General features: G+C 66.5%; 58 protein-coding genes (2 of these 58 only partly in view). 26 read left to right on the forward strand and 32 right to left on the reverse strand.

The window, feature by feature from the left end:
• From purL to NUW81_RS05240, 6 genes are all read left to right on the forward strand, one after another.
• Positions 1 to 140, forward strand: the 3' end of a protein-coding gene (gene purL, locus NUW81_RS05215; protein ID WP_245111131.1) for a phosphoribosylformylglycinamidine synthase subunit PurL. It extends 2,074 nt beyond the left edge of the window; only the last 140 of its 2,214 coding nucleotides appear in the window; its start codon lies beyond the left edge, outside the window; the stop codon is at positions 138 to 140.
• 51 nt (positions 141 to 191) lie between these two features.
• A complete protein-coding gene (locus NUW81_RS05220) occupies positions 192 to 401 on the forward strand; it encodes a (2Fe-2S)-binding protein (protein ID WP_245111133.1) in 210 nt (69 codons plus the stop codon).
• A gap of 109 nt (positions 402 to 510) precedes the next feature.
• Complete coding sequence (bfr, locus tag NUW81_RS05225) at positions 511 to 999, forward strand: bacterioferritin (protein WP_245111135.1); 489 nt, start codon at positions 511 to 513, stop codon at positions 997 to 999.
• 11 nt (positions 1,000 to 1,010) lie between these two features.
• Positions 1,011 to 1,412 carry a hypothetical protein gene (locus NUW81_RS05230; RefSeq protein ID WP_245111138.1) on the forward strand — a complete coding sequence of 134 codons (402 nt, stop codon included), beginning with the start codon at positions 1,011 to 1,013 and terminating at the stop codon, positions 1,410 to 1,412.
• 40 nt (positions 1,413 to 1,452) lie between these two features.
• Complete coding sequence (locus tag NUW81_RS05235; protein ID WP_245111140.1) at positions 1,453 to 2,127, forward strand: nitroreductase family protein; 675 nt, start codon at positions 1,453 to 1,455, stop codon at positions 2,125 to 2,127.
• A gap of 10 nt (positions 2,128 to 2,137) precedes the next feature.
• Positions 2,138 to 3,310, forward strand: a complete 1,173-nt coding sequence (locus NUW81_RS05240; protein WP_245111143.1) for a DUF418 domain-containing protein — start codon at positions 2,138 to 2,140, stop codon at positions 3,308 to 3,310.
• Here the strand turns inward: NUW81_RS05240 and NUW81_RS05245 are convergent.
• From NUW81_RS05245 to panB, 5 genes are all read right to left on the reverse strand, one after another.
• Positions 3,307 to 3,744, reverse strand: coding sequence for an Hpt domain-containing protein (locus NUW81_RS05245; protein ID WP_245111145.1), 438 nt, complete (start codon positions 3,742 to 3,744; stop codon positions 3,307 to 3,309). The genes NUW81_RS05240 and NUW81_RS05245 overlap by 4 nt on opposite strands.
• 79 nt (positions 3,745 to 3,823) lie before the next feature.
• On the reverse strand, positions 3,824 to 5,230 hold the full coding sequence (der, locus tag NUW81_RS05250) for a ribosome biogenesis GTPase Der (protein ID WP_245111147.1): 1,407 nt from the start codon (positions 5,228 to 5,230) through the stop codon (positions 3,824 to 3,826).
• 35 nt (positions 5,231 to 5,265) lie between these two features.
• Complete coding sequence (locus NUW81_RS05255; protein ID WP_245111150.1) at positions 5,266 to 6,594, reverse strand: outer membrane protein assembly factor BamB family protein; 1,329 nt, start codon at positions 6,592 to 6,594, stop codon at positions 5,266 to 5,268.
• Positions 6,595 to 6,599: 5 nt separating this feature from the next.
• The gene (locus NUW81_RS05260) at positions 6,600 to 7,310 is read right to left on the reverse strand and encodes a tetratricopeptide repeat protein (protein ID WP_245111152.1); all 711 of its coding nucleotides are present in this window, start codon (positions 7,308 to 7,310) and stop codon (positions 6,600 to 6,602) included.
• Between the two features lie 111 nt (positions 7,311 to 7,421).
• Positions 7,422 to 8,294, reverse strand: coding sequence for a 3-methyl-2-oxobutanoate hydroxymethyltransferase (gene panB, locus NUW81_RS05265; RefSeq protein WP_245111155.1), 873 nt, complete (start codon positions 8,292 to 8,294; stop codon positions 7,422 to 7,424).
• 47 nt (positions 8,295 to 8,341) lie between these two features.
• On the opposite strand from panB, the gene NUW81_RS05270 reads away from it, so the two are divergent.
• Positions 8,342 to 8,866: a methyltransferase family protein gene (locus tag NUW81_RS05270; RefSeq protein ID WP_245111157.1), complete on the forward strand. Its 525-nt coding sequence runs from the start codon at positions 8,342 to 8,344 to the stop codon at positions 8,864 to 8,866.
• Here the strand turns inward: NUW81_RS05270 and NUW81_RS05275 are convergent.
• The 10 genes from NUW81_RS05275 to purT all read right to left on the reverse strand — a co-directional run bounded on the left by NUW81_RS05275 (position 8,863) and on the right by purT (position 15,850).
• Positions 8,863 to 9,144: a DUF427 domain-containing protein gene (locus NUW81_RS05275; protein WP_245111160.1), complete on the reverse strand. Its 282-nt coding sequence runs from the start codon at positions 9,142 to 9,144 to the stop codon at positions 8,863 to 8,865. The two genes, NUW81_RS05270 and NUW81_RS05275, sit on opposite strands and share 4 nt — an antisense overlap.
• A 56-nt stretch (positions 9,145 to 9,200) precedes the next feature.
• Positions 9,201 to 9,554: an arsenate reductase gene (locus NUW81_RS05280; protein ID WP_245111162.1), complete on the reverse strand. Its 354-nt coding sequence runs from the start codon at positions 9,552 to 9,554 to the stop codon at positions 9,201 to 9,203.
• A gap of 63 nt (positions 9,555 to 9,617) precedes the next feature.
• The gene (locus NUW81_RS05285; RefSeq protein WP_245111164.1) at positions 9,618 to 10,715 is read right to left on the reverse strand and encodes a serine hydrolase domain-containing protein; all 1,098 of its coding nucleotides are present in this window, start codon (positions 10,713 to 10,715) and stop codon (positions 9,618 to 9,620) included.
• Positions 10,712 to 11,278: a TetR/AcrR family transcriptional regulator gene (locus NUW81_RS05290; RefSeq protein ID WP_245111166.1), complete on the reverse strand. Its 567-nt coding sequence runs from the start codon at positions 11,276 to 11,278 to the stop codon at positions 10,712 to 10,714. The genes NUW81_RS05285 and NUW81_RS05290 overlap by 4 nt, the downstream gene beginning before the upstream one ends.
• Before the next feature lie 65 nt (positions 11,279 to 11,343).
• Positions 11,344 to 11,655, reverse strand: coding sequence for a PepSY domain-containing protein (locus tag NUW81_RS05295; RefSeq protein WP_245111170.1), 312 nt, complete (start codon positions 11,653 to 11,655; stop codon positions 11,344 to 11,346).
• Positions 11,652 to 12,239, reverse strand: coding sequence for a ferric reductase-like transmembrane domain-containing protein (locus NUW81_RS05300; RefSeq protein WP_245111172.1), 588 nt, complete (start codon positions 12,237 to 12,239; stop codon positions 11,652 to 11,654). Before NUW81_RS05300 ends, NUW81_RS05295 begins: the two co-directional genes overlap by 4 nt.
• Complete coding sequence (locus NUW81_RS05305) at positions 12,232 to 12,399, reverse strand: hypothetical protein (protein WP_245111175.1); 168 nt, start codon at positions 12,397 to 12,399, stop codon at positions 12,232 to 12,234. Before NUW81_RS05305 ends, NUW81_RS05300 begins: the two co-directional genes overlap by 8 nt.
• 40 nt (positions 12,400 to 12,439) lie before the next feature.
• Positions 12,440 to 13,813, reverse strand: a complete 1,374-nt coding sequence (locus NUW81_RS05310; RefSeq protein ID WP_245111177.1) for an MATE family efflux transporter — start codon at positions 13,811 to 13,813, stop codon at positions 12,440 to 12,442.
• Between the two features lie 14 nt (positions 13,814 to 13,827).
• Complete coding sequence (locus NUW81_RS05315; protein ID WP_245111179.1) at positions 13,828 to 14,652, reverse strand: EamA family transporter; 825 nt, start codon at positions 14,650 to 14,652, stop codon at positions 13,828 to 13,830.
• 22 nt (positions 14,653 to 14,674) lie between these two features.
• Positions 14,675 to 15,850: a formate-dependent phosphoribosylglycinamide formyltransferase gene (gene purT / locus NUW81_RS05320; RefSeq protein ID WP_245111181.1), complete on the reverse strand. Its 1,176-nt coding sequence runs from the start codon at positions 15,848 to 15,850 to the stop codon at positions 14,675 to 14,677.
• Between the two features lie 86 nt (positions 15,851 to 15,936).
• Here purT and NUW81_RS05325 point away from each other — a divergent pair, with 86 nt between their 5' ends.
• Together NUW81_RS05325 and NUW81_RS05330 are read left to right on the forward strand one after the other, a co-directional pair.
• Positions 15,937 to 16,980 (forward strand): AI-2E family transporter, encoded by a 1,044-nt coding sequence (locus tag NUW81_RS05325; protein ID WP_245111184.1) that lies wholly within the window; start codon positions 15,937 to 15,939, stop codon positions 16,978 to 16,980.
• 8 nt (positions 16,981 to 16,988) lie between these two features.
• Complete coding sequence (locus tag NUW81_RS05330; RefSeq protein ID WP_245111187.1) at positions 16,989 to 17,651, forward strand: hypothetical protein; 663 nt, start codon at positions 16,989 to 16,991, stop codon at positions 17,649 to 17,651.
• Here the strand turns inward: NUW81_RS05330 and NUW81_RS05335 are convergent.
• The 4 genes from NUW81_RS05335 to guaA all read right to left on the reverse strand — a co-directional run bounded on the left by NUW81_RS05335 (position 17,642) and on the right by guaA (position 22,060).
• Positions 17,642 to 19,261: a serine hydrolase domain-containing protein gene (locus NUW81_RS05335; protein ID WP_245111189.1), complete on the reverse strand. Its 1,620-nt coding sequence runs from the start codon at positions 19,259 to 19,261 to the stop codon at positions 17,642 to 17,644. The two genes, NUW81_RS05330 and NUW81_RS05335, sit on opposite strands and share 10 nt — an antisense overlap.
• A gap of 68 nt (positions 19,262 to 19,329) precedes the next feature.
• Entirely contained in the window at positions 19,330 to 19,527 is a 198-nt protein-coding gene (locus NUW81_RS05340; RefSeq protein ID WP_245111192.1) for a hypothetical protein, read from the reverse strand.
• An 89-nt stretch (positions 19,528 to 19,616) separates the two neighbouring features.
• A complete protein-coding gene (locus NUW81_RS05345; protein WP_245111194.1) occupies positions 19,617 to 20,459 on the reverse strand; it encodes a hypothetical protein in 843 nt (280 codons plus the stop codon).
• 26 nt (positions 20,460 to 20,485) lie between these two features.
• Positions 20,486 to 22,060 (reverse strand): glutamine-hydrolyzing GMP synthase, encoded by a 1,575-nt coding sequence (gene guaA, locus NUW81_RS05350; RefSeq protein ID WP_245111197.1) that lies wholly within the window; start codon positions 22,058 to 22,060, stop codon positions 20,486 to 20,488.
• 241 nt (positions 22,061 to 22,301) lie between these two features.
• Between guaA and NUW81_RS05355 the strand changes: the two genes are divergently transcribed.
• Positions 22,302 to 22,688, forward strand: coding sequence for a response regulator transcription factor (locus tag NUW81_RS05355; RefSeq protein WP_245111199.1), 387 nt, complete (start codon positions 22,302 to 22,304; stop codon positions 22,686 to 22,688).
• Between the two features lie 78 nt (positions 22,689 to 22,766).
• On the opposite strand, the gene NUW81_RS05360 is transcribed toward NUW81_RS05355, so the two are convergent.
• Positions 22,767 to 23,372, reverse strand: a complete 606-nt coding sequence (locus NUW81_RS05360; protein ID WP_245111202.1) for a hypothetical protein — start codon at positions 23,370 to 23,372, stop codon at positions 22,767 to 22,769.
• A gap of 322 nt (positions 23,373 to 23,694) precedes the next feature.
• Here NUW81_RS05360 and NUW81_RS05365 point away from each other — a divergent pair, with 322 nt between their 5' ends.
• From NUW81_RS05365 to NUW81_RS05390, 6 genes are read left to right on the forward strand one after another with little or no spacing between them, the layout of a single operon-like run.
• A complete protein-coding gene (locus NUW81_RS05365; RefSeq protein ID WP_245111205.1) occupies positions 23,695 to 24,489 on the forward strand; it encodes a hypothetical protein in 795 nt (264 codons plus the stop codon).
• Positions 24,490 to 24,501: 12 nt separating this feature from the next.
• Positions 24,502 to 25,218, forward strand: coding sequence for a hypothetical protein (locus NUW81_RS05370; RefSeq protein ID WP_245111207.1), 717 nt, complete (start codon positions 24,502 to 24,504; stop codon positions 25,216 to 25,218).
• The gene (locus NUW81_RS05375; RefSeq protein ID WP_245111210.1) at positions 25,215 to 25,538 is read left to right on the forward strand and encodes an SCO4225 family membrane protein; all 324 of its coding nucleotides are present in this window, start codon (positions 25,215 to 25,217) and stop codon (positions 25,536 to 25,538) included. Before NUW81_RS05370 ends, NUW81_RS05375 begins: the two co-directional genes overlap by 4 nt.
• Complete coding sequence (locus NUW81_RS05380) at positions 25,535 to 26,518, forward strand: L,D-transpeptidase family protein (RefSeq protein WP_245111212.1); 984 nt, start codon at positions 25,535 to 25,537, stop codon at positions 26,516 to 26,518. The genes NUW81_RS05375 and NUW81_RS05380 overlap by 4 nt, the downstream gene beginning before the upstream one ends.
• 27 nt (positions 26,519 to 26,545) lie before the next feature.
• Positions 26,546 to 26,968 (forward strand): DUF805 domain-containing protein, encoded by a 423-nt coding sequence (locus tag NUW81_RS05385; protein ID WP_245111214.1) that lies wholly within the window; start codon positions 26,546 to 26,548, stop codon positions 26,966 to 26,968.
• Positions 26,958 to 27,131: a hypothetical protein gene (locus tag NUW81_RS05390; RefSeq protein ID WP_245111216.1), complete on the forward strand. Its 174-nt coding sequence runs from the start codon at positions 26,958 to 26,960 to the stop codon at positions 27,129 to 27,131. The genes NUW81_RS05385 and NUW81_RS05390 overlap by 11 nt, the downstream gene beginning before the upstream one ends.
• On the opposite strand, the gene NUW81_RS05395 is transcribed toward NUW81_RS05390, so the two are convergent.
• Positions 27,128 to 27,841: a helix-turn-helix transcriptional regulator gene (locus NUW81_RS05395; protein ID WP_245111218.1), complete on the reverse strand. Its 714-nt coding sequence runs from the start codon at positions 27,839 to 27,841 to the stop codon at positions 27,128 to 27,130. The genes NUW81_RS05390 and NUW81_RS05395 overlap by 4 nt on opposite strands.
• A 187-nt stretch (positions 27,842 to 28,028) precedes the next feature.
• Between NUW81_RS05395 and NUW81_RS05400 the strand changes: the two genes are divergently transcribed.
• A complete protein-coding gene (locus NUW81_RS05400; RefSeq protein WP_245111220.1) occupies positions 28,029 to 28,481 on the forward strand; it encodes a hypothetical protein in 453 nt (150 codons plus the stop codon).
• 203 nt (positions 28,482 to 28,684) lie between these two features.
• Here the strand turns inward: NUW81_RS05400 and NUW81_RS05405 are convergent, their stop codons facing one another.
• Entirely contained in the window at positions 28,685 to 30,871 is a 2,187-nt protein-coding gene (locus NUW81_RS05405) for a prolyl oligopeptidase family serine peptidase (RefSeq protein ID WP_245111222.1), read from the reverse strand.
• A 109-nt stretch (positions 30,872 to 30,980) separates the two neighbouring features.
• Positions 30,981 to 37,796, reverse strand: coding sequence for a hypothetical protein (locus NUW81_RS12020; RefSeq protein WP_280638871.1), 6,816 nt, complete (start codon positions 37,794 to 37,796; stop codon positions 30,981 to 30,983).
• A 233-nt stretch (positions 37,797 to 38,029) separates the two neighbouring features.
• Between NUW81_RS12020 and NUW81_RS05425 the strand changes: the two genes are divergently transcribed.
• Entirely contained in the window at positions 38,030 to 38,830 is an 801-nt protein-coding gene (locus NUW81_RS05425) for a helix-turn-helix transcriptional regulator (RefSeq protein ID WP_245111225.1), read from the forward strand.
• A 157-nt stretch (positions 38,831 to 38,987) separates the two neighbouring features.
• Here the strand turns inward: NUW81_RS05425 and rplQ are convergent, their stop codons facing one another.
• From rplQ to rpsM, 9 genes are all read right to left on the reverse strand, one after another.
• Positions 38,988 to 39,404 carry a 50S ribosomal protein L17 gene (gene rplQ, locus NUW81_RS05430; protein ID WP_245111227.1) on the reverse strand — a complete coding sequence of 139 codons (417 nt, stop codon included), beginning with the start codon at positions 39,402 to 39,404 and terminating at the stop codon, positions 38,988 to 38,990.
• 162 nt (positions 39,405 to 39,566) lie between these two features.
• Complete coding sequence (locus NUW81_RS05435; protein WP_245111229.1) at positions 39,567 to 40,166, reverse strand: hypothetical protein; 600 nt, start codon at positions 40,164 to 40,166, stop codon at positions 39,567 to 39,569.
• Positions 40,167 to 40,459: 293 nt separating this feature from the next.
• Positions 40,460 to 42,232 carry a DEAD/DEAH box helicase gene (locus NUW81_RS05440; protein ID WP_245111232.1) on the reverse strand — a complete coding sequence of 591 codons (1,773 nt, stop codon included), beginning with the start codon at positions 42,230 to 42,232 and terminating at the stop codon, positions 40,460 to 40,462.
• A 317-nt stretch (positions 42,233 to 42,549) separates the two neighbouring features.
• Positions 42,550 to 42,972, reverse strand: a complete 423-nt coding sequence (locus NUW81_RS05445; protein WP_245111234.1) for a very short patch repair endonuclease — start codon at positions 42,970 to 42,972, stop codon at positions 42,550 to 42,552.
• A gap of 14 nt (positions 42,973 to 42,986) precedes the next feature.
• A complete protein-coding gene (locus NUW81_RS05450) occupies positions 42,987 to 44,378 on the reverse strand; it encodes a DNA cytosine methyltransferase (protein WP_245111236.1) in 1,392 nt (463 codons plus the stop codon).
• 77 nt (positions 44,379 to 44,455) lie between these two features.
• The gene (locus tag NUW81_RS05455; protein ID WP_245111238.1) at positions 44,456 to 45,343 is read right to left on the reverse strand and encodes a hypothetical protein; all 888 of its coding nucleotides are present in this window, start codon (positions 45,341 to 45,343) and stop codon (positions 44,456 to 44,458) included.
• A gap of 277 nt (positions 45,344 to 45,620) precedes the next feature.
• On the reverse strand, positions 45,621 to 46,682 hold the full coding sequence (locus NUW81_RS05460) for a DNA-directed RNA polymerase subunit alpha (protein WP_245111240.1): 1,062 nt from the start codon (positions 46,680 to 46,682) through the stop codon (positions 45,621 to 45,623).
• A 91-nt stretch (positions 46,683 to 46,773) separates the two neighbouring features.
• Positions 46,774 to 47,163 carry a 30S ribosomal protein S11 gene (rpsK, locus tag NUW81_RS05465; protein ID WP_245111242.1) on the reverse strand — a complete coding sequence of 130 codons (390 nt, stop codon included), beginning with the start codon at positions 47,161 to 47,163 and terminating at the stop codon, positions 46,774 to 46,776.
• A gap of 49 nt (positions 47,164 to 47,212) precedes the next feature.
• Positions 47,213 to 47,581: a 30S ribosomal protein S13 gene (rpsM, locus tag NUW81_RS05470; protein ID WP_245111244.1), complete on the reverse strand. Its 369-nt coding sequence runs from the start codon at positions 47,579 to 47,581 to the stop codon at positions 47,213 to 47,215.
• A 218-nt stretch (positions 47,582 to 47,799) separates the two neighbouring features.
• Here rpsM and NUW81_RS05475 point away from each other — a divergent pair, with 218 nt between their 5' ends.
• The 8 genes from NUW81_RS05475 to NUW81_RS05510 all read left to right on the forward strand — a co-directional run.
• On the forward strand, positions 47,800 to 48,834 hold the full coding sequence (locus NUW81_RS05475; RefSeq protein WP_245111247.1) for a succinylglutamate desuccinylase/aspartoacylase family protein: 1,035 nt from the start codon (positions 47,800 to 47,802) through the stop codon (positions 48,832 to 48,834).
• 32 nt (positions 48,835 to 48,866) lie between these two features.
• On the forward strand, positions 48,867 to 49,802 hold the full coding sequence (locus NUW81_RS05480) for a bifunctional riboflavin kinase/FAD synthetase (RefSeq protein ID WP_245111249.1): 936 nt from the start codon (positions 48,867 to 48,869) through the stop codon (positions 49,800 to 49,802).
• Positions 49,803 to 49,904: 102 nt separating this feature from the next.
• Positions 49,905 to 50,192, forward strand: a complete 288-nt coding sequence (locus tag NUW81_RS05485) for a GIY-YIG nuclease family protein (RefSeq protein WP_245111251.1) — start codon at positions 49,905 to 49,907, stop codon at positions 50,190 to 50,192.
• An 82-nt stretch (positions 50,193 to 50,274) separates the two neighbouring features.
• Complete coding sequence (ileS, locus tag NUW81_RS05490) at positions 50,275 to 53,124, forward strand: isoleucine--tRNA ligase (protein WP_245111253.1); 2,850 nt, start codon at positions 50,275 to 50,277, stop codon at positions 53,122 to 53,124.
• Positions 53,121 to 53,609: a signal peptidase II gene (gene lspA, locus NUW81_RS05495; RefSeq protein ID WP_245111255.1), complete on the forward strand. Its 489-nt coding sequence runs from the start codon at positions 53,121 to 53,123 to the stop codon at positions 53,607 to 53,609. The genes ileS and lspA overlap by 4 nt, the downstream gene beginning before the upstream one ends.
• The gene (locus tag NUW81_RS05500) at positions 53,602 to 54,003 is read left to right on the forward strand and encodes a DUF3035 domain-containing protein (protein WP_245111258.1); all 402 of its coding nucleotides are present in this window, start codon (positions 53,602 to 53,604) and stop codon (positions 54,001 to 54,003) included. Before lspA ends, NUW81_RS05500 begins: the two co-directional genes overlap by 8 nt.
• Positions 54,004 to 54,025: 22 nt before the next feature.
• A complete protein-coding gene (locus NUW81_RS05505; RefSeq protein ID WP_245111261.1) occupies positions 54,026 to 54,574 on the forward strand; it encodes a winged helix-turn-helix domain-containing protein in 549 nt (182 codons plus the stop codon).
• A gap of 149 nt (positions 54,575 to 54,723) precedes the next feature.
• Positions 54,724 to 55,414 carry the 5' portion of a hypothetical protein gene (locus NUW81_RS05510; RefSeq protein WP_245111263.1) on the forward strand. It continues 44 nt past the right edge of the window, so only the first 691 of its 735 coding nucleotides appear in the window; the start codon lies at positions 54,724 to 54,726; its stop codon lies beyond the right edge, outside the window.

The raw sequence follows: 55,414 nt of genomic DNA on the forward strand, positions 1-55,414 counted from the left end.
GCAAGCACGGGCTCGAAATGACCCCGCTCGGCACCTCGGGCGGCGACAGCCTCCAGCTGTTCGGCGATGCGATCCTGCTGTCCGAACTGCGCGAGGCGAACGAGCATTTCCTGCCCACGCTGATGGCGAGCGAACTCTAGGCGGCGACCCCGCCCCGGCCTTTACTATTGCAAATCATTCGCATTAGCGGCATGACAATCGGCATGGTCGTTTGTCACTGCAACCTGATTCGCGAAAAGGACATCCGCGCAGCCGCTGCCAAGGGCTGCCCCGATGCCGAGACCGCCTATCGTTCGCTGGGCTGCCAGTTCCAGTGCGGCGGTTGCGAGGACCATGCCGACGCGCTCGTCGCCTGCGAACGCGCCAAGCTCCTCCCCCCGAGCGACGTCGCCGCGGCCTGATCCCGCGCCACTGCTAATCAGTCGCATTAGCTGAAAAACGGCGGAAAACCGCGCTTGCCGCCCGCCGCCGCGACGCCTATGCTCGCCCCACATTCGCGGGAGAAGCGCCATGGCCAAGATTCACGACAAGCAAGTCCTCGACTATCTCAACAAGGCGCTCACCAACGAGCTTACCGCGACCAACCAATATTGGCTCCACTATCGCCTCCTCGACCATTGGGGGATCGAGCGCCTCGCCGCCTTCGAGCGCAAGGAATCGATCGAGGAGATGCAGCATGCCGACAGGCTCACCGAGCGCATCCTCTTCCTCGACGGCCATCCCAATTTCCAGCGCATCGGTTCGGTCCGCACCGGCGAGACGGTCGAAGAGGTCATCCAGGCCGATCTCGACCTGGAGGCCGAGGCCATCCCGCTCCTGCGTGACGCCATCGAACATTGCGAGAAGGTGCGCGACTATGTCTCGCGCGACCTGTTCGCCGAGATCCTCGAGAATGAGGAAGAGCATCTCGACACGCTCGAGACCTATCAGGAAATGATCGGGCGGATGGGCATCCAGAACTTCATCCAGCTCCAGTCCAAGCCCGCCGACGAGGGCTGAGCGCGACGCCCGTGAGCGAGACCCCGCTCGGCCCCAAGCTCGGTTACGGAAAAGGCATGCGCATCTATGCGCCCGCCATGCCGGCCGGGGTGCAGCGACAGATCGAAGCCGACATCGCCGCCGTGCCCGACTGGCTCGACACGCCCGAGGTCGGCATCGACGCCGCGCACCTCTTCGTCACCTCGAAATCCGCGCTCGAAGCCCAGCTCGCCCCCCTCGTGCCGCTGCTCGCGCGCGACGGCATGATCTGGGTGAGCTGGCCCAAGAAGGCCTCGGGGCTCGCCACCGAACTCGACCGCGAGGCAGTACGCGATCACGGCCTCTCCTATCCCGACCTCGTCGACGTGAAGGTCTGCGCGGTCGATGCCACTTGGTCGGCGCTCAAATTCGTCATCCGCAAAGAGGCGCGCTAGCGCTTCCAAGCCGCCGCGCGCGCCGCTACGCTGGCCGGCGATGAAAGACGTCCCCTCCCAGCCCTACACCGTCCTGCCCGACCTCACGCCCGCCGAGCGGGTGGAGCGCGCGCGCGCATTCTACGACAGCGTGAAGGACCGCCGCAGCTGCCGCTTCTTCTCCGACGCGCCCGTGCCGCGCGCCGTCATCGAGGAAGCAATCCGCGCCGCCGGGACCGCCCCCAATGGTGCCAACCACCAGCCATGGCATTTCGCGGTGGTCGAGAACCCGCATGTGAAGGCCCGCATCCGCGAGGCCGCCGAGGCCGAGGAACGCGCCTTCTACGAGGGCAAGGCGGGCGAGGAGTGGCTCGGCGCGCTGGCCCCCATCGGCACCGACTGGGAAAAGCCCTTCCTCGAGACCGCGCCCTATCTCATCGTCGTGTTCGGCCAGCGCAAGGGCGGCCCCGAGGAGGGCGACGAAAAGCAGAATTACTATGTCACCGAGAGTGTCGGCATCGCCTGCGGCCTGCTCATCACCGCGCTCCACCAGGCGGGGCTGGCGACGCTGACGCACACCCCCTCGCCGATGGGCTTCCTGCGCGACATCTGCCAGCGGCCCGCGTCCGAGAAACCGGTGATGATCATCGTCGCGGGCCTACCCACGCCCGATGCCACCACCCCCCTCCATGCCGCCAGGAAGAAACCGCTCGACCGGATCATGAGCTGGCTCTAGCGCCTCCGCCATGGCCACCACCTCCCCGTCCCGCATCACCAGCATGGATGTCGTGCGCGGCCTTGCCGTGATCGGCATCTTCTTCGCCAACGTCATCGCCATGGCGTTGCCCGAAAAGGCGGCCAGCTACCCCACCATCACGGGCTTCGATGCTCCCGGCGACCGCCTCGCCTGGCTGTTCAACTGGCTGTTCATCGACAACCGGATGCGCGCGCTCTTCACCATCCTGTTCGGTGCCTCGCTCTGGCTCATCGCGGCGCGGGCGCGGGACAAAGGCCACAGCCCGCTCAGGCTCCACCTGCCGCGTCTCGCCATCCTCTTCCTCATCGGCCTCGCCCACTTCTATTTCCTCTGGTGGGGCGACATCCTCACCCTCTACGCGATGGTCGGCCTCCTCGCGCTCGTCGCGCTCGACTGGGACAGGCAGTCGCTCCTGCGCGCCGCCATCATCCTCCTCCTCACCAATGCGCTTGCCATGACCGCGCTGATGGGCCTCGCCGTCCCCGGCCCGGGCGAGGCCTCCATCATCCCCACCGCCATCGCGCCCACCGACCTGGCGCGCGAGATCGCCGCCCACAGCGGCCCCCTCGCCCATGCCGCTTTCATCTGGGCAGAGGAGCGCTGGACCCCGCTGGTCAACGCCGCCATCTTCCTCCTCGAGACGCTGGGCCTCATGCTCCTGGGCATGGCGCTGATGGCCTCGGGTTTCCTCGCCGGCAGCGCCGCGCCCGCGACCTACCGCCGCTGGCTCCTCGCCATCCCGCTCTGCCTCCTCGCCTATCTCGCCGCCGCCGCCGCCATCGTCACCTCGGGCTTCGATGCCGACCGCCTCCTCTTCCTGCGCGTCGCCCTCGGCGTCAGCCTCGAGGCGCCGATGGCGCTCGGCTATGCCGCGCTGATGATCCTCGCCACCCAGCGCGGCGGCTGGCTGGTCGACCGCCTCGCCGCCACCGGACGCGCCGCCTTCACCAACTATCTCGGCGCCACCATCCTCATGACCCCCGTCATCTTCGGCCCCTCATGGGGCGAATTGTCGCGCGGGCAGGCATGGCTTTTCGCCCCGCTGGGCGGCCTCCTCATGCTCCTGTGGTCGAAGCCGTGGCTCGAGCGCTACCGCTACGGCCCCTTCGAATGGTTGTGGAGAAGTCTCGCGCGCGGCGAGCTGCAGGAAATGCGCCGCTAGCGCTGGGCGCGGCCGAAGCCCGTATTGTGCACGCCCTTCACGCCGAAGCCACCGGTCGGCTTGCGCAAGCGCGGGTTGGTCGCCTCGTCGAACATCTCGATAGTCGCCTCGAACAGCTGGCGCAGCTTCACGACGTCGGGCACCAGTTCGTTCGGGAAACGCCCTTCCTCGACGCAGGAGCGCGCGCGGTTCTCGATCACTTCGGCGACATCGGCGAGCGGCTCGGCGCCGAACTGGCGCGATTCGCCCTTCATCGTATGCGCGGGGATGATCAGCGCGACCGTGTCATGGCTGCGCATCGCCGCCTCGATCTTCTCGAGCGACTTGAAGCCGTCCTCGCGGAAATAGCCGAGAATCTTGATGAACCCCGGACCCAGCTGGGCCCGCGTTTCCTCGAAATACTTCCAGTCGACGATGTCGGCGGCTGCGCTCAACGCTAAGTACCCTCATGCCGGCACCCCCACGGCACCGACCTCTACCCTCCGGCCTAGCCAAAGAGGGTAAAGGTTCGGTTTATTTCCGGCTGTAGGGGTTCTTGGGCGCGCGGGTGATCAGGCGGATGGGGATCGGCCCGAGATCGAGGTCGCGGCGCAGCGAGTTGATGAGATAGCGCTCGTAGCTCTTGGGCAACTTGTCGACGCGCGTGCCGAAGATGACAAAGGCGGGCGGGCGCGACTTGGCCTGCGTGATGTAGCGAAGCTTGATCCGCATCCCCGACGGTGCGGGCGGGGCATGGTCGGCGATCGCATCGTCGAACCAGCGGTTGAGCATGCCCGTCGGCACGCGGCTCGCCCATTTGTCGCGAATGTCGAAGGCCGCCTGCATCAGCTGGTCGACGCCCTTGCCGGTCTTGGCCGACACGGCGACGAGCGGCACGCCCTTCACCTGCGCCAGCCCCTCGTCGAGCGCCGCACGGATCCCGTTGTACAGCCCGCTCGGATTGTCGGCGACGTCCCACTTGTTCAATCCGATGACCAGCGCGCGGCCTTCCTGCAGCACCTGGTCGGCGATGCGCAAATCCTGGCTCTCCAGCCCGCGTTCGGCATCCAGGAGCAGGCACACCACCTCGGCGCGGTCGATCGCGCGCTTGGTGTCGAAGGCCGACAATTTTTCCAGCTTGTCATCGACCTTGGCGCGCTTGCGCAGCCCCGCCGTGTCGACCAGCTGCACTTCGCGCCCCTGCCATTCCCAGTCGAGATGGATGGCATCGCGCGTGATCCCTGCCTCGGGACCGGTGATCATCCGTTCCTCGCCGAGCATCTGGTTGACGAGCGTCGACTTGCCCGCATTGGGTCGCCCGACGATCGCCAGCTTCAAGGGCCCCAGATCCTCGACGATCAGCTCCTCGCCGTCCTCGGGGACGTGGAATTCGGCCTCGGCCTCTTCCTCTTCCTCGACTTCCATGCCGGGCTTCTCGAGATGCTCGCGCAGGCCGTCGAACAGGTCGACGATACCCTCGCCATGCTCGGCCGACAGCGCGAAGGGCTCGCCCAGCCCCAGCTCATAGGCCTCGAGCCGGCCCGCCTCGCCTGCCGAGCCTTCCGACTTGTTGGCAGCGATCAGGATCGGCGTGTCGAGCCCGCGCAGCCAGTTGGCGATCTCGCGGTCCAAGGGCGTCAGCCCCGCGCGCCCGTCGATCAGGAACAGCGCCACGTCGGCATCGCTCACCGCGGCGCGGGTCTGCGCGCGCATGCGGCCCGGCAGCGTCGCATCGGCCTCGGTCTCGAAGCCCGCCGTGTCAATCACGGTGAAGTCCATGCCGAGCAGGCTCGCCTCGCCCTCGCGGCGGTCACGCGTCACCCCCGGCTGGTCGTCGACCAGCGCGATGCGCTGGCCCACGAGCCGGTTGAACAGCGTCGATTTGCCGACGTTGGGACGTCCGACGATGACGACGACGGGAAGTTTCTTGCGCTTGGCCATCGCGCGCCCTTGGACCGCGATGGCGCCAGCGTCAACTAGCGATAGGCGCTCAAGCTGCCGTCATCGGCGAGCAGGTAGAGCGTGCCGCCGGCCACCACGGGGGCCAGCGAATAGCCCTTGCCCGCCTCGCGCTGCGCCAGATAGCGCCCGCTGTCGGGGTCGATCTCGATCAGCCCGCCGGCCGAGCTCGTCACCCACAGCTTGCCGCCCGCCAGCACGGGGCCGGCGTAATAATAGGCACCCGAGCGCTTCTCTTCATTCTTGAAGCGCGGCAGCTGGTTGATCCAGCGCACTCGACCGCTTTCGCGCGCCACGGCGATAAGCTGGGCGCGGTCGGTCACCACGAACACCCATTCGCCCGCCACCGTCGGGGTCGAGGTGCCAGCGATCGACAGTTCCCACAGGCGCTGGCCCGACAGGATGTCCAAGGCGACCATGCGCCCACCCTGCCCGACGGCGATCACCTGCCCGCTGTCGATCACGGGATCGGCGTCGATGTCGGAGAGCGACGACACGCTGGTCGACACCGAGGTGCGCGACAGCGCGTCCTGCCACAGGAGGCGACCATTCTCGTAGCGATAGCCGTTGAGCTCACCCGAGGAGAAGCCCGCGACCACCGTGCCGCGACCCGCCGCGGGGGCGGCATTGCCGAACACGCCCGCGACTTCCAATGCCGCGCTGGCATTCCATTCCGATGCGCCATCGGCAGGCTTCAGCGCGAACAGCTGGTTGTCCTGTGTGGTGACGTAGAGGTGCGTGCCGTCGTAGGTCGGCGCGCCGCGCAGCGGGCCCGCGGGGCGGACCTGCCAGAAGATGCCGCCATTGGCCGGATCGAGCGCCACGACATCACCGAGGCCGTTGGTCGCGAACAGGCGCCCGTCGCCATAGGCCACGCCGCCGCCATAGAGCGAGCCGCGGTCGCCCTCGGCGCTCGCGAACTGCGTCGCCCACTGCAGCGAACCCGTCTGCGCATCGAAGGCGCGCACGACGCCCTCGACGTCGATCGAATAGACACGGCCCTCGGCCACCACGGGGGTGGCGATCAGCCGCGCCGCGCTGTTCGAGCCCTCGCCGATCGAGGTGCGCCACGCCAGCTGCGGGCTGGCCGAGAGGGCGAGATGGCCCATCGCCTTGGGCGCGTTGCCGCCCGACTGCGCCCAATCGTCATTGGCGCGCGGGGCGGGCAACGCGAAGGGCAGCGCGGCGGTCGTCGCGTCGATCCCGACCTCGACCTCGGCGCCCAGCACCGCGACGCGCTCGCCCAGCACGGGGGTCTTGTTCTCGGCTTCCTTGAACACGCCGCAGCCCGACAGGAGGGCCGCCATCGCCACCGGCAGGAGGAGTTTATGTGCACGCATGGTCATGGGGCTTACTGTCCTTCTTGTTCGATTTGCGCGAGCGCGGCACTGGCATCGACGCCATAGCTGCCCGCGACCTGCACCGCCCGCGTGCGCAAGCTGCGCGGCAGGCTGGCATCATCGGCGATCGCCTTGAAGAGTTGCGCGGCCTCGTCTCCCTGTCCCTGCGCGAGCAGTGCCAGCGCGGTCAGTTCCTTGGCCGCGCCGTGGAAGGGCTGGCCGTCCTGCGCGAGCCCCTGGAGGCGCGCCACGACGACATCGGGTTCGACCTGGTCGAAGTCGAGATAGGTCCAGCGGATGCGCGCGGCGGCGCGATAGGCCTCGGGCGCATCGCCATCCTCGGCCAGCGCCTCGTAGGCCGCGATCGCGCCCGCACGGTCGCCATCCTCGAGCAGCACCGCGGCGCGCAGCATGGCCGCCGAAGCGCCCGCTGCCGCACCCTCGCCCGCCTCGACCGCCTCGAGGCGCGAGGCGATGCCGTCTTCCTCGGCCGGATCGCCGAGATCGGCGACCACCTTGGCCAGTTCCTCGACCTCGGCCTCGCCCATGCGCACCTGTTCGGCCTGCCACCAGATCGCGCCCGCGACCGCGGCGAGGAAGAGGATCACCGCGGCGGCGATCCACTTGCCGTATTTCTTGCCGAACTCGGCGGCCTGCGCGCGGCGATATTCCTCGTCGACCTCGCGTTCGAAGCTGGCTGCGTCTTGCGGGGGAAGGGCCACTGGTAATCCTCGAATGATGGGGGGCGGTCACCGCGCCTCTTGGCCGCAGCATCCCCACCCCGAAATGAACGGAGGCTGGCTTAGCGCCCTATAAGCCCAAAGGCAAAGCCCTTAAGACTTGGGCCGGTAGGTCTGGTCCTCGGTGGGGAAGGCGCCCGAGCGCACTTCCTCCGCATAGGTCTCGACGGCCTTGGAGATCTGGCTTCCAAGGTCGTGATAGACCTTCACGAAGCGCGCCGTGCGCTCGAACAGGCCGAGCATGTCCTCGGTCACCAGCACCTGCCCGTCGCAATCCTTCGAGGCGCCGATGCCGATGACCGGCACGGGGCTCGCCTTGGCGACCGCCGAGGCGATCTCTTCCATCACGCCCTCGACCACCACGGCAAAGGCACCAGCCTCCGCCACCGCGCGCGCATCGGCGAGGATCTTGGCCTCCTCGCTGTCATTCTTGCCGCGTGCGCGATAGCCGCCGAGCATGTTGACCGCCTGCGGGGTCAGCCCGACATGCCCCATCACGGGAATGCCGCGGCTGGTCAGGAAGGCAATCGTCTCCGCCATCGCCTCGCCGCCCTCGAGCTTGACCGCCGCGCAGCCCGTTTCCTTCATGATCCGGCTGGCGCTCTCGAACGCCTGCTGCGGGCTCGCCTCATAGCTGCCGAACGGCATGTCGACGATGATCATCGCGTGCCACGAGCCGCGCACCACCGCAGCGCCATGCGCGCACATCATGTCGAGGCTGACGGGGATGGTGCTGTCGAGCCCGTAGATCACCTGCCCTAGGCTGTCGCCGACGAGGATCATGTCGCAATGCTCGTCGAGCAATTGCGCCATGCGCATCGTATAGGCGGTAAGCATGACGAGCGGCTCGCCCGAGCCGTCGGCGCCCCTCTTGCGCGTCATGATCTTGGGCGCGGTCATGCGCTTGCCCGGCGCCGGTTTGGGCGTCGCGCGGCTGGTATCGGTATCGATGGTGATCTTGGACATGGCCAAAGCTTCTAGCGCGCGCCCGCCCGCGCGGCTAGGCTCGCTGCATGAGCGAAACGAACGAGCCCGACACCAGCGCTCCCAAGGACAAGGCCCCGAAGGATACCGCCGGCGTCATCGCCCCGCCGCCACTGATCTACGGCGTGCCGCTCGCGCTCCTCGTTTTCTTCCACCACCATCTCGACGAAGCCTGCGACATCAGCCTCGATGATTTCAGCTGGCCCGCCCGCGCCTTCTCGGGCGCGCTCGTGGTGGTCTTGGGCGCGATCCTCATCGTCACCGCCATCTGGGAATTCCGCCGCGCGGATACCCCGCCCGAGCCGTGGGAAGAAACGAAGGCGCTGACCTTCGCCGGCCCCTATCGCCTGACCCGCAACCCGATGTATCTCGGCATGGCCTTCGCCTATGCCGGCATCGCCATCATCGCGGGCTGTTTCCTTATCCTCGCGGGGCTGGTGCCGATCCTGTTCGTGATCGACCGCTATGTCATCGCCCGCGAGGAAGCCTACCTCGCCCGCCGCTTCGGCCAGCCCTACAGCGATTACCTCGCCCGCTCGAAGCGCTGGCTCTAGCCGACCTCGACGCCCTTCCAGAAAGCGATATGGTCCTTGATCTCGGACGCCGCTTCCTTGGGCTCCTTATAGGTCCAGGCGGCATCGGCGTTGGTCACGCCGTCGGCCTTGATAGAATAATAGCTCGCCTCGCCCTTCCACGGACAATGGCTCTTGGTGTCGGACGGCACCAGCCGGTCCATCTTCACGTCGGCCTGCGGGAAATAATGGTTTCCCTCGACTTCGACGGTGTTGTCGGATTCGGCGATGACATCGCCGTTCCACGTGGCCTTGACCATGTTCACTTCTCCTGTCTGGAAAAGCGAACGTGGCCCGGCCCGCGTACGTTCCGCCCTTAGTCGTCGATGCCGGTCATCTTCTCGTAGCCGGTCGAATCATAGCCGACGAGCACGGTGTCGCCGTCGGTGACCACCGGGCGCTTGATCATGGTCGGATGCGCGCTCATCAGCAGCATCGCCTTGTCGGCGTCGATATCCTCTTTCAGCGGCGCGGGCAGCTCGCGGAAGGTGGTGCCACGCTTGTTGAGCAGCGGCTCCCAGCCCATGTCGAGCACCCACATTTCGAGCGTTTCCTTGTCGATCCCCGTCTTCTTGAGGTCGACGAAACTATAGGCGATCTGGCGCTTCTCGAACCAGTTCTTGGCCTTCTTGACGGTATCGCAATTGGGAATGCCGTACATCGTGATCATGGGAGTTTCCGATTTTTCGTGAATGCGCGTTTGCCAGCCATATGCAAAAGCCCCGCCCGCGCTTCAAGGGGCCTCTTCGACCTTGTCGTCCCCCGCCGGGAATTGCGCCACCAGCCAGCCCTGCAGCGCGCCCGCCCGATCGCCACCTGCATTGGTCAGCGCGATGACCGCGCGGTCGGCGCCGGGCGCGATCGCGGCATAAGCGGTGAAGGTGCCCGTCCCGCCGATGTGAAAGCTCAGCAGCTGGCCGCCCAGCTCGACCCGCCCCCAGCCGAGCGAGGCCTCTTCGGCCACCGGGCGGTGCATCTGCGCCGCCGCACCGGGCGCGAGCAGCGCATTGCCGCGTCCCTCGAGCGCGCAAAGTTGCGCCTCGACGAAGCGCGCATAATCGGCGGGCGACAGCGATACGTTCCCCGCCGCCTCGAGAAACGGCGGCAGCGCGGGCGCGGCATCGAGATAGGGCACCAGCCCCTCGCCCTCCTCGACATGGCCATGGGGCCCGAGCGGTTCATGATCGCGCGGCGCTCCCATCACCGCATCGAGCCGGAGCGGCGCGAAGACCTCGCGCGCCAGCACGTCGCCGAGCGGCATGCCCGCCGCCCGTTCCAGCAGCGCGCCGGCTACCACATAGCCGGCATTGGAATAAAGCAGTGCCTCGCCCGGTGCGCCCGCCATCGGCTGCGCGAGGAACCAGCGCGCGGTCGCCACCGTCGCGCTCTCGCCCGCATGATCGCCCCCGCCCCCCAGCGCGGGCACCCTGTCGAGCTCGCGCCCGCTCGAAAAGGGCGGCAGCCCGCTGCGATGCGCGAGAAGCTGGCGCAGCGTGATCGCCGCCGCCGCGCCGTTACCGGCCGCATCGGGCCACAAGGTCCCGAGCGGGGCATCCATCGCGATCTCGCCGCGCCCCGCCATCCGCATCGCCGCCGTCGCGAGCATCGCCTTGGCATTCGACCCGATCGCGAAACGCGATGAGGCAGGCCAAGGCGCGTCGGGCCGGTCGAGCCTCGGCACGCCGCTCATGGCGGTCTCCACACGCCCGCAGCTGATGCGCGCCAGCGCCACAGCGGGCAGCCCCGCTTGCGCCCGCAGCGCTTCAGCCTCCGCCTCGAGCGCCGGCGACGCCAGGGCCAGCATCGCCCCTGCGAGCAGGAGCGCGCTCATCGTGCCGTCTCCGGCGCGATCGCCGCATCGACGAGCGCGGCCAGTGCGTCCGCCGCCCCTTCGGCCGGCGCCAGTCCCGCTTCCTCTTGGATGATGAAGGCCGTGACCGGCCCGATGATCGCGGCGATCAGGAAGGCCGGATCATGATCGGCACGGATCGAACCATCGGCACGCCCCGCCGCAATCCAGCCCGCCAGCCGGACCGTGATCGCCCGGTCGCCCCAGGCCTCGCGCACCCGCGGACCGAAGAGCGCAAGCTGGCGCTCGACGATCCGCATCGGCGCGCCCTCGTCGCCGAGCAATCCGACTGCCGCACGCACATAGGCCGCGACCTTCTCGCGCGGCGTCATGTCGGGCAGCACCGCCGCCTCGACCGCCTCGACGAGCCGCGCATAGGCGCGCTCGTAGACGGCAAGGCCGAGCGCTTCCTTGCCCTTGAAATGGGCATAGAGCGCGGGGTTGGTGAGTCCCGCCTCTTCGCCGATGTCGCGGATCGATACCCGCTCGTAAGGCCGCGCGGCGAACAGCCGCGCCGCCGCCCCGACAATCTGATCGCGCCCCATGAGGCCCTCCTTAGCAGTTGCTAACTTAGCAATTGCTAAGGAGTTGCCCCGATGTCAAGCGGTGTCTAGCGACCTTCGGCGCGGAAGAGCTCGCGGCCGCGCTGCGAGACGAGCAGCTTCTCGAACGTCTGCGGATCGAAATAGGCCTCGATGCGGCGGCCCTGCTCATCGGTCGCATAGACCTCGTAACAGCCGCCATCGACCTTCGACTTGCGCACCTGCCAGCCCTCGGCGGTGAGCTTCTGCTCGAGCAATTCGATCGGCTGGCGATCGGCTTCGGCAACCTTGCACTCCATCTTGCCGGTCGCCTGCGCGGGCGCCGCGCCGAGGGTGAGGAGGAGGCCGGCAGTGGCGGCGGTGAGGATCATCTTGGTCATGTGGCTATCGCTTTCCTGGTGAAATGAAGGTGGAGCCGCGCGAGCTGGAGGAGCGCGAGCGGCAGGAAATGGAGGAGCGCCTCGCCAGTGCCGTCATGCACGAGGAGCCAGTGGAGAAGCGTCGCCGTGGCCGCCGGATAGGCCAGCCGCTGCACCCGCTTCCACCCCTTGCCGAGCAGCCGCATCGCCGCATCATTGGAGGCAAGGAAGGGAAAGAGCATCGCCAGCATCGCGATCCAGCCGGCGAGGATCGCGGGGATCAGCGCCTCGCCCAGCACCGCGCCCCAGTCGGTGCCCATGTCGACGACATAGAGCGCGACATGGGCGACGGTATAGAGGAACGCCGCCACCCCGATCGCGCGGCGATGGCGCAGGAGGAAACGGATCGCGGGGCGCCGCCCCATGAGCTTCTGCAGCGGCGTGAGCATCAGCGCGAAGATGAGCAGCCGCGCCGACCATTCGCCCGAGCCGGCGATCCAGTCGGCCAGCCACGGATCCTCCGCCCGCGCCAGCGTCAGCGCCAGCCACGCGCCGGGCAGCGCCAGCACGCCCCAGACGAGCGCTCTTGCACCCCGCTCAGTCATGCTGCTTCCAGCCATAATGCCGCCAGAACCAGCGCCATTCGGCTGCCGCACAGGCGCCGCGCTGCGCCGCCTCGCGATGCTCGTCGGCCCGCACCGCGTCGTGGCGCGGGGTCAGCGACGTCGAATCATGGGAAGGAAGGCGCGGCAGGTCCATGTCCATGCCAGACCATGTTTGCGAATGGTTCGCAATAGCAAAAGGCTCAATCCGCCTGCGGGCGCTTCCAAACTACCCACCACAGCATCGCCGCCGCGACGAGCCCCCCGAACAGGTTGGCGGCCAGCTCGGCGGCATAGATGCCATTGGCACCCCATTTGCCGCCCAGCCACCACGCCACCGGCACCATCACGAGCAGCACCCGCGCCACGCTCTGCACCAGCGCATTGCCCGCGAAATCGAGCGCGTTCAGCGCGCCATTGGCCATGATCAGCACGCCGTAACCGGCATAGCCCCAGGCCGCGATCATCAGATAATCGCCCATCGCCGCGATGACTTCCGGATCGTCGGTGAACAGCCCCGCGAGCGTCTCGCGAAACCCGACCAGCACCGCCCCGATGACGAGCCCGTAGGCGATGCAGAAGCCGCCCGCCCAGACGAGCGCTTGGCGCACGCGGCCCAATTCGCCCGCGCCCCAATTCTGCCCGACGATCGCCCCGATCGAGGCCGACAGGCTGAGAAGCGGCACCACCGCGAAGCTTTGCAACCGCCCGCCCGTCCCGAACCCCGCCACCGCTGCCTCGCCTGCCGTTGCCGCAAGGAAACCGGTCAGCACGCTGAGCCCGATGGGGTTGATCGAATTGGAAAAGGCCGCCGGCCCCGCGACCCGCGCGATCGCCCGGCTCCCGCCCTTCCAGTCGCATTGCGGCAGCGTCCTTGGCGAGAAGGGCAAGGCACTCTTCTGGAGGAACAGGAAACCGACCAGCACGGCCACCGCCCAGCCGCCGACAGTCGCCCAGGCCGCCCCCGCGATCCCCATGCCGGGCACCCCGAAGGCGCCCGTGATGAGCAGCGGGTCGAGCACCCAATTGGCCACCGCCAGCGCCAGCAGCACGCTCGAGGAGCGCTTCGCCAGCCCTTGCCCTCGCAGGCACCCGTTGACGCCCATCGACACGAGCAGCAGCGGGAAGAAGAGCGCGAACGGCCCCATATACGCATCGATCAGCGGCAGGATCGCCTCGTCTGCCTGCATCAGCCGGAACAGCGCATGCCTTCCTGCATAGAGGCCGAGCCCGATCGCCACTCCGAATAAAGCCGCGAGCACGATCCCCATATTGCCGCGCCGCCGCGCAAGGTCCTCGTCGCCCTGCCCGAGCGCGCGGCTGACCACCGAACTGATCCCCGCGATCACGCCCACGCCCAGCGAGGACAGTGCCACGGTCACGGGAAAGATGAAGCTGATCGCCGCCAGCGCATCGGCGCCCAGCTGGCCGACGAAATAGGCATCGATGATGCCCACGCTCATCAGCGCCGCGCCGCCGACCATCATCGGCAGCGTCTGGGTCAGGAGGTGACCGGGGATCGAACCCGTCGCCAGCTTGGCGGCGGCGCTCTTTCGCGGGGGACTGTCTGCAGGCATCTCGGCCTCAAGCGCTAGCGGGTGCCCGCGGGTTCCGCCAGACCGTCCTTCTCGCGCGGCGCGCGCATCGCCAACGCCACCCCGCCGAGGATCACCACCGCCGCCAGCGCCAGCCGCGCGCCCGGCGTCTCGCCCAAGAGCGGCCAGGCGACCAGCCCCGCCGCCACCGGCGTCGCCAGCTGCACCGCCGCCACCCCCGTCAGGCTGAAGTGCGGCGCCGCCATGCGCCATGCGACATAGCCGAGCCCGCTCGTCAGCCCGCCAGACAGCAGCGCGAGCAGCGCGCCCCGCCCCGTCACCTCCTCGCCGAGAAGCAACAGCGGCAAGGCCAGCACCGCCGCCACCGCAAAGGCCCCCGCCGTCGCCGCCGCGGCCTCGCCCGCACCCTTGTGGCAGACGAGCGAATAGAGCCCCCAGCCGACCCCCGCGAGCATCATCAGCGCGGCGCCTTGCGCATCCACCGCCCCCGCGCCCGGCGCCAGCAGCCACGCCACCCCGCCCAGCGCGACGAGGATCCCGGCGACCCCGCCGAGGCTCGCCCTGCCGCCGCGTGCCAGCCCGACCACGACCATCACCGCCTGCACGGTGGCGAACAGGATCAGCGCCCCGCTCGCCGTCCCGAGGTCGACATAGGCAAAGGAGAAAGCGACCGCGTAGAGCGCGAGGAACACCCCCGCCCAACCATCGCGCGCCAGCGACGCCCCGCGAATGAATGGCAAGAGCACCAGCGCGCCCGCGCCGAGCCTGATCGCCGCATAGGCGCCCGGCCCGCTCACCCCCTCGGCGAGCGCGGCGCGCGCGAACAGCGAATTGGCGGCAAAGGCGAGGATCGCTGCCAAGCCCACGCCAAGGAGACGCGCCCTAGTCGTCGTACCGGATCCACAGCTTGGAGGCCGCATCGCCCGCGATCTCGCGCGCGCGGTCGGTGCCCTCGCCCGGCGCACTCGCCAGCGCCACCCCCATGCGCCGCCCCGGCCGCGTCACCGGCTTGCCGAAGATGCGCACGTCGACATGGGCACCGGGCGGCGCGAACATCGCCTGTTCGAGTCCCTCGATCGCGAAGCGGCTCGCCGCCTGTTCGGCCAGCAGCACCGCGCTCGCGCTCGGCCGCGCGTGGATCGGCGGGATCGGCAGCCCGAGGATGGCGCGCGCATGCAGGTCGAACTCGGACAAGTTCTGGCTCACCAGCGTGACCATCCCCGTGTCATGCGGACGCGGGCTGAGTTCGGAGAAGATGACCTCGTCGCCCTTCACGAAGAACTCGACCCCGAACAGGCCATAGCCGCCCAGCGCATCGACCACCTTGGCCGCCATATGCTCGGCCTTGTGGATCGCGACATCGCTCATCGCCATCGGCTGCCAGCTCTCGCGATAATCGCCGCCTTCCTGCCGGTGCCCGATCGGCGGACAGAAGCTCACCCCGCCCGCATGGCGGACGGTCAGCAGCGTGATCTCGTAATCGAAGTCGATAAAGCCCTCGGCGATGACCCGCTGGCGATCCCCGCGCATGCCCTCGCAGGCATATTTCCACGCCGCCTCGAGCTCCACGCCCGAACGCACCGTCGACTGCCCTTTGCCGCTCGAACTCATCACCGGCTTCACCACCAGCGGGAAGCCGACTTCCTCCGCCGCTTCCAGCAGCTCGGCATAGTTTTCCGCATAGCGATAGGCACTCGTCCTCAAGCCCAGCTCGCCCGCCGCAAGATCGCGGATCGCATCGCGGTTCATCGTCAGCCGCGTTGCCTTGGCGGTCGGCACGACATGCCAGTCCTCCGCCTCCAGCTCGACCAGCATCTCGGTGCGGATCGCCTCGATCTCGGGCACGATATGGTCGGGCCGGTGCTTCTCGACCGCCGCGCGGAGCTTGGCGCCGTCGAGCATGTCGAACACCTCGGCCTCATCGGCGACCTGCATCGCCGGCGCGCCTTCATAGCTGTCGCAGGCGATCACGCGGCACCCCAGCCGCTGGCAGGAAATCACGAACTCCTTGCCCAGTTCGCCTGCCCCCAGCAGCAGGATCGTCGCGGTCGGTGTCATTACATGGCCCTCCTCGGCTTTCCTCTTGCCAAGACCGCCCCGCTTCGTCACCCCTTCAAGCAGATGCGTAAGGGGGAAATGACGACATGACGATGGATCTCGGCGAACTGGTGCGCCGCACGCTGGTGGTGCTCCTGCTGGTGGGCCTCGCGCTCGCGCTGCCGATGCTCACCCCGACGCTGCTCCTCATCTTCGGCGCGATCCTCATCGCCGTGCTGATCCGCTCGGCGGCCTGGCCGTTCGAACAGATGGGGCTCGGCAACACCGCCTCGGTGCTGCTCGGGCTGGCCACCATCCTCCTCCTCCTCTTCGGTTTCGGCTGGCTGTTCGGCGCGCAGTTGTCGGGCCAGTTCGCGAGCCTCCAGGCGCAACTCGCCGAAGCCGCCCCGCAGGTCCGCGCCCAGCTCGAGCGCCTGCCCTTCATCGGCGACCTCGCCGAGGCCACCCCCGACGTGCAGGACATGGCCGGCCAGGCGGTGAACTTCGCCTTCGGCTTCCTCGGCCTCGTGACCAACCTCGTGCTGGTCATCGTCGGCGCCGCCTATTTCGCGCTCGATCCCGATGTCTACAAGCGAGGCCTGTCGAAGATCTTCCCGCGCGACCGTTCGGCCAAGGTGATCGAGGCGATGGACGCCTCGGGCCATGCCCTCAAGCGCTACCTCCTCGGCCAGCTCGCCACCATGACCATCGTCGGCGTGATGGTGTGGATCGGCCTCGCCATCGTCGGCATCCCCTCGGCGGCCGCATTGGGCCTCACCATCGGCGTCTTCAACTTCATCCCGCTCATCGGTCCCTTCATCGGCGCCGTGCCGGGCCTCATCATCGCCTTCTCGGCCGCCCCCGACCTCTTCTGGTATGCGGTGCTTGTCTATCTCGTCGCCCAGCAGATCGAGGGCAATGTCCTCACGCCGATGGTGCAGAACTGGGCGGTCTCCATCCCGCCGGCGCTGCTCATCTTCGCGCTGGCCGCGGCGGGCGGGCTGTTCGGCCTCATCGGCGTCATTCTCGCCGCACCGCTCACCGTGGTGATCTACACCCTCGTCACCATGCTGTGGAGCCGCGATGCGCTCGGCCATGACGTGAAGGTCCCCGGCCGCGACACGCCAGAGCCCGAGCCCGCAAAAGGCTAGGCCGCCGCATGGCGCGTTTCGACCATAAGGGCCGCCCCGTCCCCGCGCCGGACAGCAGCTACGCGTCGAACTGGCCGGCCCGCACCAACCGCGCCACGCGCCCCCGCTCCAGGGCGCGGATCGAGGCGCGCGCCCACCGCGGCAATGGCACGGATGATGTCGCGGCCGCCATCGCCGGCTGGATCGCCGCGCGCCTGCCCGCCAATATCGAGGGCAAGAATGCCGCCTCGCTCCTGCCCGGCCTGTTCTTCATCTTCTTCATCATCGCCAGCGTCTTCGACGACGACGAGCCCGCCACGAAGCCCGCCGTCTCCGGGCGCCCCGCCGTCGAGCGCCCCGTAACCACGCCGCCCGTTTCCGCCACCAGCGGCACCACGATCATCTCGGCGCTACAGCTCGACCGCCTGCAATCCACCGCCCCGCAGGCGCTAAATCCCGTCTTCGCCTCGCGCCGCATCATCGTCGAGGGCCGCGTCGCCGGCACGGACGCGGGCGAGGCGGGCAACGACATCCTCTATTTCGAGGCCAGCCCGCCGATCGCCCTCGATGTCGGCGAGGTGGAGCGCATCGGCCGCTTTTCCGACGCCGCGACCATCAAGGTCGTCTGCAGCGGCGGCGACGTCTTCGAAGGCCGGATCCTCCTGTTCGACTGCCACCGCTTCTACGGCTGAGCGGCGGGCTCGAACTTCACCCCCCGATTGCGCCCGTTGTCGACCAGCAGCCGCTCGACCGCGCCATCCGCCCCTCGCTCGAAGCGCAGCCTGTAGCCGGCCCAGCGAAGGTCATCCTTCGCCACCATCACCGCATCGCGCGTGCGCCCGTTCTTGACCATGCGATAGGCCGCCCCCCCGGCATGCTCGATGACGATCTCGGTGTCGGTCTCGCCATTCACGTAGCGCCCCTCGATGCTTTCCAGCGTCGCGGCATCGGTCGGCACCGGCGCCAGCCGGTCGAAGGTCGCCACCGGCTGCGAGGGCAGGAACAGCCGGAACCGCTCCCCCTCGAAAGCGATCTTGAGGTCGGCAAGCGTCGCATAGGCAAAGACATTGCCCGCCTCGTGGCGCAGCTCGACCGGCTCGCGCCCCTCGAGCTCGCGATAGAGCGCCCCGTCCCGCTCGACGATGGCGATGATGCTCCCGCCCTCCTGCTCATAGGCCCCGACCACCGCCGCATTGGCAGGCCGCGCCAGCACTTCGCCCGGTCCGGCCGCATAGGTCGGCGCCGCCTCTTCACGCGCGCCGATCAAGGCCTCGGCAATTGCATTGCCCAGCGCCACCACCCCGATCTGCGCATTGTTGCCCAGCACCACGACCGACAGCGCTTCCTCGGGATAGCGCAGGCCGTAGGCGTTGAAGCCTCCCGTCGACCCGACATGCCACGCTCGCTCCAGCCCCCGCCATGCGTCATGCTCGAGCCCGTAGCCATAGCCGCCGTCGGGCCCCGGCGCCTGCGCCGCCGCCACCAGCGCATCCTCGCCCCCCTGCACCCGCGCCTCATAGGCAAGCTGGTCGTCCAGCGTGGAATAGAGGAAACCGTCGCCCATCAAATTGGCGATCGAGGGATTCTCGAGCCAGCCGTCCCACTTGTTATAGGCCCGCGCGCCATCGACCACGACATCGCCGTAGCGCGCCCGCCAGCCCGTCTCGTCCATCCCGAGCCCCTCGAAGACGCTCGCCGCGTGGCTTTCGAACGGCACCCCCGTCACCGCCGCCACCAGCTCGGCGAGCAGCACGCAATTGCTGTTCGAATAGCCATGCTCGCTGCCCGGCGCGAAATTGAGGCCCCGCTGCCGCTTCAGCAGCGCCATCGCGTCATCATTATCGAGCGCCCGCTCATACCAGGTCACGCCGGTCAGCGCCCAGAGGTCATAAACGTCGCGCACCCCGCTGCGATGATGAAGGAGCTGCCGGACGGTGATCGTCTCGCCCACCTCGGGCAGTGCGCTTGGCAAATAGGTGCGGAAATCCGCATCGAGACCGACCCGCCCCTCGGCCGCCAGTCCGAGCACCATCAGCGCCACATATTGCTTGGCGTTGGAAGCGATGTTGAAGCGCGTTTCGGGCCCGATCGCGGTGCCCGCCGACAGGTCGGCCAGCCCGCGATAGTCCTCGAACACCCGCTCGCCGCCGCGCACGATGCCGACCGCCACGCCGGGCGCGCCGTCCGTCTCCAGCGCCTCGAGCAGCTCCTCGATCGCGGTCCGCTCCCCGCCCGTCAGCGGCTGCGCGGTCGCAGGCGACGCCACACCGGCAAGCATCAGCGAAACAGCGACTATCCGCATGAAAAAGGCCCCCGCGACGTGGTTCGTCACGGGAGCCTAGGTCACGCCTTGGTTATTGCAACCTCGGCCTAGCTGGTCGCGTCCACTTCGTCGCGCTCGGCGGACACCGCGACTTCGGCCTCGACCTTTGCCGCGCGCTCTTCCTCGGTCACCACCATCGCCTCGACGGGCAGGTCGTTGACCAGCGTCACCGGATCGGCCTCGGCCTCGCCGCAGGCGGCCAGCGCCAGCATCGGCAGCGCAAGGGCTAAACTTTTGTTTTTCATGAAAGACTCGCTTGATACAGGTTCACCGCATCAATGCCGCAGCGCAGCATCGGTTCCATCCTGCAACCCGCCTGTCCCCGATCGGAACGTCAGTCGGCGAAGCGCGCGACGAAGTCGCCGACCCCCGCCATGTCGTCGAAGCCGAAGATATAGGCCACCTCGACCGTGTCCGAGAAATCGAGCCCGCCTGCCGCCACCGCGGGGTTCACATAGGCCGCGCGCGGATTGTGCAGGTCGGACAGGCGCTTGGCCTCGGTCCACAGCGGCCCGACCTCCGGATGCGACAATAGCGCCGCCCAGTGCGAACCGTCCTTCGTGTTGAAGGCCGGCGAGCCATTGTCCGCGAAATTCCCGTCCTGCACGCGGTGGTAGCTCGTATTGTAGACCACCGTCTGGATCGCCTCGGCGCCCGTCTGGCTCTCGTTCCAGTAGCTGTGCTGGACGACATGGACGCGGCGCCACAGCTCCTCGGGGATCCGCCTGACCGCCGCCGCCGTCACGTCCGACTGGCCCGCTTCCGCTACCCAGACGCGCCCGCCCGTCGAGGTCGTCTCCAACATTCGCCGCGCCAGCGTCCCGATCGTCTCTTCGCGCGCGCCATGCGCATCGAGCCAGCGATCCCCGAAGGCGAGATCGAACAGCTCCGGCGCGGCCAGATACTCCCCGCCCTGGCTGCCATAGGCGCCCGCCGTGGCGACATAATCGACACAGGCAAAGGCAGGGTCCTTCAGGACCGAGCCGAGCCCCGCCACTGCCTGCAAATCGTCGACATCGGGCTTGCCGTCATAATTGGCCACGAGCAGATCGCGCGCGGGATCGAACAACCCGATCTTCGGCGCGCCCGCACAGGACTGGCTGGCGGCGACCTGCTTATCGGTCGTGGCACAGCCCGCGAGCGTGAGGGCGAGAGCGGGAACGGCGAATTTCAACATGGTCATCTCCTGTCCCCGCACCGCTCTTATTCCCATTCAATGGTGCCGGGCGGCTTCGAGGTATAGTCGTAGACCACCCGGTTGATGCCCTGCACCTCGTTGATGATCCGCGTCGCGACATTCTGGAGGAACTGGCTCTCGAAGGGATAGACGTCCGCCGTCATGCCGTCGACGCTGGTCACCGCGCGGAGACCACAGACGCTGTCATAGGTCCGCGCATCGCCCATGACGCCGACCGTGCGCACCGGCAGCAGCACCGCAAAGGCCTGCCAGATCGCGTCATAGAGCCCCGCATTGCGGATTTCCTCGAGATAGATGGCGTCGGCCTTGCGCAAGATGTCGCACTTCTCCTTGGTCACCTCGCCCGGAATGCGGATCGCAAGGCCCGGCCCCGGGAAAGGGTGACGGCCGACAAAGGCGTCGGGAAGGCCCAGTTCGCGCCCGAGGTCGCGCACTTCGTCCTTGAACAGCTCGCGCAGCGGCTCGACCAGTTCCATGTTCATGCGCTCGGGCAGCCCGCCCACATTGTGGTGGCTCTTGATCGTCACCGACGGCCCGCCGGTGAAGGAGACGCTCTCGATCACGTCGGGATAGAGCGTGCCCTGCGCGAGGAATTCGGCCCCGCCGATCTTCTCGGCCTCTTCCTCGAACACGTCGATGAAGGTCTTGCCGATGAACTTGCGCTTCTTCTCGGGGTCGGTCTCGCCCTCGAGCCCCGACAGGAAGCGCTCCTCGGCGTCCACATGGACGAGCGGGATATTGTAATGATTGCGGAACAGGCCGACGACCTGTTCGGCCTCGCTCATGCGCATCAGCCCATGGTCGACGAACACGCAGGTGAGCTGGTCGCCGATCGCCTCGTGGATCAGCACCGCCGCCACCGCGCTGTCGACCCCGCCCGACAGGCCGCAGATCACCTTCTTGTCGCCCACCTGCTCGCGGATCTCGGCAATCTTGGCGTCGCGATAGGCGGCCATCGTCCAGTCGCCTTTCAGCCCGCACACGTGGCGCACGAAATTGGCGATGAGCTTGCCCCCGTCGGGCGTGTGCACGACCTCGGGGTGGAATTGCGTGCCATAATAATGGCGGCTTTCATCGGCGATCACCGCGAAGGGCGCGCCGTCCGACTTGGCGACGATCTCGAACCCTTCCGCGAACTGCGTGACCTTGTCGCCATGGCTCATCCACACCTGGTGGCGCTCGCCTTCCTTCCAGAGGCCATCGAACAGCTTGCAGTCCTTGGTGACGGTCAGATACGCCCGCCCGAATTCGCCGCCCTCGCCGGTCTCGTGCCCCGGCTTCACCTCGCCGCCCAGCTGGTGCGTCATCACCTGCTGGCCATAGCAGATGCCGAGGATGGGAAGCCCGCTGTCGAACAGCATCTGCGGCGCCCGCGGGCTGCCTTCGGCGGGCACGCTGGCGGGCGAGCCCGACAGGATGATCCCCGACGGCTGCAGCCTTCCGAACGCCTCTTCGGCCATGGTGAAGGGCGCGATCTCGCAATAGACCCCCGCCTCGCGCACGCGGCGCGCGATCAACTGGGTCACCTGGCTCCCGAAATCGACGATCAGGATCGTCCCGCCCAGTTCGCTCGCTTCCATGCCGGCTTCCGTCCCTTGCTGCTGCTGCTCTCGTAGGCGCCGCGATAAAGCGCCGACATGGTGCTGTCTATCCCGCGTTCGCTGCCAGATCGGACCTTCTTGCCCGCGCCAGGCCTGCCCCGCGCTGCTATCCCCCCGAATGGTCCACTGATTGACGCTCCACCCCCCGCCGCCGGCTCCCCGTTACATGGGGCCGGCGGCACCCCACCCGCTCTCATCGGTGGCAGACAGGAGGCAGCGCATGGCCCGCATCATTCTCGCCGACGACGACAAGCTCGTCACCTATCTCGTCCGCTCGCTCCTCGAGGAGCAGGGCCATCTCGTCGGCAGCCTGCCCGACGGGCGCGATGTCGCCGCCGTCCTCGCCGCCAAGGATCCAGACCTTCTCATCCTCGACTGCGCCATGCCCGAGAAAACGGGGACCGAGGTGCTGCGCGAGTTGCGCGCGGCGGGCCTCGTGCCCCGCATCCCCGTCCTCATGCTCACCAGCCGCGCCAGCGCGATGGACCGCAACATCGCCTATGAAGCGGGCGCCAGCGACTATCTTGCCAAGCCCTTCGACCCCGACGAACTGGTCGTCCGCGTCGAGGCGCTCCTCACCCCCCGCCCCCGCCGCGCCATCGCCTGAGCGCCGGCCCAATCCGCGCACGAAAAAGGCCGCCGGCGGTATCCCGCCAGCGGCCTTCTTTCATCACCCTGTCAGCGCCTAGTAGCGATAGCCACCACGCTGGTAGGGATTGTAGCGCTGGTAATCGCGCGCGATCTCGCGGCTCGAGCGGCGATCGACATCGGTATCGCGCACGCGGCCATAACGGTCGATCTCGCATTTCCACTTGAGGTCCGACACGGCCTGCTGGCCATAGCCCGAATTGGCATAACCGCGGCTGGCAAGGCCATAGACCTTGAGGTTGCCGCGACGGTCGCGGCGCACGTTGGTGATGCCGGTCACGCGGGCCCCGTGATTATAGGCCTGGTAGCCATTGCCATAGCCGTAGGGATCATAGCGGTTGTAGCGGTCATAGCGGCGGTTGCGATCGTAGCTGCGGTCGAGACGGCTCTCGACGGCGCGGGCACAGCGATCCACCGCCGCGCGCTCGCCCCCGTAATTCTGGTAGCCGTAATTGCCGCCCGGATACTGCCCGTAGCCATAGGTGCGCCCGCCATTGAGCACGCCGTTCAAGATGGTGCCGAGCACGCGGACCGTATTGTCGCCGCCGTTCGGATAATATTGCGCCTGCGCGGGGGTCGCGGCGAAGGCGGCACTGGCGGCCATCGCGCCGGCCATCCCGATCATCTTCAGCCTGTTGGCCATGGGTGTTCTCCTTACTCGTCGATACAGATGGATCGACGCGCAAAAAGGCTTTCTCCGCCGATCTTGCCCCCTGTTTACCATCTTGCCGATGGGCCCAGCCTGAACGGCGCCGTATTGCGAGGTTCAGCTTCGCAATTCCGCCATTTCCCGTGCCCTGCGAGCGTGCAGCGCCCCCCCCCTCCGCCTTTACCCGTCAAAGCTAATGCGCAATATTGCCACCAGTTAATGGAAACGACTCGCGCACCGCCCTGCCGCAGGGGCGCGACGTCCGGACCACTCGATGAGGGAGTACCGACCGCCACGCCAATCTTGGGGACGACCAATGCCGAAGACCATCAGCAATATCATCGCCGCGACCGCGGGCGCCGCGCTCCTTGCCGCACCGCTCGCCGCCTATCCCGCGCGCGATCTCTCCGACCTCGTCGGCGCCCGCGGCGGACAGGCCGAAGGCGAACTCGAACGCCGCGGCTTCACCTACATTACCGGCCACAAGGACAATTACGCGTCCCACACCTATTGGTGGCACGACCGCGACGACAATTGCGTCCACATCGTCACCCGTGACGGCCGCTATGCGCAGATCACCGATGCCAGCCGCTCCGACTGCAATCGCAAGGACGGCAACAGCGATGCCGCCGCCGCCATCGGGGTCGCCGCAGGCGTTGCCATCCTCGGCGCGCTGATCGCCGGCAGCGGTCACAAGAAGCACCATCACGACGACGGCAACCACTATAATGACGTCAATGACGAGGCGCATTACGAGCGCGGCTTTGCCGACGGTACGCACCACCGCCCCTATCACAATTACGACAGCAGCCGCGCCTATACGAGCGGCTACCAGGCCGGCATCCGCCAGCGCGATCGCCACACCAGCCACCACAAGAACCGCGGCGGCTACGAGCGCACCGCCGTCTACAACGACCTGCAAGGGCGCCGCGCCCGCGACCTCGACAATCTCGAGCGCCGCGGCTTCCGCCAGGTCGACAATTTCACCAGCGGCAACACCCGCTATGCCATCTGGTGGCGCGAGGGCTCGAACCAGTGCGTGCAGGCGACCATCGCCGACGGGCGCATCTATGACATCCGTGACATCGGTCGCCATCCGCGCTGCCGCTAGGAGCAACCGTTCATGAAAAACGTCCTGCTCACCACGCCGCTCGCCCTCGCCCTCCTCGCCTGCGCTGCCAGCGAGGAGGCCGACATGGCCGACACCGACAGCCAGCCCGAAACGAGCGCCGAGGAGTATAGCGCCATCGGCGATGACCTCGCGCCCTTCGGCAACGGCTACCCCAATGCGGGCGACCCCTGCCTCCGCCTCGGCGAGAGTGCGGCTACGTCCGACTATCTCGACGACAGCGCCATTCTCGTCGGCTGCCCGACGCAGGCCACCGCCGACGCGCTCGGCGGCGAGGTCGTCGGCAATGTCGATGGCGTCCGCCTCGTCTCCATCCCGACCGGCGATGCCAATGCCGGATTGGGCGAAGGCGGCCCGGTGCCCACCGTCGAGGAAATGCCCGACCCCGCCGATCCCGAGACCGGCTACAACGCCACCGCGCAGGTCGCCTGCGGCTTCGAAAGCGCCCCGCCCACCGGCAACTGCCCGGCAGGCATCAAGCGCCGCTGGGGCGATGACGGCACCCACCTCCTCGAAGTGGAGAAACCCGACGGTCGCAAGCGCGCCATCTTCTTTCGCGACACCACCCCTTATGGCGCCGACAGCGCGCAAGCCGACGGCTCGGCGGGCTGGGACTTCGATGTCACCCGCAACGATGCGCGCGCTGAGAACACCATCCGCTACGGCCCCGAGACCTATATCGTCCCCGATGCGCTGATCGTCGGCGGATGAGCGCGGCGCCTGCCCCGCCCGACCGCGCCAACCGCGGCCTCAAGCGCCTCCTGCGCGTCATCACCATCGCCTATGTCGTTCTCGGCGCCCTCGCGCTCTTCGCCATCCCCGCCAGCGTCGAGGGCTGGGCCGGCGTCGAGCCCGACCCCCTGTCGGGCATCTTCGCCCTGCTCCTCGCCCTGCCGTGGAGCCTCCTCCTGATGCTGGTCGGCGATGCCGGCCCGTGGCCGAGCTTCCTCGTCTGCGCCGCGGGCATCGCGCTGAACACCTTCATCCTGTGGCGCATCTCGCGCACCTCGCGACAAGGACCGACTGCATGAAAATGATCACCTGCGGCTTTGCCGCCGCCTGCCTGCTCGCCGCGCCCGCCCACGCCCTGCAGGGGGCCAAGGTCACCAGCCCCGTCGAACTGGCCGCCGCCGCCGCGCAGCTCGAACCCGGCGAATGGGTCTGGGCGCCCGACATCGCCCCCGAGGGTCCCGTCGTCGTCTATGTCGACCTGTCGCGCCAGCTCGCCGACATCTACCGCAACGGTATCCGCATCGGCGTCTCCACCATCAGCTCGGGCAAGCCCGGCTACGAGACCCCCACCGGCGTCTTCAAGATCCTCCAGAAGGACAAGTGGCACCACTCCTCGACCTACAATAACGCCCCGATGTTCTTCCAGCAGCGGCTCACCTGGGGCGGCGTCGCGCTCCATGCCGGCGGCCTGCCCGGCTATCCCGAGAGCCACGGCTGCGTGCACCTGCCCTATGCCTTTGCCGAGGAACTGTTCGGCACCACCACCATGGGCGGCACCATCGTGGTGCAGGGCAAGGCGGGCGCTCCCGTCACCATTCCCGCCGCCGGCGTCCTCACCCCGGTCAGCGTCGAGGGCGTCGCAGCCCTCCACCGCCCGCTCGAGGACCGCCAGTTCCAGTGGAACCCGACCCGCTCGCCCGAGGGCCCCGTCTCCATCGTCCTGTCGACCGGCGACAAGCAGATGGTCGTCATCAGGAACGGGGTGGAGATCGGGCGTTCGACGGTCGACTGGGATGGCGCGTCGAGCGGCACCTTCCTCGCCACCCTCACCACCGACGAGGCGGGCAAGTTTCACTATTCGCTCCTGCCGCTGCCCGGCCATGACGCGGGCGAACATGCGGTCGATGCCGCGATCCTCTCGCGGCTGCGCATGCCGGGCCAGTTCCTCGATGCGCTGCGCGGCGCGCTCCATCACGGCAGCCACATCCTCGTCACGCCCGAACCGATCGAACCGCATACGACCGGCGCCGAACTCGTCGTCGCCGCGGCCCACGACTAGGGCGCCATCAGCAAGAAAGGATCGAACATGTTGCGTTTTCTCTGGGGCGACTGGTCCGATGGCCGAGTGAAGCGCAAGCCCTATGTGATGGGCTTCGCGTTCACCATCCTCGCCATTTTCGCGGTCGTCCTGTTGATGGGATTCGCCGCGGGCGGGCTGCAGTCGATCTATGGCGACTGGCCCGACGACTTCTCCGACATCGAGCGCAAGGGCATCGGTCTCGCTGCCTTCCTCGGCTTCCTCGGCTCGATGCTGCTGATCGGGCTCGCGCAACTGAACCTCGTCGTCAAACGCGCCCGCGACACCGGGACAAGCGGCCTCATCGTCGGCTTCCTCTTCATCCTCTTCCTGGCAACGGGCGTCGGCTTCCTCATCGCGCTCGTCCTGGCCTTCATTCCTACCGGCCAATTCGCTTCAACCGCGACAGGAGGCCCCACCCATGAACCTTGATCCCAATGCGATCGGCCATGCCGCCGTTGCCGCGCTGCTCATCTTCCTCACGGTCATCATCGCCCAGAAATCGGGCTGGGTGGAAAAGGGCAAGTGGAGCTGGCAGCTCTTCTTCGCCGTCTTTTTCGTGATGCTCGGCCTCAACCTTTTCTGGATGGCCTAGAGCCGGATCTCCGCCAGCTTCAGCGCCTTCACCGTCGCCCCGACACGGTCGCTCACATCCAATTTGCCGAAGATGCGCTGGATATGCGTCTTCACCGTCTCGGGGCTCACCCCGATGATCGTGGCGATATCATTGTTCGACTTGCCCCGCCCGACCCAGGTCAGCACCTCGCGCTCGCGCGGGGACAGCGCCAGCCGCCCCTCGGCATCCTGCCTCGTCAGCGCACAGATGCGCGTATGCGCCTTCTGGCCGATCGCCGCGAGGATGGCGAGCCGCCCGTCATCGGCATCGGTCAGCGGCTGGTCGAACCCGAAAGCGAGATAGGCATGGCGGTTGTCGGGACCGTAGAGCGGCACCCCCACCCCGCACACCAGCCCATGGCTCGTCAGCGCCTTGGCGAAATCGATCGCATCGGGGGTGAGGTGCTGCGCCTCGAGGCTATGCTCCCACGTCACGATATGCCCCTCGTGCATCACATAGTCGGGGATGGGGTCACACTGCCGGAAATGCTCGTTCTCGTAGAGCGAGATCCATTCGGGCCCGAAGCCTTCGGCGGCCACGATGGTCTTGGCCGAGGTCTGCCGTTCGAAGGCCGGCGTGAAATGATAGCTGTGCCGTGCCGCACCGAATTTCCTGGCCGCCTGTCCGAGCAGGTCGAGCACTTCGCTCACCGTCTGCGTCCGCTGCATCGCGGCAAGGATCCGCTCCATCGCGCACCTCCTCCGGTCCGGCCCGGGGCCCTTGTGTCGGCTACCGGACCCTCTTGTCCCCCACCTTAGCGACTGTCGGGCAAAGCGGCAAAACGGCACAATGATCCACATCAGCACATCACTGTGTCGCGCCGCCGGGTTTCTCCCCCTTTTCCCGGCGGCGCCTTACTGCCCGAAGGAGCCCCCCATGGTGACCAAGGAGGGTGCGGTTGCCGCCTGCCTGTTCCGGCGCGCGGCCATCCGCCTGTTCTGCATCTCCGAGGCGAAGGGCGAGGCCGAGGCCCGCCCCGCCGACCTTGCCCGCATCTACTGGCTCGCCCGCGCCCGCAGCTATTTCCATGCGCGTATCCGGCGCGACGTCGGCACGCCTGCCGGCCTCAAGCCCGCCGAATGGGACGCGCTCCTCCTCCTCTACGCGGCCTCGCTGCGCGACTTCTCCTGTTCGCCCGCCGCCATCGTCGACACGCTCGGCCGCCGCGCCGCCGAGGTCGAGCTCTCGCTGGAATCGCTCCAGGACCGCGGCCTTGCCGGGGTCGAGCATTTGCCCGGCCGCGAACTCAATTGCCTGCGCTGGGAGCTGACGACCCGCGGTCGCGCCCTCGTCGCGGGCCACATCGCCATCCCCGCCAACATTCTCTGACGAGACGCGACGCGAGGAGATCCCCTCCGGCAAACCGGGGGGACGGTCCCGGATACCCCACGTATCGGGACCATGTTGGAGGGGAGCGGTGCCGGGCCGGATGCGAGCGGCCCGGCACCGCATGACCGCTCGGCGGATCACCCACGAAAAAGGGGCGGGCGCCACCGGCACCCGCCCCTCTTCTTCATCGCCGATGGCTGGCCTTACTGGCCGCCCATCATGTCGAGGCTGGCATCGCGCGGGGTCTTGAGGCCCGTGTGCCACGCGAGGAACGCCGCGACGTCGCTCGCTTCCTCGATGATCTTGTCGGTCGGCTTGCCCGCGCCGTGACCGGCACGCGTCTCGATGCGGATGATCAGCGGGTCATCGCCCTCGCCCGCCTTCTCCTGCAGCGCGGCGGCCAGCTTGAAGCTGTGCCCCGGCACCACGCGATCGTCGGTATCCGCCGTGGTGATGATCACCGCCGGATAATCGGTCTCGGCCTCGACATTGTGATAGGGCGAGAAGGTCAGGTTGTAGCGCGCATCGCGCTCTTCTTGCGGATGGTTGTAGTCATCGACCCAGTAGCGCCCCGCGGTGAAGCGGTCGAAGCGCAGCATGTCCATCACGCCGACCGCGGCATGGCCCGCATCGAACAGGTCGGGCCGCTGGTTGATCGACGCACCGACGAGCAGCCCGCCGTTCGAGCGCCCCTCGATTGCCAGCCCGTCCGCGGTGGTCACGCCATTGGCCTTGAGCCATTCGCCCGCCGCCGCGAAATCGTCGAAGACGTTCTGCTTTTTGAAGCGGCGGCCGGCATCGTGCCACGCCTTGCCATATTCGCCGCCGCCGCGGATGTTCGCCACCGCATAGGCGCCGCCCGCATCGAGCCAGGCGAGGCGCACGGGGTTGAAGCCCGGCGTCACGGAGATGTTGAACCCGCCATAGCCGTAGAGCAGCGTCGGCACGGGGCCCTCGACACCCTTCTTCTTCGTGACGAACATCGGCACGCGGGTGCCGTCCTTCGAGGTGTAGAAGACCTGCTCGGTGACATAGTCGGCAGGGTCGAACTCGACCTGCGGCGCCGCCCAGACCGTGCTCTCGCCGGTGCCTACGTCATAGCGATAGACCGTCCCCGGCATGCCGAAGCTGGAGAAGCTGTAGAAGGTCTCGGCGTTGTCGAAATCGCCGCCAAAACCACCCGCCGAGCCGATGCCCGGCAGGTCGACCTTGCGCACCAGCGTGCCGTCCACGTCATAGACGCGCGCTTCCGACTTCACGTCGACCAGATAGTCGGCGACGAGATGCCCGCCGACGAGGCTCACGCCGTCAAGCTTGCCCATCGCATCCTCGGGCAGCACCCATTCGCGCGCCTGCGGATTATCCATCGAGATGCGGAATACCCCGCCGCGCGGCGCATCGCGGTTGGTACGGAAATACATCCGCCCTTCCTCGTCCGAGCCGAAATAATAGGTCTCGTAATCGGTGCCGGGCTCGATCACCGTGACCCCCGCCTCGCGGTTCTCGAGGTCGATCACGCTGGTCTGCCAGCCGTCGGTTCCGGTCGAGGAGGAGAGGAACAGGTAGCGCCCGTCATCCGACAGCTGCGCGGTATTGTTGTAGTCGGGATTGTCAGGCGTGGCGAAAATGAGCTCGTCCTCGCTCTGCGGCGTGCCGACCTCATGGAAATAGACCGCCTGGTCGGTGTTGAGGCCGGTGAACTTGCCGCCCTCCTCGCTCGCGGGGAAGCGGCTGTAATAGAAGCCCGAGCCGTCCTTCGCCCAGTCGAGGCCGGAGAATTTCACCCATTCGATGGTGTCGGCCATCACCTCGCCGGTGGCGACATCGAGCACCTTGATGGTCATCCAGTCCGAGCCGCCGTCCTGCACCATATAGGCCAGCTTCGAGCCGTCTTCGCTGGCAACGTAACTGGCGAGCGCGGTGGCGCCGTCTTCCGACCACTGGTTGGGATCGATCAGCACCCGCTCGGTGCCGCCAAGGCCGTCGCGCACATAGAGCACCGACTGCGGCTGGAGCCCGTCATTCTTCGAATAGAAATAGGTCCCTTCTTTCCGCGTCGGCACGCCGATGCGCTCGTAATCGTAAAGCTCGGTCATGCGCTGGGCGAACCATTTGCGCCCCGGCAGCGTGTCGAGATAGGCGTTGGTCACCTCGTTCTGCGCCTCGACCCAGGCCGCGACCTCTTCATCCTCGCGCACGTCATTCTCGAGCCAGCGATAGGGGTCGGCGACCACCAGCGAGCCGATGGTGTCGACCGCATCGACCGTCTTGGTCTCGGGATAGACGGGCGCGCGGTCGGCGGCGGCGATGGTCATGGGCGTGTCCTCGGGCGCGGTCGTCGCGCAGGCGGTGGTGGCGAGAAGGGCAAGAGTGAGTGCGGCAAAACGCATCGCGTCGGTCTCCGTAACGAAAAAGGGCGCTGACGGGATGGCCCGTCAGCGCCCCCTTGTCTAGGGCTGGGCCTCCCCTGCGAGCACTGCGGGAGGCCGCGGGGAGACCCTAGCCGTTCATGAGCCCGCCGCCGTCGAGGATCATCATGTCCATCTCGGTGCCGGCATCGAGCGCCATGATCGGATCGGCATCGAAGGTCGCCGCCCCCGGCCGGCCGCCGCCATTGCCGCCACCGGGCGCCTCGGGCGGCCCCGCATCGGGCGGCGCATTGGGCGGCAATTGCACCTCGAAGCCGAAATAGTTGCCCCCCACATCGGCGGCATCGACACCCGCGATGGTGAGGCTGTCGCCGGTGCCCCAGCTGATCACCGCGCCGAGCGCGCCATCCTCGATGAGGATGTCGCCCATGTTGACCACCCCGAGGCTGGCATCGAAGGCGATCTCGTCCGTGCCCGCCTCGAAATCGAGGATGATATCGTCGCCGCTGTCGGGGCCGATGAAGAAAGTATCGGCGCCCTCGCCCCCGGTCAGTTCATCATCGCCCGTGCCACCGTCGAGGAAATCCGCGCCGCCATCGCCGAACAGCTGGTCATCGCCGCCCTCGCCGAACAGCTGGTCGGCCTCGCTGCCGCCGTGGAGCATGTCGTTGCCCGCACCGCCGTGCAGCTCGTCCATGTCGCCGTCGCCGAACAGCTGGTCCTCGCCCGCGCCGCCGAAGATCAAGTCGTCGCCGGTCCCGCCATGCAGCTCGTCGTTACCGGCAAGGCTCTCGCCCGGCGCGCCCGGGAATTCATTGTTGCTCGGGATGTCGGCGGCGTCCTCGTAAAGCGTGATCTCGCTGAAGCGCACGTTGAAGCTGCGTTCGACATAGATGGCGCCGTCGCCGTGGATCACGTCCGCGCCCGCGCCGCCATGGATCACGTCGTCGCCGCCATCGCCCGCCAGCACATTGGCGAACATGTCGCCCGTCAGCACGTCATTGCCGATCGAGCCCGACAGGTTCTCGACCTCGCTCGCGGCGACCGATCCGGTGCCGACGAGCTGCGCGCCCAGAACCGCGAGGCTGAAGCTCACGCCGTTGAACTGGCGGAAGGAAAGCGTGTCATTGTCGGCCCCGCCGATGACGGTGAGATGGCCGTTGTCGAGCGTGCCGTCATTGCCGAAGTCGCGCCGTTCGGTGCCGACCTCGATGAGGTCGTCGCCACCGCGCCCGTCGATCACGTCGTCGCCGCCAAAGCCGATGAACCAGTTCGACCCGCCGTCACCCGAAATCTGGTCATTGCCGTTCGAGCCCCACACATCCTCGAAATTGGCGATGAGGTCGGTCTCGCCGCGGCTGCTGGTGGCGGTGCCGGCCTCCAGATCGATGACCATGTCGGCCCAGTCGAAATGATAGGCGAGCGTGTCGAAGCCGCCCGTCCCGTCGGCCTCGCTGCCGCCGTCGAGCACATCGCTGCCCTGGTCGCCGCGCACGAGGTCGTTGCCCGCGCCGCCATAGACCTCGTCGTCGCCCGCCTGGCCGGCGAGATAGTCCTTGCCGCCGCCACCGTTCAGCACGTCATTGTCATTCTGCCCGAAGAACAGGTCGTCGCCGTCAGTGCCGTGGAAGGTGTCGTTGCCGTCGCCGCCATAGGCGCGCACCGCGAGCTGGCCGGCGTTGCCGTAGAAGGTATCGTCGCCGTCCTCGCCGAACAGCCGGTCCTCTCCGGTCCCCGCGTAGAAGGTGTCGTCGCCCTCCCCGCCATAGGCGTAATCCTTGCCGTCGCCTGTATGAATCTCGTCATTGCCGCGCTCGCCATAGATGGTGTCATCGCCATCGCCGCCATAGAGCACGTCGTTATAGCTCGCCCCGTCCACGGCATCCCACAGGGTCAAGACGAAGCCGTTCTCGTCCATCCACACCGTATTGTCGCCGTAAATGGTGTCGTGGCCGCCACCACCATATATGGTGTCGTCGCCCATGTTGCCGAGGATGACATTGGCCTCGCCGTCGCCGGTCAGCAGGTCATTGCCGATCCCCCCAGCCAGGTTCTCGAACCCGGTCGCGAGCACCGTGCCGCGCCCGGTATCCTGTACCGTGCCCTGCTCGGCGAGGCTGAACTCGAAGCCGAGCCCGTCATTCGTGTTCTGCGACTGGTCGCGCAGCTCGAGGAAGTCGACGCCCGTGCCGCCATGCGCCTCGTGATCGCCTTCGCCCAGCCAGACCATGTCATCGCCGCCGCCGGCATCGATATAGTCACTGTTGCGTCCCATTGCCTGGCCCGAATGGTTGGCCTCGCCGCCGATCAGCAGCTCGTTGCCCCCAGTGCCGAGGAGGCGATCCTCGAACTCGGTCGCCCAGACCCCCTCGATCCCGCTCAGCACGTCGGTGCCATGGGCGCCATTGGCGACCTGTTCGGTCAGCGACAGGTCGATCTCGACGCCCTCGCCCGACCAGGTCAGCCAGCGATATTCGACGAGGTCGAAGCCGTCGCCGCCGTGGAACTGGTCATCACCCTCGCTGGCGCCGATCCAGTCGTTGCCGGCCTCGCCGTGGATGATGTCATTGCCACCCCAGCCACCATAGAGACTGTCATTGCCATCGCCGCCCCAGATCTCGTTATCCTCGAGATTGCCCCAGATTTGGTCGTCGAAGGCGGTGCCGATGATATTCTCGATGCCGACATGCCAGTCGCCCGCCGCAGCACCGTCGAACTGGCCCCACAGTTCGCGGATGATGACCGCCGACGCCTCGCCCGAATAGTCGACCGTATCCACGCCGTCGCCGCCGTCGAGATAATCGCCGCCCGCCCCGCCGATGAGCGTGTCATTGCCATGCTCGCCATAAAGCTCGTCATCGCCGGCGCCGCCGATCAGCACGTCGTCATAGCTCAGGCTCGGATCGGCTGCGTCGAGTTCGAACACCCACACGCCATCCTCGCCCATGCGCGAGACGCGGTCGCCATAGAGGATGTCATTCTCCTCCCCGCCGTCGATCACGTCATTGCCGCGGAAACCGGCGATGATGTTCTGCCCGTCGTCGCCGGTGAGCCTGTCATCCTCGCCGCTGCCCGAGAGATGCTCGAAGCCTACCGCCTCGATGAGCCCGCGCCCGCTGTCCTGGACCTCGCCCTGCCGGGCCAGGCTGAAGGTGAAACCCTTGCCCTCGACATGGCTGTTCTGGCTTGAATCGAACAGTTCGAGCACGTCTTCGCCGATCCCGCCGTCGGCATAATGATTGCCCTCGCCGAGCCAGACGATGTCATTGCCATCCCCCGCCTCGATATGGTCGTTGTTGCGGCTCGAGCCATTGGCATAATAGCCGAACAGGTAATTGGCCCCGTCCGAGCCGATGATGACATCTTCGAACGGCGTGCCGAACACCCCTTCGATGCTCTCGAGACGGTCGGTGCCGAACTGCACATGCGCATCCTGCACCGCCTTGCCCAGATCGACATTGGCCCCGTCACCCTCGGGGTTGTAAAAATAATAGTCGGCGTAGACGATGAAGTCGAAATCGTCCCCGCCATGATAGAGGTCGTCCCCGCCCCAGGCGTAGATGAAGTCCATCCCGCCCTCGCCGTAGACGCTGTCATCACCGCCGAGCGAGGAGATGTAGTCGGTCGAACCGCCGGCATGGATGACATTGGCTTCCCAGTCTCCGCGCAACAGGTCGACATGGTCCGAGCCGACGAGATTCTCGATGCTCGACAGGGTATCGCCCGCCGCGCCGCGCGAGGTGGTGCCATCGTAGAGGAAGACGTTGACGCCCTCGCTGGCATCGGCCCAGCTGGCCGTGTCATTGCCCTCGCCGCCATCGAGATGGTCGGCGCCTTCGCCACCTTCGAGGAAATCGTCGCCGCCTTCGCCATGGAGCGTGTCATCGCCCGCGCCGCCATAGAGAAAGTCGCCAAACTCGCCCGACGGGTCACGGCGCTGCGCCACCAGCGCATCGTCGCTGTCGACCACCACCAGGCCATAATCGCTGTCGCCCCACAGCGTGTCATTGTCGCCGCCGCCATGCAGCTCGTCCACGCCCGCGCCGCCGTAGAGGATGTTGGCCCCGTCATCGCCGGTGAGCACATCGTCGAAATCACTGCCCGCGACATTCTCGAAGCCGGCCTGGACCAGCGTGCCATGCCCCCAGTCCTGCGCCACGCCCTTGACCGACAGGTCGATCGTCACCCCGCCGGCCAGATCCCAGTCGTCGGCGCGCAGCGTGTCATTGTCGGCGCCGCCGTCCACCTCGGCATTGCCGATGCCGAAACTGATGAAGTCATCGCCGCCATGGCCGCGGATCACGTCATGGTTGAGCCCTTCGCCCCAGCTGGTGCCACCCCACAGGAAGTTGTCACCGTCATCGCCGTCGATCACGTCGGCATAGCGGCTGCCCTGCACGCCCTCGACATCGATGAGCTGGTCGGTGCCGCGCCACGCATCCGGGTCCTGCCACTGCTTGCGAAGATCGATGACGATCCCTGCCTGCCCGTCATTGCTGTCCCAGACATAGGAGACGAGGTCGTTGCCCGCGCCCCCGTCATAAAGATCGTCGCCCCAGCCCAGCGCGACGAAGTCATAGCCCTCCTCGCCATAGAAGCTGTCATTGCCGCCGAAGCCGTTCATGCTGTCATTGCCGGCACCGCCCTTGAAGACATTGTCCTCCACCGGCCAGAAGGGCGCCCACAGGATATCGTCATGGTCGGTGGCGATGATATTCTCGATGCTGACCAGCGTATCGCCCGCTGCCGCGCCCGCCATGGTGTTGCCGTCATAGCCGCGGATCTGCACGCCCTCGCTGGCGCCCGAATAGTCGACCGTGTCGGTGCCATCGCCGCCGTCCATATAGTCGGCGCCTTCGCCATGCTCGCCCCAGGCGATGAAGGTGTCGTCGCCCGCACCGCCGTACAGGGCGTCATTCTCGGTGCCGCCGAACAGGTGATCATCGCCGTCGCCGCCGAAGAGCGTGTCCTCGCCCCCCTCGCCGTAGAGCCAGTCATTGCCCGCGACCTGCCCCGCGATCACGTCGCCATTCTCGTTCCAGTAGAGGCCGCGCGCGCCCGACAGGCCGGTGTCGCTGATCATCGCGATCCGCGCATCGCCATAGAGCGTGTCGCCGCCCTCGCCGCCGAACAGATGGTCGTTGCCAAGATCGCCCGCCAGTTCGTTGGCACCGCCATCGCCGGTCAGCATGTCATCGCCGATCGAGCCCGACAGGTGCTCGAAGCCCGTCGCCACCACCGACCCGTTGGCATAGGCGACCTCGATCCCCTGGTCGGTCGCCAGCGAATAGACCACCGGCGCGACGACCCAACCGCCGCCCGGGTTCATGGCATAGAAGAAGGACAGCGTGTCGCCCTCGACATGCACCCCGCCCTCGGCGGTCACCGCGCCGCTGCCGAGCATGATGAGGTCATCGCCGCCGCGCCCGTCGACGACATCGTCGCCACCCGAGGTCAGGATCACATTGTCGGCATTATCGCCGTAGAGCATGTCGGCATGGGGCGTGCCCGACAGGTTCTCGAAGCCCGACAGCGTGTCGAGCCCCATGCCGGTGTCCTGCGCCACCCCAACGATGGCGAGATCGACCGTGACCCCCACCGGATTGTTGTAGAAGCCGACGCGGTCGACGCCGTCGCCGCCCTCCATCACATCATCGCCCGTGCCGCCGCGGACATAGTCGTCGCCCGCGCCCGCATCCACGACATCGTCGCCCCCGAGGCTGCGGATGAAATCGGCCCCGCCGAGGCCCTCGACGAGGTCTCCCTCCTCGGTCCCGACCAGCCCGAAGTCATTGCCCTCGGTCCCGGTGATGGGATTGAGCGTATTCAGGGTCAGCACCTGCGCGTGGACCTCGCTGTCGCTCGCATAGATGGTGACGAGATCGCCTCCGCCCGTCAGGGCGATATCGACCTCGCTGTCATTGACCTGGTCCGAGCCCACCAGCGTGATCTCGCCGAGTGCGAACGCGCCATTTTCCATCCCCACCTCGCGCACCGCGATGTCGCGGCTCGCGGTTTCGTAGGCGATGACGAAATTTCCATTGTCGAGCGCCACCAGCTGGGCATCGCTGTTGAACCCCGAAGGCGCCTCGGGGCCGTCGAGGCGCACCGGGGTGCTGAGCGCGTTCCAGTCGCTGTCATAGTGACGGGCGACGATCATCTTGCCGCCCGAGGGGGCATCCATCGTCCAGTAGACGACGTGCGTTCCGTCGGCCAGTTCGACCAGGCCCGGGCGCCCGATGCGCGCACTGAAGGTCGGCGTGGAATAGACCTCGGTCTCGCCGGTCTTGGTGCCATTGGCATCGAAGTGGAAGATGGTCAGCACATAGCCGAGGCTGCTGCCGTCGACCTGCGTCACGATCACCGCGTCGAAGCCGCCATTCTCCGCCGCCTGCAGGTCCTCGACATAGAGCCTGTCGGTCGCCCCCTCGAGGAACAGTTGCTCGCCCCCGACCGGCGCGCCATTGGCGTCGAACATGCGCAGGCCCGCCGCAGTCTGGTCGCCCTGGCTGGAAAAGTACATCACGGCGAAGCCGCCGCCATCGAGGGCGACGATGTGCGAATAGTCCTGCTGGCCGTCGACATATTGGTTGGCGCGCACGACCGCGCTCGTCGCGGTCCCGTCGCTGGCGAACTGCTGGACATAGATGTCATAGGCGCCGTCCGCGCCCGCCCCGCCCCAGCTCAGGACGAAGCTGCCGTCGTCGCGCACGTCGACGTCGATCGAGCCATGGCCGCCGCTGCCGCTGGTCAGGACCAGCGGGTCGCCGAGCGGGTCATGCGCGCTGTCGAACCATTGGGCGAGGACCTGCTCGGAACCCCAGCCGCCCTGGATCCAGAACAGGATATAGCCGCCATCGGGAAGCGCCACGACCTTGGGCGATTGGGCATGGACGCTGCCCGAATTGACATCCACTTCCTCGTCCCAGCGCTTCCATTCGGCCATGTCCGGTCTCCCCCGATCGCAATTCTCACATCGACTCGATTCACTAATGCTTAACTGCTAGATGTTTAACCTATGAGAAGTTGCAGGTCGGGCTCGGCGGCCTGTTTCGGGACTCTCCTGCCAAAAAGCGGGCTCTCCGGGCATGGACGTAGCGGGTTAACGCGCTTGACAGGGCAAGGCGGCTTTTCCAGCCTCCACCCTCGGGGGAGCGTTCACGACGGGGGACATGCACAGTGGCTTACGCATCGCGCCACCTCTTGGACTATTTCGACCGCCTGGCGCGGCTCGACGAAGAGCGGCTCGATCCCGCGCAGCGCTTCGAGCGGGCGAGCACCATCTTCTACGACTTTCTCCATGCGCTCGGCATCGAGCATTGCAATTTCGGCATCTTCGAGACCATCGGCGGCCATGTCGAACCGGTCAATTTCGCCGGCACCCGCCTGTCCGACGGCTTCATGGAGGAGTTCGCGGGCGAGCATATGGAGCGCGACGATTATGTCATGATGCGCGCCGGCGGCCTGTCGGCAGCACGCCCCACCGACAATTTCCGGATCGGGCGCGAGGCCGCGCTGCACTGGGGCGACCATATCGCCGACACCCGCCGCGTACACCTGCGCTGCTGCGACGCGGGCATCGAGGAAGGCCGCGCCTATATCGGCCAGCGCCAGCATTTACGCGGCGCCGACGGCGCGGCGCGCTATTACGGCTTCGTTTTCGCCGGCTCGGACCACGCCGGCGGCCAGCAGGCCCACCGCCACTTCGAACAGGCCCGCGTGGCCGCCCATGCCCTCATGGACAAGGTCGGCCATGTCATGGACGCGCGGCAGGACAATTTCACCTACGACCTCACCCCGCGCGAGACCGAGATGGTCAAGCTCCTCGCCGCCGGCCTCCAGCGCGGCCAGATCGCCGAACGCTGCAAGCTCTCGCTCTCGACCGTCGATATGCACCTTGCCAATTTGCGTCACAAACTGGACGCCGCCACGCTGGCCGAAGCCGTCGCCAAGGCCTTCCGCTACGGCATCGTCCGCTAGACCCCAACACCAACCCGTCGCCCCAGCGAAGGCTGGGGCCCATGGCATCCCGAAATTCGATGACGCCCGTTTCAAGGGAGACGGCCCGCAACAAAAAACGGGCCGCTCCCCGAAGGGAACGGCCCGTCTCTTGTTCGACCAGGAAGCGTCGCGAAGCTTAGGCTTCGGCGTCTTCTTCCATTTCGACCGGCCCGCTGTCCTGGCCCTTGGCCGAGGTGTCGCGGTCGACGAATTCGATCACCGCCATCTGCGCGGCGTCCGACTTGCGGATGCCGGCCTTGATGACGCGGGTGTAACCGCCGTTACGGTCGGCATAGCGCTCGGCGAGGACGTCGAACAGCTTCTGCAGCTGCGCATCGTCCATCAGCTTCGAGTGCGCGAGGCGACGGTTCGACAGGCCACCCTTCTTGGCAAGCGTGACGAGCTTCTCGACATAGGGACGCAGTTCCTTCGCCTTGGGAAGGGTGGTCTTGATCTGCTCGTGCTTGATCAGCGCCGCCGCCATGTTGCGCAGGAGCGCGATGCGGTGCGAGGTGGTGCGGTTGAGTTTACGATGGCCAACGCGATGGCGCATGGTGCTTTCTCCGTTCGTATGCGGTCCGTATGAGGTAACCGCAGCCTGGCCGATGCTTGATGGTGGGGACCGGCCGTTCCCATTGAAAAAGCCGACGAAATCACCTTCGCCGGTCTTGCCCGCGCCCAAGACAACAATTCGCCGCCAGAGTCAAGCAAGTCGCTACTCTGGTGGCGACCTCGTCCACCCCGGCGGCACCAGCTGCCCGTCCACCTCGGACCAGCCCGCCGCCAGCTTCTCCTCGCGCAATTCCGCCTGCAATCGCTCGAGCCGCTCGAGCACCGCCGAGCGCGCCGCCGCCACCCGCGCCGCATCGGGCGCGGCGGCGCCAGCCTCCGCCTTCGCCCGCGCCCGCCCCTCGAACATCTTGGCAATCTCCAGCGCCTCGCGCGTCGACACCTTGGGAAAGCCCTCGCGCAATGCCACCGCTTCGGGATCGAACTGCGCCTGCGCCGCCTCCATCAAGAGGTGCGGCAGCCGCTCCATCGCCAACCCCAGCGCCCCGTCCCAGTCGCGCGCAAACGGGGCATCGAGATGCCGCCGCCGATAGAGCGCATTGGTTGACAGTCCGCACGCCGCCGCCGCCAGTCCCACATTGCCCGTCGCCGCCAGCTCCTCGAGAAACCGTGCCCGCCGCGCCTGCGACCAGCGCCCGCTCGCCGCCCGCCGCGCCCCCGTCGGCGTCACCACCACTTCGCCTACCGGCACCGGCACCTCGCCGCCACGCGCCGCGCCGCCGCTCTCGCTGCGAAACCGCGCCAAGGCTCCTGTCCAAGCCGCATCGAACGCCGGCTTCCGGCGTCGCGCCTTGTAGGCCGTCTGAACGCAGATCCCCGCGACCTTCGCCGAGGCCCGCACATTGCCGCACCGCGCCAGCGCCGTCAGGAACGGCGGCGACCACTGGTCGAAAGCCCCTAGCGCCACGGCCAGCCTGCCCCGCCAGCGCTGCCGCGCAAGTCCTCGCCAGGGGCACGCCCCTGACAACTCCATTTTCCCATAGGTCACTCTCCTTTCGGAAAGTGGTAACCTATCTGGATAGCTGTAGGACAGGGCGCCTAGCGCTTGCCGCGATGCGGCTTGGGTTTGGATTGGGGCTTGCCCTTGAACTTGGGCTTGAACGGCTTGGGTCCACGCGGGCCATCGCCCGCCCCGCCCCGCGCCGGCTTCACCGCGAACTTCGGCCCGCCCTGCTTCTTGTTCTGCCGCGCCATCTCGCGCGGACCTTCGGGCGAAAAGTGGATCGGGATCGCGTCCTGCTCGTCATCGCCGCCCGCGGTGCGCGCCAGCGCATCCTCGACCTTGGGTGCCACCGCTCGCGGCACCTGGAAGAAGGTCTCGTGCTGGCCGATGCGGATCGCGCCGATCTCGTTGCGCGTGATATGCCCGCGGCGGCAGATGAGCGGCAGGATCCAGCGCGGCCCCGCATTCTGGCGGCGCCCCACCCCCATGCGGAACCACACCGTGTCCTCGAACCCCGGGCGATGCGCATCGGCCTTCACCCGCTCGCGCGCCTCGGGCGTGTTGGGAATGAGCTCCTCGGGCTGCGGCATCTTGGAACGATGCGCCTGGATGAGCGCGGTCGCCAGCTCGACCGGCGTCATCCTGTCGATGAGCTCGGCCGCCAGCCCCAGCTCCTCTTCTTCCGGATCCACCGGCGCGCTGATCTTCTCGAGCAGGCGATCACGATCCATCGCGCGGATCTGTTCGGGGCTCGGCGCGTCCATCCACTCGGCCTCGATCTTGGCCCCGCGCAGCATGCCCTCGACCCGCCGCCTGCGGTTATAGGGCACGATGATCGCCGCCGTCCCCTTCTTGCCCGCGCGGCCCGTCCGGCCCGAGCGGTGCTGCAGCGTCTCGGCATCGCGCGGCACCTCGACATGGACGACGAGGGTCAGGTTCGGAAGGTCGATGCCGCGCGCCGCGACATCGGTCGCCACGCACACCCGCGCGCGCCCGTCACGCAACGCCTGCAGCGCCTGGTTGCGCTCCGACTGCGAATGTTCGCCCGACAGCGCCACCACGTCGAAGCCGCGGTTCTGGAGCGTGGCATGGAGCCGCCGCACATTGTCGCGCGTCGCGCAGAAACAGATCGCCGTCTCCGCCTCGTGATAGCGCAAGAGGTTCACCACCGCATTCTCGATGTCCGACGGCGCCACGCTGATCGCCTCATAGGCGATGTCGCCATGCCCGCGCGTATCCCCGGCGAGCGTCAGCCGCAGCGCGTCCTGCTGGTAGCGCTCGGCCAGCCGCACGATCGGCCGCGGCATGGTCGCCGAGAAAAGCAGCGTCCGCCGCCCCTCGGGCGTCGCGTCGAGGATCTCTTCCAGATCCTCGCGAAAGCCCATGTCGAGCATCTCGTCGGCCTCGTCGAGCACCACGCCCACCAGCCCCGACAGGTCGAGCGCCCCGCGCTCCAGATGATCGCGCAGCCGTCCCGGCGTGCCGACGACCACCGCCGGCCCCGTCCGCAAATTGCGCCGTTCTTTCGAGGCATCCATCCCGCCGACACAGGTCGCGATCCGCATCCCCGCCTTGGCATAGAGCCACTCGAGCTCGCGGCTCACCTGCAGCGCCAGCTCACGCGTCGGCGCGATGATCAGCGCCAGCGGCTTGTCGACCAGCGGCACATCCCCGATCGCGCCCAAGAGTTCGTCCGCCAGCGCGATGCCGAACGCCACCGTCTTGCCCGACCCCGTCTGCGCCGAGACGATGAGATCGCGCCCGCGCGCCTCCTCGTCGCTGACGGCGGCCTGCACGGGGGTGAGCGTCTCATACCCCTTCTCGGCAAAGGCGGACTGGAGAACGGGGGGCAAGTGATCGAAGGACATGAAATCTCGCTAAATAGCCGGGCCATGGCGCGAGGCGCGCAGAGGACGGCAACGTCAGTAAGTGCCACGGCCAACCGCCGGCACGGCCCGCGTCAGTCGCAGGGTCGCGCGCGCCATAGAGCAAAAATGCCCGTTTGGCTTGTGCTAAGTTGTTGAATCCAGCGCGCCCGCGTCCTCACCAGCAAAGATCGCACGATATTGCTCCGCAAGCGCTGCCGCGCGAGCCAGCTTGGGGGCCCCGCCCCCAAACCCCCGTCGACAGAGCGTAGTCGAGGAAAAGCGCTTTGCTGCCTTCAGCGCTCGTCGCAGCGTGACCCTCAATGTCGGGTCGGGCCTATGAAGGCAGCTAATCGCTCCCCCAGTTTGGCTTGCTGGATTTCGCATTCCCAGATGGTCAGGACGTCCCAACCCAAATCTTTCAGTGCAGCCTCATGTCGCTCATCTCGCGCCCGGTTTGTTGCGAATTTCTGATCCCAGAATTCCGTGTTTGACGACGGCTTGCGCGAGATTGGGCATTTGGGGTCAAGGTGTTGGTGCCAGAAGCACCCGTGCACAAATACGGCCTTCTTGCGCCCCACAAACGCAATGTCGGGTTTTCCGGGCAAGTCTTTTCGGTGAAGGCGAAACCTATATCCCATACCGTGAAGGAGGCGACGTACCGCCAATTCGGGACGCGTATCTTTTGCCTTCGAACCCCGCATGATGTTCGCCCGCTTCTCGCGAGAAACAAAATCAGCCATGGGCTTCGAACGTGCTAGTATCCCGCCTTGTTCAAGATAGTGTCGAAATGCTTCGCGACAGCCTCGGCTAACTTCACCGGCACCGCATTTCCGATCTGCGTATATTTAGGCACCTCCCGTTCAAAGATGCCCTCCTTGGGATTGCCAGCACGCCGAAGCCCACCCGTAGTTCGTTTCCCCTTAAACACATAGGTGTCCGGGAAGGTCTGCAATCTTGCCCACTCTCGAACCGTCAGTGATCGGGGCTGTTCAAAGTGCACGTAATCATCGGGCAACGAACACGCCGTAATCGTCGGCCCTTGGTTTCCCCAACGTCGGCGAAGGCGACGTTGCGCGAACTTCTTGGTCTTATACTCTTCAGGCACCGACCCGTCGCCATCCAGCATGGCCTGGAATTTCGCCACCACCTTCTCAGAATGCTTGCTGTACTCATGCTCAGTGACAGGGTGCAACTCGCGAGCCAGCGCTCCTGGGCGGAAATATCTCTGCCACGCGGTCTTGGCTTGTCTCGGATACGCGCCTGTAGCGAACCCGCCCACAAAGTCTCGATTTGCAAGCCGAGCTGGCACGGTTTCGTCGATCAGGTCGCCAAAAATGTCTTCAAGGTCGGGAGCGCTTTGCGTCGGCCCCGGGAGCAATCCACAGAGCACCGCGTCTTCTTCATGCTTTGACAGGTCGATCAGGTCCCCGACCCTATCGAGGATATCGTTCCGTATACCGGCAATCAGGACTCGCGGGCGGTTTTGGGGAACACCGTAGTCTTTCGCGTACACGAGCTTCCACCGAACGGCATAACCATGGGCCTCTCCAAGTTTCTTGAAGCGACCATAGACATCATCCCAAATTTCGCCCTTGCGCCCATCTTTCGTCCATCGCGACGAGAGAAGCCCCTTCACATTCTCAAACAGGAACAGGCGAGGACGGACATGCTCGATGACTCCGGCCATTTTCTCGTAAAGCCGGTTCGAAGGGATTTCTGCCTTATCCACCGCGTAGGAACGGCGGTGGCCAATCCCGCTATAGCCTTGGCACGGCGGGCCACCGGCCAACACGTCAACGTTTCCGTCGTCACCGAATTTAATTGCCTCACCAGCGGCATTTAGGAAATCCTCGACCTGATTCAGTCGAGCCGTGTCCAACTCAGCGACGTCTGCCGAGTGCAGCTGTTTCAACTGGTGAAATTTCTCACCACCAATCCGGTGCTCACGGTTCGCGAGATATGTATCGCGCGCGTCATTATTCAGTTCGTTGACGAGGATCGGCGTGAAACCTGCCTGCTCAAATCCCAATGAGAGGCCGCCACATCCGGCGAATAGGTCAATCATTGGGCGTTGCACGGGAGCCCATTCCTTCTCAAAAGTTTGCCCATCGTCTGCGATCAGAATGTCGGATTCGTCGTGCAACATCTAAGCCCCCTTTTGCGCCTCGATTCAACCAAGCACAAAAGGCGAACAAAAACCAGGTGATCTCTGTCCGCTATAGATCATTTAATGGGATCTAGACTGATAGCTCTACGTTCGATCAAGTGCCGGATGTGTTCACGGACGTCACCGATGACAGCGCTGCCAAACACCAGCTTGAACATCTCTCCCACGCTCCACGCTACGCACTCTTGGGATGGCATGCCCCAAAAATTCTTACCCGATAGCGCCGCAACACGTCGAACCGGCATACCGTCCGCCTTGAAGGGCTTATTTTGGCTCGGTAGAGCGACGAAACTATAAGTGAACCTCTTCAAATCGTCGATATCGCGGGCATCATTCCCAATGGAGATTCCTTGAGCGTGAAACCCTTTTGCGCGATAGACTAGATCCCACAACATAGGGTTTTGGGCGCTATCATTCCAAGATGTCTTGCATTGGATAATGTGCACAGAAGTCTTGCCCATATTTCTTCCAACGAAATCTGAAATCGCGCGATGGTCGAATCCTTGGACAGCTGAATCCATATCGGACGGGAAGGTCAGGCCAATAAGGTCAGACTCACTGTTAGTTGGCCTATTGTTATAATTGATCGATATTGCGTCCAACACTGGCTTCGGAATAAGAGACTTGCTGTGCTTACCTACAACTGCCGACGTGTGAGTTAGGACTAGATTTAGGTACCAGCATACCAGACCTTCCCAAGCTGCGCCTCCACTCGCCAAAACATTTTGATCCCGACCTTTATTTTTATCTTCCTTCTTTTTAGCAGTCTTCCGGAAGATATCGCGAAGGTTGCCCCCAAGCTTATAGATCGCCTCCTCATCTTGAAGATCGTTCGTCAATCTGGCGATCTCAGCTCGCCAAATCGGCCAGCCTTTCTCGAAAACCGGCATCGAGAACACCCGACGCAAAGACTCTTCACGATACGCCTCTACAGATTGTTGCATTAAGCCCCCCATAAATCGGAGCTATTGATTGCGCGCTATGAGGCGAATTGAAAGCCTTTTGGGCTTGCGCCTATCCAAGTGATCTCCCTGCTCTGTCTTCCATGTTGTTCTCGGGCACCATTTGCCAATCCTCAACGGCAAGGGTCAGGGCAGCCTGACCCCGTCGATTTAGTCCGCTTTCGCGGCAGGCCGGCCGCTTTCCGTCTTCTCTACGACATACGAAAAAGGGCCGCCCCTCGCGGGACGGCCCTCAATCTCTTCACATCGGAAGATGGCGTTAGCCGAGCAGTTCCTGCTCGAGCTTCTTGGCCATTTCCTCGATGTTCTCGGGCGGCCAGCCCGGGATTTCCATGCCGAGACGCAGGCCCATGCTCGCGAGCACTTCCTTGATCTCGTTGAGCGACTTGCGGCCGAAGTTCGGCGTGCGCAGCATCTCCGCTTCGGTCTTCTGCACGAGATCGCCGATGTAGATGATGTTGTCGTTCTTGAGGCAGTTGGCCGAACGCACCGACAGCTCGAGCTCGTCGACCTTCTTGAGAAGGTAACGGTTGAGCTGGTTGGTGTCCTGGCCACCTTCGGCAGCGCCGCCAGCGGCCTGGCCCTGCGCCGGAGCGGGGGCGACCATGCTGTCGTCGAAGTGGACGAACAGCTGGAGCTGGTCCTGGAGGATGCGCGCGGCATAGGCGACGGCATCTTCCGGGGTGACCGTGCCATCGGTCTCGATGGTGAGGCTCAGCTTGTCATAGTCCAGTTCCTGGCCGACGCGGGTGTTTTCCACCTTGTAGGCGACCTGGCGGATCGGGCTGTACAGGCTGTCGACCGGGATGAGGCCGATCGGCGCGTCGGCCGGGCGGTTCATCGCGGCGGGCACATAGCCCTTACCGATGTCGGCGGTCAGCTCCATGTTGAGCGTGGCGCCTTCGTCGAGGTGACAGATGACGAGATCGGGGTTGGTGATCTCGATGTCGCCGGGGCAGCTGATCTGGCCGGCGGTGACTTCACCGGGGCCGGTCGCCGACAGCTGCAGGCGCTTGGGGCCTTCGCCTTCCATCTTCACCGCGACCTGCTTGACGTTGATCACGATGTCGGTGATGTCCTCGCGGACACCGGCCAGCGACGAGAATTCGTGCAGCACGCCCTCGATCTTCATCGAGGTGATGGCGGCGCCCTGGAGGCTGGAGAGGAGGACGCGGCGCAGCGAGTTGCCGAGCGTCATCCCGAAGCCGCGCTCGAGCGGCTCGGCCACGAAGGTCGCCTTGCGCTTGGCGTCGGCACCGGGCTTGCGGTCGAGGCCCTGCGGCTTTTTCAGTTCCTGCCAGTTCTTCGCGTTGATCGACATAATGTCCCCAGATGTTCGGCGGGGCGTCCCCCGCCAGTGTTAACAATGTGTCGGGCCGAGACGGTCTCGGCCCGAGGCGATCAGCGCGCTGTTAGACGCGGCGGCGCTTGGACGGGCGGACCCCGTTGTGCGGGATCGGGGTGACGTCGCGGATCGAGGTGATGGTGAAGCCCACCGCCTGCAGCGCACGGAGCGCCGATTCGCGACCCGAACCCGGGCCCTTGACTTCGACTTCGAGGGTACGAACGCCATGATCCTGCGCCTTCTTGCCGGCGTCTTCGGCGGCAACCTGCGCGGCATAAGGGGTCGACTTGCGCGAGCCCTTGAAGCCCATCATGCCGGCCGAGGACCAGCTGATCGCATTGCCCTGCGCGTCGGTGATGGTGATCATGGTGTTGTTGAAGCTGGCGTTTACATGGGCGACGCCGGCGGTGATGTTCTTGCGCTCACGGCGACGAACGCGCTGCGGTTCACGTGCCATATTGAAATCTCTCTTCTAAAAAGCTGTGCGAGAAGCGAGCCGGAAAGGCTTACTTCTTCTTGCCGGCGATCGGCTTGGCCTTGCCCTTGCGGGTGCGCGCATTGGTGTGCGTGCGCTGGCCGCGGACCGGCAGGCCGGCACGGTGACGCAGGCCACGATAGGACTTGAGGTCCATCAGGCGCTTGATGTCCATCGCGCGTTCGCGGCGAAGGTCGCCTTCGACGGTATAGTCGGCGTCGATCGTTTCGCGGATCTGCAGGACTTCCTGGTCCGACAGGTCGGCAACGCGACGTTCCGGCGCGATCTTCAGCTTTTCGGTGATTTCCTTGGCGGTGGTGTGACCGATGCCATGGATGTAGGTGAGCGCGATCTCGACGCGCTTGTTGGTCGGGATGTTGACCCCGGCGATACGTGCCATAACGTAATATTCTCCTTACGGCTCCACGGGTTGGCGGGCACTTGCCAACCCATCTCAAAGCGTTCCCCCGTACCAACGATGAAAACGGCGGACGCAACGAGGGCGCCGCCGGTCACCGCGGTTCGGGATGGGCGCGAAATAGGAAGGCGCCGCCGGAGAGTCAAGGGCCGTGCAAGAAGGTTATGGAGCAAAAGCCCCCCTCCTGCCATTAGTGCTCCATGGGGACCCCTAACTTCACCTTCGAGGACCATGAGGTCAAGCCCGGCACGCGCCTTGCCGTCGACGTGCCGATCAGCCGCGATACCGCCGGATCGATGGTGCACCTGCCGGTGCGCGTCATCCACGGCGCTCACCCCGGCCCCGTCCTCCTCATCTCCGCCGCCATCCATGGCGACGAGATCAGCGGGATCGAGGTGGTGCGCCGCCTGATGGCCAAGATGCAGCCCAAGAAGCTGCGCGGCACGCTGCTCGCCGTGCCCATCGTCAACCCCTTCGGCTTCGTCGCATGGTCGCGCTATTTGCCCGACCGCCGCGACCTCAACCGCAGCTTCCCCGGCCGCGAGGACGGCAGCCTTGCCAGCCGCATCGCCTATCTCTTCCGCACCCTCCTCATGGAGCGCGCGGACTTCGCCATCGACCTCCATTCGGCCGCCATCCACCGCTACAACCTGCCGCAAATCCGTGTCAGCCCCGATTGCGGCAAGGCGAGCGAACTCGCCCGCGCCTTCTCGCCCCCGATCATCATGCACAGCCCCTTGCGCGACGGCTCGATGCGCGGGGTGGCGATGGAGAACGGGCTCGAGATGCTGCTTTACGAAGCGGGCGAAGCGCTGCGCTTCGACGATTTCTCCACCCGCGTCGGCGTCAACGGCATCCTGCGCGTGATGGCGGCGATGGACATGCTCGACCTCAAGAAGTCCAAGCGCGAGATCGCCGCGCCGCTGGAAAGCACCCGCTCTATCTGGCTGCGCTCCCCGCGCGGCGGCATCGCCTCGATCCGCACGCCCTCGGGCCGCAAGGTCGCGCTGGGGCAGGTCGTCGCCACCGTGCGCAACCCCACCCATCCCGAGGAGGAAAGCGTCATCAAGTCGCCGATCGAGGGCCTCGTCATCGGCCACAGCCGGATGGGCGCGGTCAACCGCGGCGATGCCCTCCTCCATATCGCGCAATTGGGCGAAAGCGGCATCTACCTCGACCCCCTCACCGAGGAACGCCTCTCTGGCGCCCTCCTCGACGAGCATGAGATCGACTAGGCGCGAGGCCCTTCCCTCGCTAAGCAACCCCCATGCAGCGGTTCCGTCACACCGATCCCGTCCCCGAGGCCTTGCGCGGCGCGATTGTCGCGCTGGGCAATTTCGACGGCTTCCACTTCGGTCACCAGGCCGTCGTCGGACGCGCCATCGCCAAGGCGGCGCATGAGGGGCGGCCTGCGGTGGTAGCCACATTCGATCCGCATCCGGTGCGGCACTTCCGCCCCGACGCCAAGCCCTTCCGCCTCACCACCCTCGACCAGCGCGAGGAGCTGTTCGCCCATGCTGGTGCCGACGGCATGCTGGTGTTCGCCTTCGACGACACGCTGGCCTCGCTCACCGCCGCCGAGTTCGTCGAGCTGCTTGCCGACAAGCTCGGCGTCGCTGGCGTTGTCACCGGCGAGGACTTCACCTTCGGCAAGGGCCGCGAGGGCGATGTGCGCAAGATCGCCGAACTGGGCGCGGCGAAAGGCATGAGCGCCGAGGCCGTCGGCGCGGTCGGGATGGAAGACGCAATCGTCTCCTCCAGCCGCATCCGCGAGGCGCTGCAGGCAGGCGATCCGGCCACCGCCACCCGCCTCCTCACCCGCCCCTTCGGGGTGCGTGGCCCGGTCGTCCACGGCGACAAGCGCGGGCGCGAGCTCGGCTGGCCGACCGCCAACATGGAGATGGGCCAGTATCTCCGCCCCGCCTACGGCGTCTACGCCACCCGCGTGCGCCTCCCCGACGGCAGCGAACATGACGCCGTCTCCAACCTCGGCGTGCGCCCGATGTTCGACCCGCCCAAGGAGTTGCTCGAGACCTTCATCTTCGATTTCTCGGGCGATCTCTACGGACAGGAGGTGGAGGTCCAGCTCCACCATTACCTCCGCCCCGAAGCCGCCTTCCACGATCTCGAGGCCTTGAAGCGCCAGATGGACGCCGACGGCGCCGAGGCGCGCAGGCTCCTCGGCGAGGGCCGCGCCTCCTAAATCGTCATCCCAGCGAAGGCTGGGATCCATGCCGAGTGGGTGCTACGCAAGTCATCGCCGGATCGTAGACATGGACCCCAGCCTTCGCTGGGGCGGCGGTGTATGGGCGGGCACGTTTACATCATGACGAACAAATCGTTCGGGACGCTGTACGTCGGCGTGACGAGCGATCTGGCGCGCCGGGTCTGGCAGCATCGCGAAGGTAGCGGCTCGGCTTTTTGCAGAAAGCACGGCCTCGACAAACTGGTTTATGCCGAGCCTCATGATCACATCGAGGACGCCATCGCGCGCGAAAAGGCGATGAAGGCGTGGAAGCGCAATTGGAAGCTTCGGCTGATCATGGACACCAACCCCGACTGGCGCGACCTGTACGACGACCTGCTTGCGTGACTTGGTGGCATGGGCCCCAGCCTTCGCTGGGGCGACGATTCCGGTTGTCTCTGCGAGCGCGCCCCCTTAAGCGCTTGATCCCATGTCCGATAAGCCGAACTACAAAGACACGGTCTTCCTTCCCAAGACCGACTTCCCGATGAAAGCCGGTCTCCCGCAGAAGGAGCCGAAGATCCTCGCCCGTTGGCAGGCGGAGGACATTTACGGGCAGGTGCGCGAAGCCCGCGCGGGCGCGGAGAAATTCATCCTCCATGACGGCCCGCCCTATGCCAATGGCGACATCCATATCGGCCATGCGCTGAACAAGACCATCAAGGACGTGGTCGTGCGCTCGCAGACCTTGCTCGGCAAGGACGCGCCCTATGTGCCCGGCTGGGACTGCCACGGTCTCCCGATCGAGTGGAAGATCGAGGAGAAGTATCGCAAGAAGAAGAAGGACAAGAAGGACGTCGCCCCGGCCGAATTCCGCGCCGAATGCCGTGCCTATGCCGCCGAATGGGTCGAGGTGCAGGCGGGCCAGTTCCAGCGGCTCGGCAATATCGGCGAGTGGGACAAGCCCTACCTCACCATGCGCCCCGAGGCCGAGGCGGGCATCGTCGCCGAGCTCTTCAAATTCGCGGAAACCGGCCAGCTTTATCGCGGGTCGAAGCCGGTGATGTGGTCGCCGGTAGAGGAAACCGCGCTGGCCGAGGCCGAGGTCGAATATCAGGATTTGACGGATAGCCCGCAGATCGACGTGGCCTTCGAGATTGTCGAGAGCAAGGTGCCCGAACTGGTCGGCGCTTATGCGGTCATCTGGACGACGACGCCGTGGACGATCCCGGTCAACCAGGCGCTGAGCTTCGGGCCCGAGATAGACTATGCGCTCGTCGAGGCCGATGGCCGCCGTTTCATCGTCGGTGTCGAGCTTCTCGAAGCGGTCGCCAAGCGCACGGGCATGAGCTTTGCGGACGTGAAGCGGTTCAAAGGCAAAGACCTCGAAGGCACCATCGCCCGCCACCCGATGCACGAGCTCGGCGGTTTCTACGCCAAGCCGCGCCCGCTGCTCGCCGGCGACTTCGTCACCACCGACAGCGGCACCGGCATCGTCCACATGGCGCCCGACCATGGCGAGGACGATTTCAAGCTGTGCAAAAGCCATGGCATCGAGCCCGTCTTCGCGGTCGAGCGCGATGGCACCTATCGCGACGACTGGCTGTGGCTCGGCGGGGACGACGAGCGCCGCCGCAGCGTCATCAACAAGCCCTTCAACTCGCCCGAAGGCCCGATCTGCTCGGACCTGCGCGAGGCGGGCGCGCTTCTCTCGGCCAGCGCCGATTACCAGCACAGCTATCCGCATAGCTGGCGCTCGAAGGCCAAGGTCATCTACCGCTGCACCCCGCAGTGGTTCATCGCGATGGACAAGCCGCTCGGCCACCTCAACCCCAAGACCCCTGCGGAAAAGCGCTGGGAGGACGAGGGTGGCCCCGCGGGCGACACCGGCCCGATCAGCGATTATCCGACGCTGCGCGAAGCCGCCATGGAAGCGATCGACAAGACCCGCTTCTATCCCGAGCGCGGGCGCAACCGCATCGGCACGATGGTCGCCGACCGTCCAGACTGGCTGATCAGCCGCCAGCGCGCCTGGGGCGTGCCCATCGCACTGTTCGTCGAGCGCAAGTCGGGCGAACTGCTCGTGGATGCCGACGTCAACGCCCGCATCGTCGAGGCCATGCGCGCCGAGGGCGTCGATGCCTGGCGCGAGGACCGTGCCCAGCACTTCCTCGGGGACGGCCGCGACCCCGCCGATTACGAGATGGTCACCGACATCCTCGATGTGTGGTTCGATTCAGGCTCGACCCATGCCTTCGTGCTCGAGAGCGGCGAATGGCCCGACCTGTCCTCGCCCGCCGACCTCTATCTCGAAGGCAGTGACCAGCATCGCGGCTGGTTCCAGTCCTCGCTTCTCGAAAGCTGCGGCACCCGCGGCCGCGCGCCCTACAAGGCGCTGCTCACCCACGGCTTCACCATGGACGCCAAGGGCATGAAGATGTCGAAGAGCCTCGGCAACACCATCAGCCCGCTGAAGGTGATGGAGCAATATGGCGCCGACATCATCCGCCTGTGGGCGATGAGCGTCGACTATACCGAGGACCATCGCATCGGCGACGAGATCCTGCGCGGCGTCGGCGACCAGTATCGCAAGCTGCGCAATTCGCTGCGCTACCTCTTGGGCGCGCTGGTTGACTACGATCCCGCCAACGCCGTGCCCGCCGCCGACATGCCCGAGCTCGAGCGCTACATGCTCCACCGCATCGCCGAGGTGTCGGACGTGCTGCGCGCCGCGGCGGAGAGCTACGACTTCAACCGCTATGTCCGCACGCTGGTCGATTTCGCGCAGGACGATCTCTCGAGCTTCTTCTTCGATATCCGCAAGGACCGGCTCTACTGCGACGTCAACGCCGAGACTGGCGAGCAAACGCATGTGCGCGCCGCCTATCGCACCGTGCTCGACGTGCTGTTCCACGGCCTCGTGCGCTGGCTCTCGCCGATCCTCGTCTTCACGGCAGAAGAGGCATGGACGACGCGCTACCCCGAGGGCGGCAGCGTCCACACGCTCTCCTGGCCCGAGATCGAGGACGGCTGGAAGGACGACAAGCTCGCCGCGCGTTGGACTGACCTCCGCGACCTGCGCGCTCGCGTCACCGAGGCGATCGAACCCTATCGCAAGGACAAGGTGATCCGCTCCAGTCTGCAGGCCGAAGTCACGGTCGACAGTGCCGAGGATCCCGACTTCCTCGCCGAACTCTTCATCTCGGGGCCGGTCCACAAGGGCGATGGCCTGAAGATCGAGACCACCAACCACGCCAAGTGCGGGCGCTGCTGGCGCCACCTCCCCGAGGTGGACGAGGACGGCGACCTGTGCGGGCGCTGCGAAGAGGTGCTCAAGTGACCGTCCGCCGCGGGATGGCCGTCGCCATTGCCCTCTTCATCCTCGACCAGCTCGTCAAATGGTGGATCGTCGGGCCCTTCGCGCTCGAGGCCAAGGGCAGCGTCCATATCGTCGATATCTTCAACCTGACCTGGGTCGAGAACCGCGGTATCTCGCTCGGCATGCTCCAGGCCGACAGCGACATGGCGCGCTGGGGGCTCGTCGTCGGCACCGCGATCATCGCGATGGTGGTGGGCTGGCTGATGACCCGTCCGGGCGAGGAAGGCGACCGCTTGGGCTTCGCCATGATCCTCGGCGGGGCGCTGGGCAATATCGTCGATCGGGTGCGCTTCGGCTATGTCGTCGATTATGCGGACTTGCACTTTGGTGAATTTCGGCCTTTCTATGTGTTCAACATTGCCGACGCGGCCATCTCCCTGGGCGTCGCTTACCTACTCATCCGCGCCTTCTGGCCTCGGCGCGAAAAGGAGACTTCCAATGCGTAAGGCGCTTGCCTTCACTTTCATCGCCGCGACCGCCCTTTCGGCTTGCGCCAGCAACCAGGGCTCGCTCGACGAATATGCGGTGACGCGCAACGCGCCGCTCGTCATCCCGCCGGACTATACGCTGCAGCCGCCGCGCGCGGGCACCGTGTCGACGAGCGCCGGCGAAGCGCAGACCCGCGCCCTCGAAGCGCTGTTCGGTGGCCCCGCGCCCCGTTCGGCTGCCGAGCGCATGGTCGTCAGCCAGGCCGCCGACGGCGGCACCATCCCGCTCGGCGCGCGCTCGACCGCGGGCGATCCCGACACCCGCGTCGTCGACAAGGGCGCGACCACGCAGGACATCCTGAACGCGCCGGAAGGCGACGGCCAGGACGCCGCCGCCGACACGCCGCAATAAGCTTTCCAGGGGGACGGAAAACATGAGCGAGGCCGGAAACAAATTGCAGAACGGGCTGGTCGATATCGAAAGCCAGCTCGAACGCGCACGTCGCAAGCTCGAGGACGGGCTGAACCTCGTCGACGAGGCATCGAAGGCGCTGTCGGACATCCAGCAGGCGGTGCTCGGCGCCCCCGCGCCCGGCGCGGCGCAGGACGCCGACGAGACCGCATCGAAACTGCTCGCAAGCCTCAAGGCGCAGGGGCAGGAAATGCCCGAGAGCCTGTGCGGCGGCCGCATGAACGTGGACGCGGTGCAGCGCCTCATCCGCATCGACGGGCATCCGATCGGCATCACCGAAATGGAATATCGCGTGCTCGAACTGCTGGCCTATGCCCGCAACAATGTCGTCACGCGCAACATGCTCCTGAAGCATCTCTATCGCCGTGCCGACGACCAGCCGCAGCCCAAGATCATCGACGTCTTCATCTCCAAGCTGCGCAAGAAATTGCGCTCGGCGAGCGGCGGGGCGGAGTTCATCGAGACGATCCCGCAGCGCGGCTGGATCCTGCGCGACATCGAACCGAGCTGAGGCCGACACGGGCAAATCGGGCGATGCGTTTCTCATCGCTACGATAACCCGGCCTTAACCGTTGGAATTTAGAAGGGAGGCAAGCGGTTAATCCGTTTGCCTCCTTTTCTTTCTCTCAGCGGGCGCCCCCGTGCGCCGATGGAACATTCATGTCGAAAATTCTTATCACCGTCCCCTTCATGATGGCCGCCTCGATGCTCGGCTGCGATACCGCCGACCAGGCCGTCGAGCCGACCGATACCAAGACCGCGCAGCTCGATACGACCGCTGCCGAAGCTGCCGCGCCCGCCGCGAGCAGCGCCACCATCGCCTATGTGCTCGAATATGTCGGCAAGGACGGCGAAGCGCTGACCGCCGCGAAGATCGACGGCCTGCCGCTGACCAGCGCGACCGGCGACTGCCCCGAAGGCTTCGAACGCGTCGGCGAATTCACCCCCGACATGACGACCGTCACCTGCCGCGAGGAAGACGACGAGGTCGCCGAGGTCCTGCCCGAGACCGCCAACAAGCCGGTGAGCCAGCCGCGCCCCGCGCCGAAGCCCGCTGCCCAGCCGGCGGCCCAGCCCGCCAGCGCCCCGGCCACCACGCCCGCCAGCGCCCCTGCGCCGGCCAGCGCGCCCGCGCCGGCGCCCGCGGCCGCCAACCCCGTTCCCCCGGCACCGCCGGCAGCCGCGCCCGCGCCTGCCGCCACCGCGCCGGTGACGTCGACCGCGACGGCCGCCGCCGCGCCCGCCGCACAGGTCACCCCCGCCGCTGCCGCGGCCTCGGGTGGCGGCGCGGGCAACATCCTGCCGATCGCCGGTGGCGGTGCGCTCATCGCCATCGCGGCGGTGGTCGCAT

Origin of the sequence: Sphingomicrobium aestuariivivum (genome assembly GCF_024721585.1) — a bacterium.
Classification (GTDB): Bacteria; Pseudomonadota; Alphaproteobacteria; order Sphingomonadales; family Sphingomonadaceae; genus Sphingomicrobium; species Sphingomicrobium aestuariivivum.

Bases quoted from the DNA above. Each gene is read 5' to 3' on its own strand.
- NUW81_RS05220 (WP_245111133.1), top strand. From the start codon at position 192: ATGACAATCGGCATGGTCGTTTGTCACTGCAACCTGATTCGCGAAAAG.
- bfr (WP_245111135.1), top strand. From the start codon at position 511: ATGGCCAAGATTCACGACAAGCAAGTCCTCGACTATCTCAACAAGGCG.
- NUW81_RS05235 (WP_245111140.1), top strand. From the start codon at position 1,453: ATGAAAGACGTCCCCTCCCAGCCCTACACCGTCCTGCCCGACCTCACG.
- NUW81_RS05240 (WP_245111143.1), top strand. From the start codon at position 2,138: ATGGCCACCACCTCCCCGTCCCGCATCACCAGCATGGATGTCGTGCGC.
- der (WP_245111147.1), bottom strand. From the start codon at position 5,230: ATGGCCAAGCGCAAGAAACTTCCCGTCGTCGTCATCGTCGGACGTCCC.
- NUW81_RS05255 (WP_245111150.1), bottom strand. From the start codon at position 6,594: ATGACCATGCGTGCACATAAACTCCTCCTGCCGGTGGCGATGGCGGCC.
- panB (WP_245111155.1), bottom strand. From the start codon at position 8,294: ATGTCCAAGATCACCATCGATACCGATACCAGCCGCGCGACGCCCAAA.
- NUW81_RS05270 (WP_245111157.1), top strand. From the start codon at position 8,342: ATGAGCGAAACGAACGAGCCCGACACCAGCGCTCCCAAGGACAAGGCC.
- NUW81_RS05275 (WP_245111160.1), bottom strand. From the start codon at position 9,144: ATGGTCAAGGCCACGTGGAACGGCGATGTCATCGCCGAATCCGACAAC.
- NUW81_RS05280 (WP_245111162.1), bottom strand. From the start codon at position 9,554: ATGATCACGATGTACGGCATTCCCAATTGCGATACCGTCAAGAAGGCC.
- NUW81_RS05285 (WP_245111164.1), bottom strand. From the start codon at position 10,715: ATGAGCGCGCTCCTGCTCGCAGGGGCGATGCTGGCCCTGGCGTCGCCG.
- NUW81_RS05290 (WP_245111166.1), bottom strand. From the start codon at position 11,278: ATGGGGCGCGATCAGATTGTCGGGGCGGCGGCGCGGCTGTTCGCCGCG.
- NUW81_RS05295 (WP_245111170.1), bottom strand. From the start codon at position 11,655: ATGACCAAGATGATCCTCACCGCCGCCACTGCCGGCCTCCTCCTCACC.
- NUW81_RS05300 (WP_245111172.1), bottom strand. From the start codon at position 12,239: ATGACTGAGCGGGGTGCAAGAGCGCTCGTCTGGGGCGTGCTGGCGCTG.
- NUW81_RS05305 (WP_245111175.1), bottom strand. From the start codon at position 12,399: ATGGACATGGACCTGCCGCGCCTTCCTTCCCATGATTCGACGTCGCTG.
- NUW81_RS05310 (WP_245111177.1), bottom strand. From the start codon at position 13,813: ATGCCTGCAGACAGTCCCCCGCGAAAGAGCGCCGCCGCCAAGCTGGCG.
- purT (WP_245111181.1), bottom strand. From the start codon at position 15,850: ATGACACCGACCGCGACGATCCTGCTGCTGGGGGCAGGCGAACTGGGC.
- NUW81_RS05325 (WP_245111184.1), top strand. From the start codon at position 15,937: ATGACGATGGATCTCGGCGAACTGGTGCGCCGCACGCTGGTGGTGCTC.
- NUW81_RS05330 (WP_245111187.1), top strand. From the start codon at position 16,989: ATGGCGCGTTTCGACCATAAGGGCCGCCCCGTCCCCGCGCCGGACAGC.
- NUW81_RS05335 (WP_245111189.1), bottom strand. From the start codon at position 19,261: ATGCGGATAGTCGCTGTTTCGCTGATGCTTGCCGGTGTGGCGTCGCCT.
- NUW81_RS05340 (WP_245111192.1), bottom strand. From the start codon at position 19,527: ATGAAAAACAAAAGTTTAGCCCTTGCGCTGCCGATGCTGGCGCTGGCC.
- NUW81_RS05345 (WP_245111194.1), bottom strand. From the start codon at position 20,459: ATGTTGAAATTCGCCGTTCCCGCTCTCGCCCTCACGCTCGCGGGCTGT.
- guaA (WP_245111197.1), bottom strand. From the start codon at position 22,060: ATGGAAGCGAGCGAACTGGGCGGGACGATCCTGATCGTCGATTTCGGG.
- NUW81_RS05355 (WP_245111199.1), top strand. From the start codon at position 22,302: ATGGCCCGCATCATTCTCGCCGACGACGACAAGCTCGTCACCTATCTC.
- NUW81_RS05360 (WP_245111202.1), bottom strand. From the start codon at position 23,372: ATGGCCAACAGGCTGAAGATGATCGGGATGGCCGGCGCGATGGCCGCC.
- NUW81_RS05365 (WP_245111205.1), top strand. From the start codon at position 23,695: ATGCCGAAGACCATCAGCAATATCATCGCCGCGACCGCGGGCGCCGCG.
- NUW81_RS05370 (WP_245111207.1), top strand. From the start codon at position 24,502: ATGAAAAACGTCCTGCTCACCACGCCGCTCGCCCTCGCCCTCCTCGCC.
- NUW81_RS05375 (WP_245111210.1), top strand. From the start codon at position 25,215: ATGAGCGCGGCGCCTGCCCCGCCCGACCGCGCCAACCGCGGCCTCAAG.
- NUW81_RS05380 (WP_245111212.1), top strand. From the start codon at position 25,535: ATGAAAATGATCACCTGCGGCTTTGCCGCCGCCTGCCTGCTCGCCGCG.
- NUW81_RS05385 (WP_245111214.1), top strand. From the start codon at position 26,546: ATGTTGCGTTTTCTCTGGGGCGACTGGTCCGATGGCCGAGTGAAGCGC.
- NUW81_RS05390 (WP_245111216.1), top strand. From the start codon at position 26,958: ATGAACCTTGATCCCAATGCGATCGGCCATGCCGCCGTTGCCGCGCTG.
- NUW81_RS05395 (WP_245111218.1), bottom strand. From the start codon at position 27,841: ATGGAGCGGATCCTTGCCGCGATGCAGCGGACGCAGACGGTGAGCGAA.
- NUW81_RS05400 (WP_245111220.1), top strand. From the start codon at position 28,029: ATGGTGACCAAGGAGGGTGCGGTTGCCGCCTGCCTGTTCCGGCGCGCG.
- NUW81_RS05405 (WP_245111222.1), bottom strand. From the start codon at position 30,871: ATGCGTTTTGCCGCACTCACTCTTGCCCTTCTCGCCACCACCGCCTGC.
- NUW81_RS12020 (WP_280638871.1), bottom strand. From the start codon at position 37,796: ATGGCCGAATGGAAGCGCTGGGACGAGGAAGTGGATGTCAATTCGGGC.
- rplQ (WP_245111227.1), bottom strand. From the start codon at position 39,404: ATGCGCCATCGCGTTGGCCATCGTAAACTCAACCGCACCACCTCGCAC.
- NUW81_RS05440 (WP_245111232.1), bottom strand. From the start codon at position 42,232: ATGTCCTTCGATCACTTGCCCCCCGTTCTCCAGTCCGCCTTTGCCGAG.
- NUW81_RS05445 (WP_245111234.1), bottom strand. From the start codon at position 42,972: ATGGCTGATTTTGTTTCTCGCGAGAAGCGGGCGAACATCATGCGGGGT.
- NUW81_RS05450 (WP_245111236.1), bottom strand. From the start codon at position 44,378: ATGTTGCACGACGAATCCGACATTCTGATCGCAGACGATGGGCAAACT.
- NUW81_RS05455 (WP_245111238.1), bottom strand. From the start codon at position 45,343: ATGCAACAATCTGTAGAGGCGTATCGTGAAGAGTCTTTGCGTCGGGTG.
- NUW81_RS05460 (WP_245111240.1), bottom strand. From the start codon at position 46,682: ATGTCGATCAACGCGAAGAACTGGCAGGAACTGAAAAAGCCGCAGGGC.
- rpsK (WP_245111242.1), bottom strand. From the start codon at position 47,163: ATGGCACGTGAACCGCAGCGCGTTCGTCGCCGTGAGCGCAAGAACATC.
- rpsM (WP_245111244.1), bottom strand. From the start codon at position 47,581: ATGGCACGTATCGCCGGGGTCAACATCCCGACCAACAAGCGCGTCGAG.
- NUW81_RS05475 (WP_245111247.1), top strand. From the start codon at position 47,800: ATGGGGACCCCTAACTTCACCTTCGAGGACCATGAGGTCAAGCCCGGC.
- NUW81_RS05480 (WP_245111249.1), top strand. From the start codon at position 48,867: ATGCAGCGGTTCCGTCACACCGATCCCGTCCCCGAGGCCTTGCGCGGC.
- NUW81_RS05485 (WP_245111251.1), top strand. From the start codon at position 49,905: ATGGGCGGGCACGTTTACATCATGACGAACAAATCGTTCGGGACGCTG.
- ileS (WP_245111253.1), top strand. From the start codon at position 50,275: ATGTCCGATAAGCCGAACTACAAAGACACGGTCTTCCTTCCCAAGACC.
- NUW81_RS05500 (WP_245111258.1), top strand. From the start codon at position 53,602: ATGCGTAAGGCGCTTGCCTTCACTTTCATCGCCGCGACCGCCCTTTCG.
- NUW81_RS05505 (WP_245111261.1), top strand. From the start codon at position 54,026: ATGAGCGAGGCCGGAAACAAATTGCAGAACGGGCTGGTCGATATCGAA.